We start from the raw sequence: 57,528 nt of genomic DNA, 5'->3' as shown, positions 1-57,528 counted from the left end.
GCGCACGCGCTTCCAGCGCAGCAGCGGCTTGGGGTCGAGGCGCGGCAGCTGGCCGTCGAGCTCCACGGCCAGGCGGGCCTTGGCGCGGATGAAATCGAGCAGGCCCAGGTACTGGTAGGCGCGGCGCAGGTCGGGCAGGTGGGGCCGCAGCTGGTCGGTAAGGGCGGTGAGGATGCGGATCAGCTCGCGCTGGTAGGCGTTGTCAAGGTCCTTGATGTCGTTGTTGAGCTCGAACACGGCGGCCGGCTCGATGTACACCGTTTGGCCCGTGGCCGACTCGTCGTGGATCAGGCCCTTCACCCGGCGCTTATGCTCGGCAATGACCGGCAGCACCAGCCGCCCACCCCGAATCGTCGGTTCGGCCCCGGCCGGCACCCACCCTTCCGTGATGGCGTGGCGCAGGATGCCCGCCAGCTGGCGGCGCAGCTGGCCCTGGCGCACAATCAGCTCCTGGCGCAGCTGGCGCAGCAGCGGCGAAGCGTCGTCGCGCACCAGGCCCTCGTCGTCCACCACCTTGTCGAGCGCAGCCATCAGGTTGCGGTCCACCTGCACGCCAATGCCCAGCAGGCGCAGCGTGGGGTACTGCCCCTCGGGGGCCTGGGTGAAGAAAGTAAGGGCCTGGCGAATGGTGCGCAAGCTCATCTTCACTTCAAAAAACGAGGCCACATCGAGGAAGGCCCCCGGCAGCGCGGCCCGCTTGAAGTGCACCTGCGGGTCGTAGTAGTGCGAGGCCGGAAAGTCGGCGCCCGAACGCAGCAGGTACGCGAATTCGTTGGTTTGTTGCAGCAGCTTCAGCAGCGGCTCGGCCTTGGTCTGGAACTCCAGCTTGGCCACGTACTGGCGGCCCAGGGCCGATAAGCAGTTGGCTTCGAGCCGCTGGCGCAGCGCGGCGAAGCCGATTTTGTGTTCGAAGTTTTGGGGAAGTAGCAAGTAAGCAGGCGTTGGTATATAGCTACGAAGATAAACCGCGGGGCGGGGCGAAAGATTTCGCCAGGGGCCCCAGCTGTAGCAATAAGTGACGATTGGCCAGCGCCAATTGGCGAGCGGTACTGGCCACAGTCAAGCTTTTCTTTTAATCGACGAGCACCAACCGGCGGACCAGGGCCCCGCACCGCACCACGTACGCCCCGCTGGGCAAAGCCGCCGGCAACGCCAGGCCTTGGGCCGGGTAGCCGGGCCGGGCATCGGCCACCAACAAGCGGCCCAACCGGTCGAATACCTGCACGGCTTGGCCGGCGGGCAGGCCCGTGGCCCACACCGGGGCCCCGCGGCGGCCCGGGTTGGGCCAGAGCGTGAGGTCGGCCGCTGGCGAGCGCAAGGCCAAATCGGACGCCCGCGCGAGGAAACCGCGGTTGGTTACGTATTCCGACAACGGCGGGCCAGTTTCAAGGACGATTCCTCCAAACGCGGCTGTGCGGCCGTCGAAAGTGCCGGCCACATAGGCCCCCCGCAGGCCATCGGCGGCCACCGCGGCGCCATTGTCGTCGCCCGGGCCGCCGCCGCCCAGGGCCCAGCGCCACTGGCCCGCCGCATCGAGCGACGCCACCACCGCGTCGCGTTTCCCCGCCGAACGCAGGGACACCTGGCCAAAAGTGGCCGCCTCGCCTTCAAAAGTGCCGCCCACATAGGCGGTTCCGTCAACGTCTAGCGCAATGCCGAGCCCAAACTCCGCGCCCGGCCCGCCGCCCCGCACCGCCCAGCGGCACGCCCCCGTAGCACCGTCGAACTTGGCCACCAATAGGTCCGCGTCCGTCGTTGATTTATCGAGCCGTAGGGCCCCCACGGCAGCGGTTCCACCGCCCAGCCAGCCCGTTAAGGAGGGGTCGCCCCGGCCGTCTACGGCAATGGCGGCGCCGCCACCGCCGTGGGCACTGCTGATGGGCGCGGCCCATTGCCAGGCCCCGGTGGTGGCGTTCAGCTTGGCCACGAACCCGTTGTTGCTGAAGACCGACGCGTTGGGCAGGCGCTGGGGCCCCAACTGCAAGGCCGTGCTGCTAAAATTACCCGTCAGGTAAACGCCGTCGCGGTCATCAACCGCAATGCCCCGGCCGGCATCGTAGCCGTTGCCGCCGCCGCTGACGGCCCAGCGCCACGTGCCCGCAGGCCCGAGGCAAGCCGCAAACACATTGTACGTGCCCTCGTTGGCTAAGCGGATGGCTCCGAAGCGCGCATCCTGGCCCCGAAAACTGCCAGCCACGTAAGCATTGCCTTGGCTGTCCACAGCTATGCTGGTACCAATCAAGTAGTTGTTGACGTCCAAGCCACCCGCCCGCACCAGCCGTTGCCACGTGCCGTCGGCCGAGAGCGTCGCCACGAACAGGTTGTACCCCAGCCCATCGAACGGGGCCAAATTGGCGGCATCGAACAGCTTCAACGGGCCGAACCGGGCCGAATTGCCAATGCAATACCCCGTGACGTGCACGTTGCCGCTGGCATCGACGGCCAAGGCGTTGCTGATGTCCCAGCCGCTGCCGCCGGCCTGGGCAGCCCATTGGTACGCGCCGGCGGCGTCGCGCTTGGCCACGAACAAGTCATAATCGCCGACGGCCGTGAGCGTGGTGGTGCCCAGCACGATGCTGCCCCGGAAAATGCCCGTCACGTACGCGTTGCCTTGCTTATCGGTCGCCACGCTGTTCGTCTGCGATTGGCTAGGCGCCGGGCCGCCGTGCACCGCGGCATAATCGAAGCCTGGCACTTGGGCCCTGGCCACTCCAGCAGTTGCAGCGCCCAGCAGAAATGCAACAAATAAAATTCGTAAAGTACAGTATATGTGCTGCATAGCAACCGGCAAAAAGTTCTGCCCAAATGTACTTATCGCACCGCCGCCCGTCAAGCGCCACTGTTGCGGCTTACGCCTTATCCTTCGCTCCGACCCCGGCACCAAACAGCGCGAAATCGTACTTCACGGGATCCAGCGGGTCGAGTTCGCGCAGGTTTGCCGTCAGTTCTTCAGCGGCCTCCCAGTCCACGAGCTTGCGGGTGAGCAGGCCCAGGGGGCGGGCCTGACGCTCGACGTGCAGGTCGATGGGCATGATGAGGTCGGCGGGCGAGAGGCGGGTCCAGAGGCCAAAATCGACGCCGCGGTCGTCGCGGCGCACCAGCCAGCGCAGGTACATGTTCACGCGCTTGCAGGCCGACTTGCGGGCCGGCGTGGCCACGTGCTTGCGGGTGCGGGCCGGGGCATCGGGCAGGCTGAAGAAGCGGTTGTGGAAGTTCATCAGCCGCTCGCGCTGGGTGGCGCCAATCAGAAACGCCGTTTCCAGCGTGTCGTGCTGGCCGTACCAGTCGCGCAGGAAGTGCACGAAGTACAGCAAGTCGGTGTCGCAAAACGTGCGGTGGCAGAAGCCGAGCAGCTTCTTCAGGTCCTCGTCCTGGTGCTGCGTCACGAACTGGTAGGGCGCATCGTCCATGCGCCGCAGCAGCTCGTTGCACTTGTTGATGATGGTGGGCCGCTGCCCCCAGGCCAGCAGCGCGGCAAACAAGGCCGCAATCTCCACGTCCTGCCGCTGGGTGAAGCGGTGCGGAATCTGAATCGGATCGTTTTTGATGAATTCCGGCCGGTTGTAGCGGTCGTACTGGGCATCGAGTTGGTGCCGCAAGTGGGCCAGGTTTTTCAAATTAGGGGCCCCGGCGGGGCGGGTAGTTAAGAGGAAAGAGCGTGGGGCCGTATTGCTTGAGCGGCTCGGCGCGGGCTGCCAGCTTTTCGCGGGCTGCCTGGGGCAGAACTTACTAGGGCCCTAGCCCTTAGGCTTCTGCCTGCGGCACGCGGTGCTCGGTGAGCAGGGCGGCCACAGCGGCGGGGGTAGTGGCGGCGGGCAGGCAGCGCAGGTCGAGGTAGTAGCAGGCAGCCTCGGCGGGGTAGAGCAGCAGCCAGCTGGGGCGCACCCACACGGCGCGGCGCAGGCTGGTCCACGGCACTTCGAAGTGCCCCAACTTACTGTGACCGCACAGCGCGGCTTCGGTCAGTTCATAGTCGATGGGCACCTGCATGGCCGCGCTGCCGAGGTAGGTGCGCCGCAGCAGGCGCATCACTAGCAGCGGCCGCGCCGCGCCGTAGGCCAAGCCCACGGCGAGCAGCACCGGCGACGACCACGCGAAGGAACCGTCGGGAGCACGGCCCAGCAGCTGGGCTACTACGCTGGCGGCTAGTAGCACAAGGGCCACGCCCAGCAGCCAGTGGTTGCGCCGGGTGGCGGGCGCGCGCCACCACAGCCGCAGGTTCACGGCCACGTACTCATCGGCTGAAATCAAGACGCCGGGGGCCTTCGCCGGAAACGCAGGGTGCAGCACGCAGGGGCCCTACGGAACGTAGCTGGTTTCGACGCGGAAGCGCTGGTCGCTGGTGCCCAGCTTCTGCACGGCCCGGGGCGAGAGGCGCACCAGGATGTTGTTGTTCTCGCCCGTATCGGGCAGCTTGCCGATGACGCGCACGTACACCGACTGGCCGTTCATGGTGTTTTTCACCTGCATGATGGTGCCCACGGGGGCCGTTTTGTGCAGGGCCAAGTACTTATCGGTGCCGTTGTTGTCGATGCCGGCGGCCATGCCGCTGTCGGTGATGCGGCCCGCCAGCTCACTGGCGCGGGTGGGGGCCCGCTCGGCGGCGCGTTCCGTTTCCCGGTCGGCCGGGGCAGCGGGTGTCACGGTGGCCACCTGGGCGGGTTTGTCGGGCACGGGGGCCACGGTGGGCGCGGGCGTTTTGAGGGGCGTGGCGGCCAGGGCGGGCGCAGCAGTGGCCACGGCTGGGGCTTCCAGCAGCAGCTGCTGGCCCACGCGCACCCGGCCATTGGCAGGCAGGTTGTTGAGCTTGATGATGTCGTCGGGCGTGAGCTGAAAGCGGCGGGCGATGGCAAACAGCGTTTCGCCCCGGGCCACGGTGTAGCGGCCCGACGCGGGCACGGCCGCCCCGCCGGCTTTGGCGGCCGGGGCGGCCGCAGCAGCGGCGGCCGGGGTGCCCGCGGCCAGCGGCCGCGGCACTAGCACCACCTGCCCGATACCCAAGCCGCTGGCCACCTGCGGGTTGGCGGCGGTGAGCTGGGCCACGCTCACGTGGTAGCGGCGCGAAAGGGCCGAGAGGGTTTCGCCGGCCCCCACGCGGTGGCGTACAAAGCGCTGGCCGCCGCGCATTTCCACGCCGATGGAATCGGCCGGAGCCAGGGCCCGCACGGGCGCCGGGGCCCCGGGCCCGTACAAAGTAGCCGCAAGCAGCAAAAGGAATCCAGTCATACAAAAAATCGGCGTTGCGAAAGTCCTGCCAAACCCCGCCGTGGGGGCCGGCACCGGGGCCAGCGTGGGCAAAATAACAAAAGAATACGCCTACCCCCGCCCACCGGCCGGGCGCGGGGGCCCCCGGCGCGGGCCAAAAGTGCGTTCTTTGGCCCGCCCGCCCCTTCATCGCCCGCCTTTTCCCCGCCCCGCATGGTTCTCGGCCTCATCCCCGCCCGCTACGCTTCCACCCGCCTGCCCGGCAAGCCGCTCGTCGACCTCGGGGGCCTCAGCATGATCGAGCGCGTGGTGCGCCAGGCCCGCCAGGCCCGCCTCGACCGCGTGGTGGTGGCCACCGACGATGCCCGGATTCTGGACCACGTGCGCAGTTTTGGGGGCGAGGCCGTGCTCACCCGGCCCGACCACCCCAGCGGCACCGACCGCCTGTACGAAGCATTCCAGCAGCTGGGCAGCCCGCCCGAGGTGCGTGCCATCGTCAACATTCAAGGCGACGAGCCGTTTGTGCACCCGGCCCAAATCAATGCGCTGGTCAATTTTTTTGCCGACGAAGCCACCGCGCCCGACATTGCTACGCTGGTGACGCCCGTGCGCAGCGAGGAGGACTTGTTCAGCCCGCACTTGCCCAAAGTGGTGCTCAACCAGCGCCGGGAAGCTCTGTACTTCAGCCGCCATCCCCTGCCCTACCAGCGCGGGCGCGCGCCGGCCGAGTGGCTGGCCCACTACCGCTACCTGCGCCACCTGGGCCTGTACGCCTACCGGCCCGCCGTGCTGGCCCACCTCACCCAGCTGCCCGTATCGGCACTCGAAGCGGCCGAAAGCCTGGAGCAACTGCGCTGGCTGGAAGCTGGCTACGCCATCCGCTGCGCCGAAACCGAGCTGGACGCCTTCGGCATCGATACACCCGAGGATGTGGCCCGCGCCCGGCAGCGGCTGGCGGCCGGCGGCTAGGGGCCCCGCGGGGCCCCGGGCTAGGCTTGGTCTTTGGCGCGGGCCACGGTATCGTCTTCCGAGCTGGTTTGGCGGCGTTCCTCCTGCATTTCCTTGGATAAGAAGAAGTTCAGGGCCGTGCGGATGACGGCGATGGCCCCGAGCCGGCCAATCTGGTCCCAGCTGGGGGCGATGGACGTGGAGAGGATGTCGGCCCCGAGCTGGAATTCGAGCGCCAGGGCCAGGTAGCGCGAGAGGGTGAGCCGAATAGCCGTAAAATCGGCCGTGCGCCGCGCCCACAGCGCCCGCACCAGCAGCCGCCCCGCCACAGCAATGCCGAGCGCAATAATCAGGGCCCCCACCAGCTCCACGCCCAGCTTCAGCCACTGCACGGCGCCGATGACGTGGGCCTCGGCCTGGCCAAACAGGGTAGCGTCTCCGGGAGGTATCAGCACGGGAAACTTAAAAAAGTGTGAAAAATTAAGAACGGCCACCCGGGGCCCCACGCGCCGCGCCGGCCGCCTACGGCCGCACCACCCGCGCCAGCAGCCACGCCGAGCCGCGCTGGAGCAGCACCAGCACCGCTACCAGGCCCACAGCCAGCCCAAACAGCAGCAAGTTGCCCTCGCCCGTGCCGGCCCGAAACGCGAAGTTGAGCGCCGTGGCCACCGCCGGCGGGTGCATGGCGTCGGTGGCCACCATCAGCGCAATGGTGAGCACCAGGCCCCCCGCCGCGGCCCCGTAGCCGGGCCCCAGCCACGCGTGCAGCGCTGTGCCTAGCACCGCCGCCCCCAGCTGGCTGACGGCCAGCGTACGTACGCTGTTGGTGCGGTGGCCGGGGTCGAGGTAAATGAGAAACGCGCTGGACGCCAGCGAGGCGAACAGCAGCTGCTGGTTGCTCAGCAGCTTGAGCAGCCAGAGCAGCAGCAGCACGGTGACCGTGGGCAGCAGCGCCAGCAGCAACTCGGCGCGCCCGGCCAGGCGCGGGCGGCCGCCCAGGGGCCCCAGCGGCGCGGGGGCCCCTGGCGCCGGTTGGGTCGGTTCCGGTTGGGCCTCAGCCACCGATTTTCTTGGCTTTGTAGCCGGCTTGTACCAGCAGGGCCAGGATTTTTTCGCGAAAGTCGCCTTGCACCAGAATTTCGCCGTCTTTGGCGCTACCACCGCCGCCGCACTTGGTTTTCAAAAGCTTGGCCAGCGCCTGCAAGTCCTCATCTGTCCCCACAAAACCGGTGACGAGTGTGACCTGCTTGCCGCCGCGCTGCTTTTTGTCGAGCTGCACGCGCAGCTGCTGCTGCTGGGGCGGCAACGTGGCGGCCGTAGCATCCTGGTCGGCCGACTGGTACGAGAAGTCGGGATTGGTGGAGTACACCACCCCGGCGCGGTTATCTTTTTTCATGGCAAAGAACTTATAATCAACATTTTCGAAGTGCCGCCGGGGCCCCTACACGGCCACGGCCAGCGCCAGTGGCAGCAGCTCTACGGTGAAATCGGTGGCGTGGCCCAGGTAATCGCCGTCGACGTGGAAGCCCAGCGGGGCGGCGGCCCGCACGTGCGCCTGGGCGGCTTGGAAATACTCGGCGGCGCGGGTTTCGGGCAGGTTGCCCATTGCCATGGCCAAGCTCACGCGGAAGGCGCGCACCACGGGCAGGGCGTCGATGAGGCACACGTCGAGCAGGCCGTCGCGCAGGTCGGCGCGCGGCGCGATGTACACGTCGTTGCCGTACTGCGAGGCGTTGGCGAAGGCCAGCACGTAGCAATCAGTGGCCCGGCGCTGGCCGTTTAGTTCCACCTCCACGGGCACGGGCCGGTAGCGGCGGTACTCGCGCAGCGTCACGCGCAGGTAGGTGCTCAGGCCGCGCGAGCCGGCCCGGGCAAAGTGCTGGGCTACGTGGGCATCGAAGCCCAGCCCCGCCGTGCAAAAAAACGCGTGGCCGTTGATGCGCCCCACGTCGATGCGGCTGCGCGTGGGCGCGGCCAGCCGGCGCAGGGCCCCGGCCAGGCTCAGGGGCACTTTTAGGTGGCGGGCCAGGCCGTTGCCCGAGCCCTGGGGCACGATGCCCAGCGCGGCGGCCGTGCCCAGCAGGCCGCGGCCCACCTCGTTCACGGTGCCGTCGCCGCCCACGGCCGCCACCACGGCAAAGCCCTCAGCGGCCGCAGCGCGGGCCAGCTCCACGGCGTGGCCGGGGCCCTCGGTGTGCCGCACCACGTACTCCGCAGCCGGGTTGGCGCCTCCAAAGTGCCGGGCGATGAGCGCGGGCACGTCGCGGCGGCGGTTGGGCCCCGCGGTGGGGTTCAGGATAAAACAGGTGTTGGACATGCAAGCAAACCAAGCGGGGCCGGGGGCCCCACGCGACAAAAAAACCGCCCGCTCCCCCAAAGGAAGCGGGCGGCCCCAATTACAACGGCGCCGAAGGCTAGCCGTTCATTTTCTCGCCCAGCTGCTGGATCAAGTCCGCGGTGCGGGTCGAGTAGCCGGTTTCGTTGTCGTACCAGCCAATCACTTTGGCCAGCGTGCCGTTGGCCGAAGTTAGCTCCGAGTCGAAGATGCACGAGTGGGGGTTACCCACGATATCGATGCTCACAATCGGGTCAGCGGTGTACTCGATGATGCCTTTCAGGGGGCCCTCGGCGGCGGCTTTCAGCGCGTCGTTGATCTCCTGCTTGGTTACCTCACGCTTCAGAATCACGGTCAGGTCGGTCATCGAACCGTCCGGCACGGGCACGCGCATGGCGAGGCCATCGAGCTTGCCCTTCAGTTCGGGCAGCACCAGGCCCACGGCCTTGGCAGCGCCGGTGCTGGTGGGGATGATGCTGTAGGCTGCGGCGCGGGCGCGGCGCAGGTCCTTGTGGGGGGCATCCTGGAGGTTCTGGTCCGAAGTGTAGGCGTGCACCGTGGTGATGTAACCCTTCTCGATGCCGAACGTGTCGTTCAGCACTTTGGCCATGGGAGCCAAGCAGTTGGTCGTGCAGCTCGCATTCGAAATAATGGTTTCGCTGCCGGTCAGGGTGTCTTCGTTCACACCGAGCACCACCGTGGGAATGTTGCCGGTAGCGGGAGCCGAAATCACCACTTTTTTAGCGCCGGCCGTGATGTGCTGGCCTGCGCCGGCCTCGTCCACGAAGCGGCCCGTGCTCTCGAGCACGATGTCAACGCCCATTTTGCCCCAGGGCAGCAGTTTGGGGTCACGCTCGGCGAGGGCCACAATGTGCTGGCCGTTCACGGTCAGGCTGTTGTCGTCGTAGCTCACCGTGCCGTCGAAGCGGCCGTGCACCGAGTCGTACTTGAGTAGGTGGGCGAGGGTCTTGTTATCGGTCAGGTCGTTGATCGCAACGATTTCAACGTTGTCACGGCCCAGCAGGGCTTTGAACGTGAGGCGGCCGATGCGGCCGAAGCCGTTGATGGCGACTTTGATTTTTGCCATTGGTAGCAAGAAAAAAAAAGGTGGCAAGCCGCCCCTTCGGCGGCTTGGTAAAACGCGGGGCGAAGATAGCAGGAAGCCTGCGCCCGGCTCCTTACTTTTACGAAACCAGGGCCCCGGCGGCCATTCCGCCCCCACTTTAGCCCCAACCGCGTAATTTTTCAGCCTGAAAAACAAGCCAGTTACGTCTCAGCCGGCATTTTTTTTGGGCCCGCCCCTTGCCTAGCAAAATGAAGCCCTTACCTTTGCATCACCAAAACGGAAAAACGGTCCGTTCGTCTAGGGGTTAGGACAGTAGATTTTCATTCTACCAACAGGGGTTCGATTCCCCTACGGACTACAAGAAAGCCACCTCTAAAGGGTGGCTTTCTCTTTGTCTATCAAGCAGTTAAAACATCACTGCTTTGTTTTTGGGTTACAAAAAATAGGGATTTGGGTTACAATGCATTTGCCGGTTTCGCGGGCAAATGCAAAACCATCACGCTCCATTTTGTACCCTCCCCCACATCTTGAGGACCTATACCGCAGTTACTTGAACAACTCGGCGTCAAAATTTTAGCGTTGGTTGTGGCTACGTCCCGCCCCTCCTTGCGACGACCTGGCACTGGGCAACCGTATTCAGGCACGTAACCTTCAACTGACTTCGCCCGAGCTTCGTGCGTACTGGATGCAGGAACTGGAAACGGATTTGGAACTCGTGCGCAACTACGAGGCATGGCGCGCATCTGGGCATGGAGACTTAGTGCAGTGGGGGCTGAACACCAAAAACGCGTGTCTTACAATGGGGGAGCTACTTACTACTACAAGAAGTAACGACTCCTGATACTCCCCTTCTCTACCCATGCAGACCGAAGCACAATGCCCACCGACCAGCAGGTTTCTGCTTGCGGATGAGCTGCTCACCGACCGTGCCATTCGCTTTATTCAAACCGAATGCGTGCGGCGCAACCGCGGCAAAGAGGCAACGGCGGCTTACCAGCAGTTTATAGGCTGGGTCCGGCAGGCGAACCAAGTGGCACTGTTCACCCTATACGCCTACGCGGACCTCGCCGTACCGAAGAAATACGACTGCCTGTTCAATTACAATGACCCCGCACAGTTCGTGCGTGCAGCGTGCGAACTCACGTATAGCATCTGGGAAGGCTGGCTCCCACTGGACCAGGTGGAGCATGGGCATAAGCATATCTGCGTACTCACTTTCGCTGACCCGGTGCCGGATATGATTCACTCGCTTTACCAAGAAGACGGTGATTTCACCAACCAGTCCTTCCACAAATTCAAGGTAGGCTTGTGCGACTTTGCGGACTTCGACGCTATTGCCCGTGCCCTGGCGCGGCGTGCCCATTTAAAGAAAATCTATAGCACCACCTGGTGGGAGCACGAGGAGCAAGACTCACCTTAGAAACAACGTCGGACGCATGCCATCTTAGCGTTTCCATATGATGAAACGCTACGTCTTCCTCGCCTTACTACCCCTCCTTTCGTGCCAAGGGCAGCAGCCCGCAGACTCGCCGACACGAGTGGGGGTGCCCGTCGAGCACGTCGTCGCCACCAAGGACCAGCAGGCGCGGCGGGCGCAGTCAGAGGCGTACTGTAAAGCCCACGGGGTGCCCTACTATAAGAACCCCACGGCGATGCTTACGGACTCGGAAGCCGAAGCGACCCTGCGCACCCAGGACGAGGTGGTGGACCGGGCGCTCGCCCTGTGCTTCATCGGCTTGAAAAGTGAGGGAATGTCCCTGACGCAACTAGCGGAGATTGATAGAGCTTATCACATCTCGCCCAAGCTTACCCCTAATGAGCGCGCCTACGTCACCGCGCCGCACCCCACCGAGCAGCAGCAAGCCGATGCCAACTGGCGCTACGAGGGGCTGCACGTACTGCTGTGGGCGGTGGGGTACGTGCCCGCCCTCGCCTATCCCGACCGCATGTGCGAGGTAGCGTCTGATGTGAAAATTATCCACGATTTGTCGGAGGCACAGTTCCGAGCGCGTGCCAAGCTGCGCAGCAAAAAGGAAATACTCGACCAGGCGGACCTCATCCTGCGCCTCGATTGGGCGTGCACGGAAGCCCGTCTGAAAAAGCAACCGGCACCGGGGGGACTCAGCAGTGATGCCGTGGTCGAGCGCCACCACGCGCTGAATTGGCTGATGCAGTATGGTGACCAGGAGTGGGACGATGTGTCCACGGACACGTAACAGCGAGCTACTCCCTACGCGCAGTTGCGTAAGCCACGAGAAGCTCAAGGCTGGCAGCAAAATATTTCCTGTCCCCTACCGCCTATCCAGCGGCAGCCTTCGAACAAGGGGGTGTCTTCTTCTCTCTCCCCCAATCGCCCATGAAGCTCCCTACCCTCCACGGCTACATTGACCGGCGTATGCTGGTCAATTTTACGGCGGACCCCGCCGTGGTGCGCCGGCTGCTGCCCGCTCCCTTTCAGCCGCAGCTTTACCAAGGAAAAGCGATTGTCGGCATTTGCCTCATCCGACTACGCCAGGTCAAACCCAAAGGCTTACCCAACTGGCTGGGCATCACCTCCGAGAATGGTGCCCACCGCATTGCAGTAGAATGGGAAGAAGCCGGACAACTCCAGCAGGGGGTATACATCCCGCGGCGCGACACGTCGCTGCGCTTGAACGCACTTGCCGGAGGGCGCTTGTTTCCAGGCAAGCACCATTTGGCTACGTTTCAGGTGCGAGAAGCGGCAGGTAACTACCACCTTAGCTTTACGAGTTCGGACAATACGACCATCCGAGTGGAGGCGCAAGAAGCAAAAACCTATCCCTCGAACTCCATCTTTCCCTCGCTTACGGCTGCCTCCGCCTTCTTTGAGCAGGGCGCGGTGGGCTACTCCCCTAGCGCGCACGGCTATGACGGACTGCGGCTGCACGCCTACCAGTGGCGGGTCCGCCCACTAGACGTGCAGCATGTGGAGTCGAGCTTCTTTGAAGATGTCACGCGATTCCCAGCAAGCTCCATCCATTTTGACAATGCGTTGTTGATGACCAACATCGAACACGAGTGGCACAGCCTGCGAGCAAAACCGCACGTAGCGAATGCGTGCTGCGGCTAGCTGGGGTCACGCGCCTATGTTCAGAAAAAAGCAAGTGGTTTATAAAAGCCGACCCCGGCTCATTGCGCTCCTACTCATTAACTGGGGGTTTGTCGCGCTGTGCCTCTGGACTAAACAATGGTCCGGGCTCGCCTTTTTTGGGCTGGGCACCGTGATAACTACTTATCTGTTGCCCGACTCTAAAAAGAAGCGGCTGCTTTACAGCACCCCAGCTTACCGGGCGCACCTCACCCGTGAGTTTGCGGCTATGCAAACGGACCCCGGTGATTTTACCTACTTTGCCGGTGGCTTTAGCGCACCGGCAGCTACGGGCTACCTAAAGATTGCGTGGGACGACTTGCGGGCAGTATTTGCCTATAAACGTGACCTGTATGCTACGGACGAACTATGCCTGGACATATTCTGCCCGGAGAATAACTCGTTAACCATTACGGAGGAAACCGCTGGCTGGCACACTTTTACTGAGCAGTTAGCGGCGCACCTACCCCTTCTTCCTGGCTGGTACGGGGAAGTTGCCGTGCCTGCGTTCAAAACCAAACTAACCCTACCGTACGAACGCGAGAACCGTTCCTTTGCCCAGGCAGTGGCAGTGTATTACCCAACCGATGCCCAGCCGGCTTGATAAGCAACACCATTCTTTTCTTCCATTATCTTCCCCGTTATGGCTTGGAATAAGTATTACGTCTTCGTAAAAGCACCGGAGTCCAATGACTTGGACGCCCTACTTACTAGCCTGGGCTTGGGTCATTACAAACCCGTAGAGGAAGTGCCCCTGCACGACTCCAACAAGCCAAAAACCTTGTTTGCTGGCTTTTACCAGGGCAATTTACTACTGGTACACCCAGACCTGGCGTTCCACTTCTTCGGGGAGGGACAAAGTGAAACCGAGCAGCTATTCACCCAGACCTTCCCCGGCAAGGAGATTGCGGCGCTCATCGAGAACAGCACGGTCGGGCTGTTTGGGTACGCAGTCCTGGAAGACGGGCACAAAATCCGCATGAAGGATGGCGCGGATGGCGAAATCTACCACGACGCGGGGGAGTTGCTGCCCGAAGAGCAGGAGATTCTAGCCGAGGAAATCTTTGGCGAGGAGGAACTTGATGAAATGCGGGAAGACGGCATGAGTGAGGAGGAAGTGCAGGCAATGGTCAGTTTTGAAGCCAGCTGGCGCGTGCCCAACTTGCTCAGCGCCCGGTACCTGGGCGAACCCGTCGGCGCGATTGATACCGCGCAGGTCATGCTCACCCGCTACGTCTAAACTGGCTTACCCGTGTTACCCATTTCTACTGCCGCCCCTGACGCGGACCTGCTCGCCCTGCTTGCCGACGCCATTGCCGACGTGGGCTACTGGACGTGGTGGGCGCAGGAGCTACCCGATACCTTCCAACTAGAATTTGCAGGTACGCAGCTTTACCTCGCGCCCCCGGCTAGCCCGGACCAGCGCCCATCCAGCCAAGTCGCCTTGCAATTCCGGCAGCCGACCTGCGTATGCTTCTTGTACCGGGGAGAGGAGACAACTGAATTTGCCTGGGTCGCGCAGTTGCAGCAGGACGAGTTGCCGCCGCCGACCTGCTCATACGATGGGGTTGGGTTCGGCGACGATGCGCGCCTCCGCACCTTACTGGCGCTGGCAACCCAGCGCCACCTCGTCCACGGTTACGTCCCTACCGACGACGCCTTCCTGCAAGAGCCTTACCGGCTGGTCTGCTGGTGCGGCGAGTACGGCGTCGCCCTCGCCGCCCCGCAGTTGCGGGTGATGACCCACGAGGGAGAGCAATCGCTGGACCAGATTACGGCGGCAAATCGGCAGTGGTGGGACTACTGGCGCACGTACTGGGCGAAGCGGTCCACTGTCGAAGCGCTCCCCTACGACGGCGCCTGTGAGGTCACTATCCCCCTACAGGACGATACCACGGCACCCGATGAGTCCCTTTGACCTGGTTGCCGCCATCAACGGGGCAGTACCGCAGTTGCTGAAGCCGAGGCGCAGCCTAACGTGGAACGACATTTCCGACCACTGCCTCTTCGTCCTCAGCGAAATAACGGACGAGCCAACGGATGCCCACCAGCGGCGACGGCAAACCAAGCGCCTCAACGATGCCAAGCAGCCCCTGCCGCTGGCGGACCTGGCGCCCGCCCTGCACCAGCTCCGCGGCAATGTGCACGACCTCAACCTGTACATCTACCGCGCTACGCGCGGGGTGACCATCGTGGACGTTCGCTACTACCCCCGGTCGTCCCTGGCGCCGGCGTACCGCGCCCAGGATGCTGAGTTGCCGCCCCTACTGCACGTGAAGGTCGCTACACTCCCGTGGGTGGCACTGGCGCAGCGGCAGCCCAAGTTCGACGTCAACTGGGAACGCCAAGTAACCCGGACGTGGTGGCGAATGCGCTGGTTGAAGTACCAGTTTAGCACCCGCAGTTCTTAGCCTTATGGAGTCAACCCACCTCTTTCCTTTGATTGTGCCCAGCAGCTACCTCCGCGAAAAGACCTGGGACCTGCCGCATCACCCGCTACCCAATAAAAATTTCATTCTGACCTGGGTTTGCTTTGGGACAGGCGCAGCAATGACGTACCTAACGCGGGCGGAGCACCAAGCGCTCGAAGCCACCCAACCCGGCTGGCAACGGGTGGCAGTGGAGAACCTACGCCATTCCTTGGTGGAGGGGGAACGCTTTTTCACGCACGCCAAGCTCAGCGATGACGCGCGCCGCGTCATTTTCCTTGCCTTCATGCACCAGGACGGGATTGGGTCGAGCAGGGTCCTGCTCGCAAACGAGCTGCGCCAAGCCTTTCCCGCTGGCTATGCCCTGGCACTACCCGACCGGAGTTGCGGGCTCGTCATCCCCCGCGATGCCACGGCGGCGGAGCTGGTCGGGGTTCGCGCCCTGGTGGAAACCATGCACGCGGGGGCGACCACGCCCCTGTCGAGTGCGCTGCTTTCCCCCACCGATTTCGCGTTGCCCGCCCCTTAGACGGAACCAGCGGACCCGGCGTCTGCGCCCGCCCTCGCGGAAGCAGTGCGGGCATTAACGACTGCTGATTAGTTCGACGCCTTGTCCCCGCGCCCATGACCCCTGCCGACCTTATTGCCGCGTACCGCTAGGCGTCCCCCACCGGGGCGGTGCCGGCGGGGGACCCGTCCTTTTCGTTTCAGCCCGGACCCCGGGAATACGGGTCCCCCACTGATGCCCACCTGGCGTTCCGCACCGCGGTGGTCGAGGCACTGCTGCCCGACGTTTCCCGGGCGGACCTTGCGCTGGTCTGGGCGCTGTTTGAGGCAGAGATGGCGTGTGAAGCCGCCACCCAGCAACATGAGAACCTGTACCAGATTTGTTTTTATTTGTATGAACTGGGGCAACTGGAAGACGTGTTTCGCTTGTATGAAGCGAAGTTTTTAGCGCGGAACATGGACGTGGGCATTACGCTGGACCGGGAGATGATGACCGTGGGGCACGAGGTGGCGGAGGTCCGTGCCTACGCGCGGGAGGTGTTCCGCCAACAGCCACCGCTCCAAACGCGCTACCCCACCCTGCTGCAAGAGCTGGACGGTTTGGTCGCGTACCCCGACTACGACAGCCTAGAAGATTACCGCACGTTCATCCGCGGCTATTTCTACGGTCACGAACCGGGTGACCTCCTCCCAGTAAACTAGGCCGCTGTAAAGTAGAGAAAATCGGGCACTTGTCGTACCTTAAAACCCCAGACAATGCCATGAAAAAGACCAAGTTTACCGAGGCCCAAATCGTGTTTGCCTTGCGCCAAGCGGACACGGGCGTGACCGTCGCGGAGGTGTGCCGGAAGATGGGCATCAGCGAGGCAACCTACTACAATTGGAAGAAAAAGTACGGTGGCTTGGGCGTGCCCGAACTGCGCCGGCTCAAGCAGTTAGAAGAGGAAAATCAGCACCTCAAACAACTCGTTGCGGACCTGAGTCTGGACAAACAGCTGCTGCAGGATGTGCTCAAACAACCTTCTGAAGCCCGTGCAGCGTCGCCACGCGGCTCAATACCTCCTCGACGCCTACCGCATCTCGGCTCGCCGGGCCTGCCGAGTGCTCCGCTTACAACGTGCTAGCTTCGCTTATCAGCCACACCGGCGGGATGATACGGTCCTGCGCCAACGCTTGCGCTTGCTTGGCCCAAGTGCGGGTGCGCTACGGCAGTCAGCGCCTGTATATCCTGCTGCGCCGAGAGGGCTGGCCGGACAATCACAAGCGCATACACCGCCTTTACTGCCTGCAGGGCTTAAACTTACGTAGCAAGCGCCCGCGCCGCAATCGCGCCGCAGCCCACCGGCTAGAACGTCTCCATTGGGTCGGCTACACCAGCGCTGGCGCATGGACTTTGTGGCCGATGACCTCTTCGACGGCCGCAAAATCCGCGCGTTGACGATAGTCGATAATTTTAGTCGCCAATGCGGGACCATTCACGTCGGCCAGTCGTTAAAAGGAGAAGACGTCGTGGCCGTGATGCAACGCTTACACCAGCAGTTAGGCGTGGTACCTGAGCGCATCCAGGTCGATAATGGCAGTGAGTTTATCAGCAAAGCGCTTGACCGCTGGGCCTATGACCAGCACGTGACATTGGACTTCTCGCGGCCTGGCAAACCGACAGATAATCCGTACATTGAATCGTTTAACGGCAGCTTCCGCGACGAGTGCCTGAACGTGCACTGGTTTCTGTCGCTGACCGATGCGCAGGAGAAAATCGAACACTGGCGCCAGGACTATAATGGCTTCCGGCCCCACAGCTCCCTACAGAATTTAACGCCCGATGAGGTAGTGGCGGCCGCCACTACGGTCGAGCTTCAGAACGCCTGATGCTCCACTTTCAACCGGCCCAGTAAATGGGAGGAGGTCACGTCTTCTCTAGACCACCTCAGTCGGCCAGTGAGTGACACGTGAACTGGTGCCACTGCAGCGGAAGGATGTTTTCTGACGTCGGGGTAACGGTCATACCTTAAAGATGGGTGGGTTAACGGCGATCACCTCTGTGCTACCCAGCGCCACCCCAAACAGGAAAGAAATAAGCTAATGAGCCCTGCTGCCATTGTAAGGCTTGCCACATCCCATATATGCCTTATGAACGGACTGACTAGCAACCGGAGGTAAATTATTAAGGCGCTTGAAGTGATAAGGCCAGCCCAGAAAAGAGCGGTTTGTCGACTGCCTGATCGAGGCGAATGTCCTTCTTGGGGGAGCGAAACGAAAGCCCAGCCGATTGCCGCGGCGGAGAGTGCATAATACCAGATTTCAAGCAATTGATACCCCTGTGCATTTAGGGAAAAAACTTCGTAGTAATTGGTTAGGATAGGGAATCGTTTGACTAGCAATCCATTTGCGTGCGTAGCGCTATCAAGTACGAGGTGGGAGGAAATACCAAGCAGTATGCTCAACACAACTATAACATACCTGCGCCGCAGGTGCAGCAGCCAATTCTGATTTTTATAAACCTGAAAACGGGCCAACAATGCATTGATAGGTAAGAAGTTGATGAGTGTATCTTTAATCACCAGGTGAAAAGTGACCGCTAACAGAATTGAAACGGGCAAGTCGTACCAGAATATTCCTGCGAATGTGTGGCTGTAGGTGTTGCCACCCCGCATTTGCATGAATTTCTCAAAATCAGGCGCCACGCTACCGATTATTAGGCCAGTTATGGACACATACTTTTTCTTTTTCTTGGGTAAGTAGCGGGCCGGCAGAACGAGAGCAGGATGAAAAAATGTGAAGGGCATAATATCTTGTTAATCTAATACTTCGGAGGGTGAAACCGCCTCGCCCAAACAACTGCTTACGTTTCTCAACAGTTTTCAAGCGTGTCATAAGCCATGTAATAATTCAATGGAGCAGGTATTTGCAAATAAAATATATGAATTTTATCTAATAGATTAATTAAATATTCATTAGCTTGCGCTGCATTTTATGCTTCAAGGTCTTCTCAATTCACAATCTTTGGTCAATATGTCTTTATATTTTACAAGATCGTTTTTATATTCATTAATATTAATATCTTCTTCTGCTTGCAGCTCATATAGGAAAATACCCTATTTTCAAGATCTTAATAAAAAAGTGATTTCTGAGGAGTCTTTAGATAATTATACTCCCCCCCTTATTCAAACGCAGGACATTTTAGGCATCAATGTCTCTAGCTTGAACCCCGAAGCTTCGGCAGTTTTTAACTACAACCTAAACCGGGTGAACGGCAACAACTATGATTTGTCGCCTGGAAATCCCGTTGTTGGCTATCTGGTAGATGTTCAGGGCGAAATACACCTGCCGCTGGTCGGCGCAATGAAGGTTTCTGGGTTGACTACTTCCGAGATAAGCCGACAGCTGCAAGCTAAGCTGCTGGCATACCTAAAGCAACCTACGGTTAACATAAGAATTATCAATTTCAAAGTCGCGGTTTTTGGCGATGTGCTCAAGCCTGACGTGTACAGCGTGCAGAATGAGCGGATAACTGTTCCAGAAGCCCTGAGCTTGGCCGGTGACTTGAATATCACGGCGGTTCGCACTGACGTGTTGCTTGTACGTGAGCAGAACGGAAAGCGACAATACGTTCCCATTGATTTGACATCCAAAGCGATTTTTAATTCGCCTTATTTCTATTTGAAGAACAATGATGTCATCTATGTACAAGCGGATAAAACGAAGTTTGCGACGGTTGACCGAGGCTACCGGACCGCTAGTTTAGTCCTTTCCGGACTGTCAGTCATTGCTATTGTGATCTCAACCATTCTCCGCTGATCACCCGGTGCTGTCCCACCCAATCCCTTTGACCCCGTCCATGCTGACAACTGATAGCTTTTCTATTCGCCGGTATATCGGCTACTGGCCGCTTTTCGCGGTGAGCTTGCTTATGGCGTTGGGGACAGCATTGTTTTACTTACGCTACGTCAAGCCGGTTTATCAGATTAAATCGACCTTGGCTATTCAGGACGAAACCACCGTGCCAAAGAAGTCTACGCTGCAAGAGATAGAGCTGGTGACCTCACCAAAAGTTATCGAAACTGAGATAGAAGTCCTGAAATCGCGCCGCCTCATTCGGCAGGGAGTGGACGAGCTTGGCCTGGCAATTTCTTACGAGCTCAAAACCGGGTTCTTCACCCGCGATTTATACCGGGACGCACCCGTAAAACTCGTGCTCCTGCAGCCTTTCGATGGCGTTGAAGACCGGGTGCTGTACCTGCATCTTGTCAATCCTACTTCATTCACACTGGAGGAAGCGAGCAATACTGCGCGCACGTTCCGCATGGGGGAAACTGTACGGAGTGATTTCGGAACGTGGCGCCTGGAGCCGACCGCTCAAGTACGGCAGTACCTCGGGGCGACTATTAAGATTGGACTACAGAACCCAGATAAAGTAACGGAGCGCTACCAAAAGGGCATTGAGGCCGTGATGCTCAGCAAGAAGGCGCCGACGCTCAGCCTGACGGTGAACGAAAGCAATCCAAGCCGCGGCGAAGACATGCTCAACTACCTAACCAAGGCATACAATGACGCGTCCGTCGCCGAGCAAAGCCGTATTTCGCAGTCTACAATTAGTTTTATTAATGAGCGTCTCAGCTCTATTACCAAAGAGCTTAATGCTTACGAGCGAGAAACGGAGAGCTACAGAAGCCAACGCGGCTTGACGGACCTCTCGTCGCAGTCACAGATATATTTGGAGAATAACCAGGCGAATGGCAACCGGCTGAACGAGGTGAACGTGCAACTGAACGTCATAGCGGGCCTCGAACGGTACCTAGTTGCAGGCCAAGCCGATGAAAAGGCGCCTTCCACTGCCGGCATTACCGACCTGGGCTTGAACAGCCTTATTGAGAAGCTCTCGCAGCTGCAGCTGCAGCGGGAAAAGCTGCTGGCTACTACCCCGGCCGGCAACCCGTTGTTTGAGCCTTTGGACCGCCAGCTGGCGTCAACCCGCAACGCCATCCGCAACAACGTGCAAGGCATCAAGACTTCGCTGCTGAGTACCCGTGAGCAGCTGCAAAGCTATAAATCCAGCATTTCGGGTAACATCCGGAGCATGCCTGGACAAGAGCGGCAGCTGGGAGGAATCAAACGCCAGCAGGCGATTAAAGAGAACCTATACACCTATCTGTTGCAAAAGCGGGAGGAGTTATCGTTGAAATACGCTTCCGCCACGGCTGACGTGCGGGTGGTAGATGCCGCCTTTGTGGGCGGAATAGTGTGGCCGAAGAAACCCCTGGTGCTAACCCTGGCCGTGTTGCTGGGCGTGGGACTTCCGCTGCTCATTGCATTGATCCGGGAGTACCCGCACGTGCGGGTTACGTCTCGGGATGAAATAGAGCGCCGGCTGGCCGTTTCTGTTTTAGCAGAAGTGAACCAGGCAGGCAAGCTTCGGAACGGATTGATTTCCGACCACCCTTCAGGTGTTATCGCCGAGCAATTTCGCGTCTTGCGCACGGTGCTGCGCACATTGCCGATGGGCAAGCGGCCCGATCGGGTTACGCTGGTAACGTCGAGTATTGCCAACGAGGGCAAAACCTTTGTGAGCACCAATCTGGCCGTTTCCCTGGCGGCTTCAGGCCGTAAAACCGTGTTTTGCGAATTCGACCTGCGGCGGCCCGGGGCATCCAGCCTGACAAAGTTGGTTGGAGCAGCGCATCCCGGGCTCAGTGAGCTGCTGACAGGTGAAGCAACACTCGCAGAGGCCACTCAACGGGTTGAGGGACACCCGAACCTGTACTTCATTGGTAGCGGAACGCCCACTGCCAACCCCGCCCAACTAATCGAAGGCCCGGCCACGGCGGAGCTAATCATTCAGTTGCGCGAGCGCTACGACGAAGTCATCATCGATTCGCCGCCAGTACACCTGGTGAGTGACGCCCGTATCCTGGCGCCATGTACCGATCTGGCGCTGTATGTGGTACGGCAAGGCGTGACCCCCGTCGAAGAACTGGATTTCATTCGGCGCCTAACGGTTAGCAAAGAATTTCAGGAATTCCATCTCGTCTTCAACGGCATCAACAAGGCCAAGCACGGCTACGGTTACCAGTACGACGAAAGCTATTACCAGCCGCGTGCGCACCCTGTGTCTTAAACGCCTGCGCAGTTGCTCGTGCGATTACAATTTGTCCTATGGTTGCTCTTTCCATCATTGTTCCAGTCTACAACAAGGAAGAATACATTGATGGGACAATTACGTCCATTCTGGCGCAGTCATTCACCGACTTTGAGCTGTTGCTGATCGATGATGGTTCGACGGATAAGAGCGCGCAACGATGTGCTTATTACGCGGCTATGGACAACCGGATACGGGTGGTCAGCCAAGCAAACCAGGGCGTATCCCAGGCCCGAAATACGGGCTTGCGGCTTAGCGAGGGCACGTACATTGGGTTCATCGATGGCGACGACTTAATTGAGCCGGATATGTACGAGTTGCTCATAACCAATGCATTGGCCACGCAGGCAGATGTATCGGTTTGCGGCATGAAGGTTTTCCACGCGGGCAGCGTGTCCGAGAAGGCTGCCAGCCATCAAGTGCAGGTCTTTAACCGGAATGAAGCGCTTTCCGCCATGCTGACCGGCGTACTGGAATGGAGCGCCAACAACAAAATATACGTGGCTGCTTTAGCCAAAAGCATTGCCTTCGAAGGCCGGATAAACGAAGACTTGTACTACGTATTCCGAGTCCTTTCGCAGGCAAATAAAGTGGGGTTTACCAACAACCCGAAATATCACTACATCAAAAGGGATAATTCGGTAAGCATGGCAAAATTCAACGCGGCGCAGATGGAAAGCATTGCGGTTTCCCAAAGGATACTGGCCGCCATTCAGCAAGACTCACCCGCTCATCTCGAGGAGGCTAGGGCGCTGGACTTTGGCGCGCACCTTTCGATTCTAAACATGATTCTGCTGGCATCAAAGGTCAAATACGACGCTTACTACCAGCAGGTTTCCCGCAACTTGGCTGCTTATGCCGATTCCGTGAATCAGCTAAAGTATGTTGCACCTAAGCAAAAATATGCATTTAAGCTATTCATGCTTAATCCTTTGCTATACAACTTTTTTCTGCGCTCCTACTGCTTTTGGTTTTCTACCGAAGCTGGGAAAAAAACCCGGTAAATCCATCAACAAGTTTGATGCAATGCCAAAGCTGCACCCATTGGGACGGTACCATAGCTTGATTCATGCAAATTCTTTTCGTCGGCGAAAACATTCATACTTCCAGGTCGGGCGTGGTAACGATCATGAAGCAGTTGCTGGAATCGGACTTTCTCAAACAGAGGGTCCGTTACCGGCCCATCTACACGACTGGGGACAACTTTCCGGCGGTTAAGAAGCTGCGGGGCTGGTTGTTGGCGTATGCACGTTTTCTTTTCCTGCTGCCCGGGTCCGACCTCGTGCATATTCATCACGCTATTAACCTCAACTTCTGGCTAACTGGGGGCATGGTTTACGTGGCCCGGCTCTTTGGCAAGAAAGTAATCCTGCATAACCACGCTGCCGATTTTCACTTGTTTTACAATGGACGGTCAGCCTGGCAGCAACGGCTTATGGGCAGCATATTCGCGGCGGCCGACGCCAACATCGTACTGTCCACCAGCTGGCAGCAATGGTACCGGTCGGTAGCACCACGCGCTAATTGGGTGCTGTTGCCCAACGCTATTCAGCTGCCTAAAAATTTAGTGGCCAAGTCCTTATCCGGAGAGGAAATTGTGTTGGTGTACCTAGCGCGCATTGAAGAGCGAAAAGGGTTTTATAATCTCATGAATGTCCTGCCGGCCTTGGTAGCGCAGTACCCACGGTGCCGGCTCTACATCGCCGGGCAGGGCGATATCGATGCCGTGCGCGCCTTAGTTGCCGACAAGGGTTTGTCAGATGCCGTGGTAATAATGGGCCATATCAACAACGAGCAGAAGGACTCAATCCTGCGCAAGGGGCACATTCTTGTTTTGCCCAGCTTCAACGAAGGCTTGCCCATGGCGCTGCTCGAAGCCATGGCCTACGGATTGGTGCCGGTAACTACCCCAGTGGGCGGGATCCCCGACGTGGTGACCTCCGGCGAAAATGGCCTGCTGGTGGCCCCTGGCGATGAAGCAGCGCTTTTGAAAAGCATAACCAGCTTACTGGCTGCCCCGCGTCATTACCAGCAAATGTCGGCGAATGCCAAGCAGCGCGTGGGGCAGGGTTTTGAACTGCGCAGGTATAAAGAGCGGCTCGCTGAGCTTTACAATTCGCTGAAATAATTCGCGCAGGAACCATGAAAATAGGGATTGTATTTTCCGGCGGCGGCCATTATTTGGAGGCGATGAATGCCTGCAGAACATTGGTGGGCCAGGGGCAGCATTCATTTTTTTACGTGACGTACCGGCAAAAGCATCCTCCTGGCGGGGGCGCACGGGTGCATTACGTGGCGCACCCTAAGCACGGCTGGGCGGCTCGACGGCTATGGCTGCTGTTGATAAATTTTGTGCAGTCGCTGGCCGTGTACGCGAAAGAAAAGCCTGACCTAATTATTTCGACGGGTGCCGATGTAACCTTATCTATTATGCTGATCACAAAGCTTTTCGGCAAAAAGGTTGTGTTCATCGAGTCAGGGGCTAACGTTACTCAGCCATCGCTGACCGGTAGGCTGATCTATCGCTTCGCGGACTTATTTATCATTCAGTGGCAGGAACTGAAGACGCACTATCCACGCGCGATTTACGGAGGGCCACTACTATGATATTCGTAACCGTCGGTACCGCCAATAAAGGTTTTGACCGGCTGTTGCGGGAATGCGACCAGATCGCGCAGCGCACGGGGCTGGAATTCTTCGCCCAAACCGGCAGCTCGGAGTTCAAGCCGCAGCATCTGGCTTACCAAGCGTGGCTGTCCAGGGACGAGATGCAGCAGTACTACCAACGGGCCAGTGCCTTTATCGTGCACGGGGGCTTTGGGACGCTGAGCGAAACGCTGAAGCTCGGCAAGCCAATTTTTGTAGTGCCCCGTCGGCTTGAGGACAGCGAAGCAGTTAATAATCAAGCTGATCTGGTAATCAAACTACATAGCCTAGGGCTAATCTACCACGTTGATCAGCTGACCCAACTCGAGCAAGTTCTATTGCAGCCGGAGGCACACCAATTCCAGCTGAATACCCTGACATCCACAATTCCCTCCATCCTTGAAAGCTATGTCAACCAACTCGTTCGTCACAAATAAGTTGAGCGTTGAGTTATCAATTGTCATCGTGGGCATGAACCATCTGAGCAAATTGAAAAACTTGTTCAACTCGTTGCTTGGTGAAGGAAAGACTACTCGTTCGCACGAAATCATTCTAGTAGATAACTGCTCGACGGATGGCTCGGTGGAATATGTTGCTGCTAATTACCCAGGGGTCATCATTTATCAAAACGACACGGTCCGGGGCTTTGCGGCCAATAACAATCAAGGCGTTAGCGTTTCTTCCGGGCAGTACCTCTTCATCTGCAACCCCGACATGGTCATCTTACCGGGAGCCATCGATGAAATGATTAAGTTTCATGAGTCCAATCCCGGTGTGGGCATTGTCTGCCCCAAATTATTGAACAGCGACCTGACTTACCAATACTCCGTGCGGCGGTTTCACAACCTTAAGGTACTGGCGCTACGAACTTTGTCGTGGGCCAACGATGAGTGGACGAACAAGTACATCCGAAAGTACTTAATGCTCGAATTCGATAAAAGCAAAACGCAGCTTATCGATTGGGCGCTGGGGGCAGCCATGGTGCTACGTCGCAGCGTTTACCAGCAATTAGGGGGATTCGACGAAAAGTTTTTTCTATACGTTGAAGATGTTGACCTGTGCCTTCGGTGTTGGACGGCCGGCTTCACCGTAGTATACTGTTCGCAAGCCGTGTGCATTCACGACCACCAGCGAGCCAGTACTAAGGGAATCAATGTGTTGCTGTGGCATCATGCAAAGAGCATGGCTTACTTCTTCTATAAGCACAAATTACTATGGCGGCCGGCTCGGGGATTCGAGGAGTTACGCCAGCCGGAAGACAATGTCTTTCATAGGGGGTAATTCCTTTGTGCAGCCCTTCCCTGCGAGTACATCAGCACTCTGAATATCAAGCTTTATTCGCTTGGGAACGTGCGCTAGCGGTGCACCCAGCAGGAACTACAACTTTAGGTCCCTCCAGTCGCGCTGCTAACTTGTTCCACCACGGCTGCAATTTTATTTCCAGCAGGCAAGCGAGTAACCCAATTATTACCAGCTTTAGCGCATATTCCAACACTAAGTTGTGCACGCGGGGCAGAGCAAGGCGAAAAACAGGAAAATGCACGCAGTAAAGGGCGTACGATACGCTGGCCAAGGAGGAAAACCAGCGCAGCGGCGCTGATAAGTTCAGGTTTTTGAGCAAAGCGCTGTGCTGAATAACGAATACGCTTAAGACGGCGAACAGGTAGTGGCGAAAGTCAATGAACGGGTAAACATTAACGTCAAGGGTAGACCCTTTGCTAATAATGAGCTCCCGCATAGGAATGAGCGTTATCGCCGTCATACACAACAAGCAGAGGTAAACGGGCTTCAGCGCCTGGAAACTGAATTTCTCGCCCTGGCAGTAAATCTCAGCACACGCAACCCCGGCCCACCAAAGAACCAGATAACTGACGATCAGCAACATATGGTTTGGAAAAAAAAGGTAGGTAGTATACGCTAGTAGGGAAATAACGCCTACCGGATAAATGCTCGGCCCAGTGTATTTATAACACCGTCGCAGGAAAGCCAGTCGATGCATTATAGGCAAAAACAGCATGTAGAACCACCACTCGTACGATAACGACCACAAGGCGTGGTTATGCAGGAAAGGGTATACGAAAGTGCCTGGTTTACTGCCAGTGTCCTGCAGCATGAATACATTACCTATTAAATCAACTAGATCGTTTTTACTCAGACTTTCAGCATTCCAAAAACAAATTACCAGAGATATAACCAGCGTACTTAAGAAAACAGGATATATTCTGAAAAAGCGCTTAAAAAAATACTCTCTAAAAGTTATTTCCGGCTTTTTATAAGTAGCTAAATAAATTACAAAACCTGACATCAGAAAGAAAATGATGACGGCTTCTTGTCCAAATCGGAACGGTGCCCGAAGCAAGGCGGGGGCCACGTCTTTAAGCATTGTGGAACCCAACATGTGGTGAATCACCACGTAGACGGCAGCTGCGCCCCGGATTCCTTCCAGTGCGACCAGCTTGTTTGAACCTTTGCGTAGACTTTGCGCCATAGTGGTAGTTGCTGCCCGGGATCAAGCCAAAGTAGGCGCCGCGCTGTGAGCTAGGCTTTAGCTAACGGCTGTTTAATTGAGTTCAGCACCCCGGATTTAACAAGTGCGCTTAACGCAAACAGTATGATGCTCATACTAATGACTAAAAAGGCTACCCAGGGTCGGGTATAGTGCAAGGAATATTGATACAGTAATACAAATGCTGATATGCTGGCATAGAAACGGGCAGTTGCTAACCACGTCGAAAAACCTTTTTTGATCAGTAGCACATCTTGCAAAAGGTGGAAAACCAAAAAAGAGCCTGCGATGGAGTAGTTGACAACGGACAGTGACCGGTAAAGCGTCAAGCCAATAAGGCAGCCCCCAAAATTGCACAGCAGGCTGCAGAGATTGAATATCATGTCCATTTTCTCCATTTTCATGGCCACGATAAGATTGGCTTGCAGGAGAACCGTTGGAAAAAGCAAAAAGGTCAGAAACATCAGGTTAACGCACGGAACAGCTTCAGTATAATTGCGTCCGAATATAAATGGCAGCCAAAACTGCGAAAAGGAAATAACAAAAGCGTAGATAAGCACTGAAATCGATATGTAAGCCTGTTGGATATTATTAAATAAGCGGCGTAGTTCATTTAATTGTGCCGCTTTATATAACGTAATAAAGCGTGGAAAAATACTGCCGGAAGCAACGATAGGCAATAACATCATCACTGAAAAAATCTTAAACGAAATCTCGTAATTGGCGACATCCGCTAAGCTTAGCATTTTGGAAATGATAATATTTGCTATACTCCAGTACACCACCGATACGCTCCCAATTACTACGAAATACCAATTACCAATTAATACATTGCGTAAATGTTCAAAGCTGACATTGCGCCGCAATACATCAACTAATGTGACATTAGCAGCCGACCCGATTCTGATAAATACGTTAACTGTAATCGCACGAACTACTACCAACAAGGTAGCAATGGCAGTTATTGGCAACGCATAGATAAATAATAGGCTGCCTACCGTAAGCTTGAGCAGCGCATCAATTAATAAAATATTGGCCGACTTTTTTTGCAAGAACTCGGCAATGTTTAGGCTTTTTATGGCATTGATGAGATTATCAAAAACGATGTTTGAACCCAATATTATACTAAGCACGCGTATGGTACCGTCAGGATATAGAGTAAAGGCGGCGGCTACGTTAACCGCGTAAAATATCAGCCCGAGAATAAGTTGAATTTTTAAGTACTCAACGGTTAGGTTGTTTTTATTTTCAGACGATGCGTAATCGCGAATAAACCATTGGCTAAGTCCCATCGAGGAAAATGCAGCCACCAGTTGATACACAGTATTGGCAATCAGAAACTGCGCGAACTCATTGGCTGGAAAATTACGGGCGAGTATGACGAAAAAAGCACTCGTTAAACCCGTTTGGAGAAGATTTGCTAAAATACCCCAAGCGCTGTTTATTAGCAGTGGCGACTGCAGTATTCGTTGCCGTAAGTCAAGTAGTTTGCTCATCGGGTAAAGCCAGTTTGGTTGGATGAGTAATGAGTAGGGCCAGTAACGTAGCAACCATGATGGTAATGCGGCTGTCAAAGAGCGAATAGACCGTATTAAATGCGGCTAACCAACTCGTGATTGCCGCCAGTATGAATACAATATTGAAATCCTGTCGGCCTCTGATGAAAGCCAAGAGTGCTTTAATGATTGGTGCTAGCACCAAAGACAGAAATAAAACAAATCCGATAAATCCTGTTTCCGCCAGGATTTTTAGATAACCATTTTCCGGCTGGTCAAAATAGACAATTTCATCGTCTATTTCCAAGTATAATTCCTGTTTATGAATGGCCGTATAAGCCTGAAAATTGCCGATGCCAATTCCCAGCAGTGGGTTATCAAGGGCAATATCGATGGCTTCGAGCCACACACTCCGCCGAAACTTATAATCTTCATCAATGCTGGCCGTTCGGTTTAAAACCGATAAATTGGGGCTAGCCAACGCGAAAATGCTGCCGGCAATAAGTGCAAAGACCAATGCGTAGGTTTGCTTGCGCCAGCCACTGCACAAAAACAGCACCACCAAGCCCACCACCAAGCCCACCAAAGCCGACCGGCTACCCGATAGTAGCACGCCGCCGCCGCAAACCAGAAATAGTCCCAGGTAGAGCAGCCGTTTGGCCACCTGGATCTCGCCACGACCGGCATAAAGAAATAAGAAGCCCGTCATGGCGAGGAATTGCCCGTTGGCCTGTGAGTCGTGGAAGAAGCCCGGGTACCTGACAGTATTGTTTTGTGGGTCGAAAGTATTCTGGTTGAGAATCGGGTAAAAGGTAAACGACAGGCCGACAACTAACTGAACAGCGATAAAGAGCAACAATACCAGGCTGCTGAATTGCAAAGCGCGTAGCATGCGCGCGTAAAAGGTTCGATCTTTGGCGCAAGCCAGCACGACGAACCGGCAATACACGAACGCTGGGATGACTTGAAGCAAGGCCAGCATTGACGCTTTGGGAAATTCTGAAGCCAGACTCCCCAACAGAAGCGAGACTACGAAGACTAGAAAGACTATAGCTGTGGTCTTGGAAAATGTAGACAGCCCTTGAATGAAATCCTTGGGAAACAACAGGAGGCACCCTAAACTCAGGACATCGAACGTTTTGAACCCGCCCCAATTTGTTTTCGTGGCTAACAGCCCCATAACGGGCAAGCCATACAAAATGAAGAGCAAGCACTGCTCCAAGCTTTTTCGATATAAATAACGTATTCCGAAACCTAAGCAGGTTCCGGCGGCTAGGTAGAGGGTCAGATCATTATTATTCATGGGCAGGATGCGGGACCGTGCTAAGCTTTAGGCGTGGAGGCTAATTGATGCGTTACACCATCTCCGGCGCCAAGTGCATAGCGGACTTTAAGCGGGTTTGCACAGCTTGCATCTCGGCTGGTGAGGCCCTGGTACACTCCGTAAATAAGAAAATATTCCGGTCAATATTATTGGCCGTTGTCATTGATGACAGCATCACGCCCGCCTGCAGTTGGTGGAAGGCGAGGTACAGTAGTAGCTCGGGCAGGGTATTGATGAAATGCAGCCCCGGAAAATCTGCCTTGATTTCGGCCAGCACGTCACCCCGTCCCAACAAACCGCTCGATTTATAGTAGTTGAGCACGGAGTAAACGATTGGAATGGCCGTAGCGGATCCCAACGCCTGGGCGTAAGTGGTATCCTGCCCGAATGGAAACTGCACGGCCTCAAGTAAGGGTGAGCTGCTGAGCTGCCGTTGTAAGCAGCCTCGCTCACCGAGCGTTGCACCCCAGGCCCGGATTTGTCCCTTTTCCTTCGCTCTCTCCAGTACCTCGCGGATATCGTCCCGCAGGCAATCGGCATAGTAGCTTTCGTGAAGCAGGAAGAGGTCGATATAATCGGTTTTCAACTCCCGCAGACTGGTCTGCAGTGAGCTTTGAGCTGCTTGCGGAGTGAACTGCGTTTTAGTCAGTGCGTTGACGCCGGCCTTGGCCAGTGTTTGCCGCGAGGCTGGCAATGCTTTTCGAATGTTACGCATTCCCCATAGTACCAACGACTTAAAAGGGATAGGTGGCGGCGAAATACCGAACTTGCTGGCAATAATCATTTTATCGCGTTTGCCCTGCGCAAACTGTCCCACAATGCCCTCAGCCTGCCCGTAGCCGTAGGAACGAGCGACGTCGAAGTACACGATGCCCTGGTCGAAGGCCTTCGCCAGCGAAATCTTGGCCACGCCGGTCGCCGCGCTGCCTCCGAAGGTGGAGCAGCCTAATCCCAAAAATCGCTGGGTGCGCAGTAGGTTCAAGTCAATCATTATGCGCTAGTTGGGCAGAGTGAGGAGGTGGTCGGCTAAGCGCAGAGCCAGCGCCAGCAGCGTAGCGGTGGGGTTGGAATGGCCACTAGTGGGGAACACGGAGCTCCCCGCGATGTACAGATTGGTCACCCCGTGTACCCGGCAATTCTCGTCCACAACCCCTTCGGCCGGGTTGCTAGCCATGCGGGTAGTGCCAATGTGATGTTTCGCATCTTTGATGTGAGCGGCCCACTCATCGCGGCTCAACCAGTCATCCAGTTGCAGCTCACCAAGGCCGGCCCGGCCAAAGTATTCTCTCACCAGGCCGGTGCACGCAAGCAGGGTTTGACGCACGAGCGGGTCTACCTGCCACTTGATAACGGCTTTGGGAATGCCCAAGCTGTCCAGTTCGCTGCTTAGGCACACCCGGTTGTCCGGGGAAGGCGGCGTTTCCATCATCACATTCACCCTGGCAATTCCCTGGGGTGTGTACACTTTCCGGTGAAAATAGTATTGCTTGGCCGTCTCAATTAATTGCGGTAACCGCTTCACGAGCCGCATGGCCAGCTTCGCTTCCTGCAGCGATAGTTCTCCCCTAGCCTGTTTGCGGTACAGCTCTTTCGCAATCGAGAAGGCATCATCTGCCGCCGATTGGTACTGGACGTAAGCGTTGACGTTCAGCAAGCGGTTCTTAGCCAGAAAATCTTCCGAGAGGAACAGCCGCGGCAGGATGCGCGTTTTTTTAACGTAGAAGTAGTTTAAGTACGCCTGCTGCTTGTGGCGGCCGGGAAGCAGCGTGCCAACTTCGGCGTTTGGGTGGTCCTGCAGGTAGCGGCCCACAATGTCTTTGGCGTTACCGATGCCATGAGCAAGCTGCTGATTAGAGGCAAGCAGCAGGCGCGCGTTTTCTATTCCGCCACAAGCCAGTATCACCTGCTTGGCGTGCACCCGACCTGTCTTATTCGCCTGATTTTTAATAGTTATGCTATGTACATTTTTTTGATCATCAGTTAGTTGAAGGTTCGTAACACTGGCATTTTTGACAAGCATTACGTTGCCAGACTTACTGATTTGCTCACGATATTGATTGCGGAGATTAGGGGTTGGGCTCCACTTTGAAAACCGAAGCTCTAGGTGGGCGTCGGCCACCAGCGGCTCCTCGTTGGACAGGGCACACGCATTTGCAAAATAGCTCACCGGTTCCACGTTTAGAAAGCGGTCTACCTCGGGGTAGTAGGTCGCTACTGCATCGTAAGAAATAGGCCACCCACTGTGCAAGACCCAACCACGCTGCTTGAAATCCAGCCGGTCAAGCGGCAGCGCCTGACCGCCCCAGCGGGTAGTGGATCCGCCAAACACCCGAAACCTCCCCGTCCGAGCCCCTTCGAAAGGATGATAGGGCGTGATGACATCGTAGAGTAACTGATTTTCAGGAGTGATTTGCTCCCCGCCCGCTTCAAGCACAATCACTCGTCGGTTTGTCGCATACAAGCGGGTAAGTATGGCTAATGCCGCTGCGCCACTGCCAATGATGCATATATCAGCTTTAAAAAACTCAGGGGCAATCTCTTCATTGAAATCAGCGAACATATAATTTTTATCATGGGACCCGTAAACAATAATCCATTAGGGGCCCATCATTTTTGAGATGACATTAATTTTTTGACCAATAATTTTGCTCTAGTAATAAATAATGGGTCTTGTTAGTGCTGCACCGTAAGCTTGCTAAGCAAAGAATATGCATGCTGCGAATAGTAAAAAAATTGAGGTCAAGGAAATAATAAATCGGCGAAGTGTAAGCAGGATGTTTAGGACTATTTGTAGCAATAACCCTTTATTTCATTTTTTATATGAATTCACGGTGGAAAGTTATCACCATGTTGCTGAATATCCAACAATAGTACTGCCGTTATCTACGGCGAACGTTGACGCGCTGAGTTGTATCTGCTGCAGCGCCATTGAGTGATTGACGACTGTCTACCGCATTGAAAGGTCCTTGCACCGGCGCAGATGGGTTTTCCCTATTGCCAACCGGCTGTCCCACTTAGGGAAGGGTATAACGTGCTGGCAATGTACTTTCTTGGATAGGGGACCTTACAAGCCTAATTTCTGCGCGGCATTGTGCTTGCGTACGTTGTCGAGGCGGGTGTAGCGCCGAATCATCTCGCTGGTCTTGTGCTTGGTCTGGTTCATCACCTCCGAGTCGTCCGCCCCGGCCAGTTTCGCCACCGTCACAAACGAGGCGCGCAGCGAGTGCGCCGAGTACTTGGGCCCCAGGTAGCGCTGTACGATGAGGTTCAGGTGCTTGTCCGTCAGCCGCCGGTCGGTGAGCCGCTCGCCCTTGCGGAAGGACACGAGCACCGGTCCCTGGGTGCGGCCCAACTGCTTGACCCAGGCCTCCAAGGTGCGGATGGGGCAGAGTTTGACGTCGGGCGAGTAGAGGATGACCTTTTCCTCGGCCGCGCCCAGCTGGTTGGTTTTGCTCTTGGCCAGGTTGACGACCAGCCCTTCCTCCGAAAAGGCCAGGTCCTTCACGTTCAGCGCCGCCAACTCCGAGCGGTGAAAGGCCCCGGTGAAGCCCAGCAGCAGAATGACCCGGTCGCGCAGCCCGGCCAGCGTCTGGCCGTCGATGCTTTTGACCGTGCGCTTGAAGTTGGCCAGCGTAAAGGCGGGGGCCTGTTTCTGCCGCACGCCCTTGAGCCGGGCGATGCCTTCCATCAGCAACTTGAACTTCTTGTCGTCGGTGGGCGAATCCGCGCCGCGCAGCGCGTGGGCCTTGGCCACGGCCGCGCAGTGGCGCTGAACGGTCGAGACCTTCTTGCCAGTTTCGGCCAGGTGGGTGACGAAGCCGGCGAGCGTGTCCACGGACGCCGGCAGCGGATCCAAGCCGTGCGCGGCACACCAAGCCCCGAAACGTTTCAAATTTCCGGCGTAGGCCTTGGCCGTATTGGCCGCCCCGCTGAGCCCGGCCTCGACGTAGCGCGAGGTGTGCACGGCCAGGTCGGCCAGAGCTCCGGAGGAGTTAACCAGAATCGAAAGCGTGCGCTCTTTTCCCATGCGACCTATGTATAATAAAGGAGTAAAACGCGACTTTTGGAAGGCAAAAACAAAAAGTGCGGATAAGGTCCGATAATCTTACTTATCGAACCTTATTAATATTTTTGGCAGAACTAAACAAGCAAGCTTCATAACCCCGGTCCAGCTCTTTGCTCGTCATGCCGGTGCTAGGCTCAAGTAGTTCAGCGGGCAGCGCCTACAAGACAGAAGCTTGCTGGCGGGAGTAAAGCATATGAAAAACAGGTTTAATCATACCGTAACCCACGGGTAATCTACCGGCCTTGCGGGCCCGGTAGTTTTGCCTACCCGTATGACCTTTCCGCTAAGTTCTTCCGACAAGCACCAGCTGGCAGCGTTGGCCGAGGGTGACGAGCGCGCTTTCGAGGCGTTGTTTAGCCGCCTTCACCCGGGGTTGCTGCGCTACGCCCAGGGCCTACTGCGCTACCCTACCGATGCGGCTGAGGACGTCGTCGCCGAAGTATTCTGCACCTTGTGGTCCAGCCGAACGCAACTGGCCGTGCAGAGCTCGCTGGCGGCCTACCTCTACACGGCGGTGAAGCACCGCAGCCTGGACAAGCTGCGCGAGCAGCGCCGGGCCCCGTTCGAAACCCTGGCCGAGCCGCCCATTGCCCAGCCCGCGGCGGCGCACCTGCAGCCCGACCAGTTGCTGGCCTACCAGGAACTGAGTGCGCACGTGGCGTGCCTCATCGGGCAATTGCCCGGGCGCACGCGCCAAGTGTTCCAGCTACACCGCGACGGGGGCCTCACCTACGAGGAAATAGCCGCGCTGCTGGGCATTTCCGTCAATTCGGTGAAAACGCACATGTTCCGGGCGCTGCGCTTTTTGAAAAGTACGCTCTACGCTTCCGGGGTGCAATAAGCGCATTACGCGCAGGTTACGGCTGTTATCCTTACGTTACGAGTGGCCTGTGGTGTCACGAGGTAAGCAAGCAGCGGCGTCTTACCTGCAGCGCCGGCACTTAGAGCCGGTCGCTGGCCCCTTGCAACAAGAAGAACTATACCTGCTCATCGCCCGCTACCTGGCCCGCCAAACCTCGCCGGACGAAAACGAGTGGCTGGCCACCTGGGTAGCCCAGTCGCCCGAGAACGAGCGCACCTTTGAGCAACTAAAAACCGTGTGGCAAGCCAGCCAAACGCCCGCTCCCCCCGCCGCAACGGCCGCGGCCCTGGGGCGGCTAAAAGCCCGGCTGGCCCTGCCGGCTCCAACCGCTGAGCCAGCCGCCACGCCTGCACCGCTCGCACACCGCTGGCGACGGCTGGCGCGACCCGCCCGGCTAGCCGCACTTTTGGTACTGTTACTAGGCGCGCTGGGCGGCGCGTACTTCTACGCCCGGCCCACTCCGGCGCAGGCCTACCGGGTATGCCGGACGCCGGCCGGCCAGCCGCAGCGCCTGCGCCTGGCCGATGGCTCGGTGGTGACGCTGGCCCCGCAGAGCCAGCTGCGCTACCCAGCGCAGTTTGGGGCGGTCAGCCGCGAAGTGTTCCTGGAGGGCGAAGCGTTTTTCGAAGTCAGCAAAGACCCCCAGCGGCCGTTTCGGGTGCACAGCGGAGCGTGGGTGACCCAGGTGCTCGGCACCAAATTCAACGTGAGCGCCGTGCCGGGAGCCAGCCAGTTGGCCGTCTCGCTGGTCGAGGGCAAAGTGCAAGTAACTGACAAGCAAGACAAATACTTACTAACACCGGGCCAACAGCTGCGCGCCGAGCGCAGCACGGGCCGCATTTACCGGCAGGCCTTCGACAGGCAGCAAGTGCTGGCTTGGCGCAGCAACCGACTGGTGTTCAAGAACGAGAAGCTGGCCGACGCGGCCATCCAACTAGAACGCCGCTATGGCGTGAAGCTGGTTTTTGCCGACCCCGCCACGGCCGAGGTCCGCCTGTGGGCCACCTTCGACAACGAGCCCCTGCCCCGCGTGCTCGACGCGCTGCAACTGGCCGGTGGCATTAGCTACCGGCGCGAGGGCCAGGTAATATACCTGCGACGAGTACCCGCCGAGGCAGACACCAACTAGTGCTTTTTAGTACCTAACCAGCTCATCCGCAACGCTATGAAACAACCAATATCTCCCCGTCAAAAGCGGGCCTGGCGCAGCGCGCTCGCCGGCCTGGGGTTGCTGACGCTGAGTCCCCCACTGGGGGCCCTGGGCGCTCGTGGGCAGCTGGTCCGGCAAGAGCCCGCCGGGGTGCCCTGCGCCCTTGCGGTGCGGCAGCAGCCGCTGGCCCAGGTGCTGGCCAGCATCGAGCAGCAAACCGGGTACCGGTTCCTGTACGTGGACCAGGCGGACCGGCTGGCCCGCCGCATCAGCGTAGAGGCCCCGCACAGCAACCTCCAGGCGGTGCTGCAGGTGGTGGCGGCGCAGGCCAGCGTGCAGTTTACGGTGCAGGACAAGCGCATTCTCATGAAGGCCCAGGCCACGGCCGACGGCCCCGTGAAGGGGCGCGTGACGGATGCCCACGGTGCGGGCCTGCCCGGCGTGTCCATCCGGGTGAAGGACGGCGCAACGGGCACTGTTACGGCCCCCGACGGCAGCTACCAGCTCAACGTGCCCGCCGGCAGCGTGCTGCTCTTCAGCTTCATTGGCTATGTATCGGAGCAACGGGCGGTGGGCGAAGAAAGTACCTACGACGTGGTGCTGCGCGAAGACGCCACCAGCCTCGACGAGGTGGTGGTAACCGCGCTGGGCATACCTAGGGATGAGCGGGAGCTGGGCTATGCCAACGCTAAAATTTCCAACGAGCAGCTCACCGAAGCCAAATCCAACAACTGGACCGATGCACTCTCGGGCAAGGTAGCGGGGCTGAACCTCATTCGCTCGGGCGGCGGGCCGGCGGGCTCCAACCGCATTATTCTGCGGGGCGAAAGCTCGCTGGCCGGCGACAACGACGCCCTCGTGGTGGTGGATGGCGTGGTGCTGGGCGGCAGCAACCGCGCCACCGGCAACGGCAGCACTGCCTACCTGCAAAGCGAGTCGCCGGTCGATTTTGGCACCAGCCTCAACGACATCAACCCCGAGGACATCGAATCGGTGACGGTGCTGAAGGGCCCCGGCGCCACGGCCCTCTACGGCGCGCGCGGCGGCAACGGCGCGGTCATCATCACCACGAAGTCGGGCAAGGCGCGGCCCAAGGGCATCGGCGTGACCTTCAATTCGAACTCGGCCTTTGAGTCAATTTCGCGCTGGCCCGATTATCAGTACGAGTACGGCCAGGGCGCGGCGGGCGAGAACTACTACTCCTACAACAACACGGCCGACGGCGCCAGCACGCGCAGCACCAGCTCGGCCTGGGGGCCCCGGTTCAACGGACAGTCCTTCTTTCAATACGACCCGGCCACCAACACGACCGGCGCCGAGCGCACGCCCTGGGTGGCGCAGCCCAACAACCGCAAGGATTTCTTTCAGACCGGCAAGACGTTTACCAACACCATCTCCATTGACGGGGCCACCGACCGCACGGCCGTGCGCCTGTCGCTGACCAACTTACAGAACACCTGGATTATCCCAAACACGGGCTACGACCGCAACACCGTGGCCTTGTCGGCGAGCCATAAAGTGACCGATAAGCTCCAGGTGTCGGCCAAGGTGAACTACACCAACCGGGCCAGCGACAACCTGCCCTCGACCGGCTATAACAACCAGACAATCATGTACTGGGCCGTGCTACAAGTGCCCAACGCCAACCTCGACTGGCTGAAAGACTACTGGGCCCCCGGCGCGGTGGGCGTCACGCAGCGCTACCCTTTTAGCAGCCTGGTGGACAACCCGTACCTGATTGCCAACGAGATGCTGAACAAATCAAACCGCAACTCGCTCACCGGCAACGTGCAGGTCAACTACAAGTTCAGCAAGGACTGGAACCTGATGTTGCGCTCGGCCCTCGACTTTTCGTACGAGGCACGCTCGCAGCAGCGGCCCAAGGACACGGAGCGCTACAAGGACGGCATGTTCCGGACCCAAAGCATTTTTTCGCAGGAGGTCAACCACGATTTCCTGCTCCAATACGCCCACACGTTCGGGCAGTTTGACCTCAGCGCGTCGGTGGGGGGCAGCAACCTGCGCAACCGCTACGACAAAAACGAGCTGCGCGCCGAGCGCCTGCTCTACCCGCAGGTGTTCACCTTCGCCAACAGCCGCGACTTGCCCGTCGCCCTGCCCTACCGCGCTGATTTTGCCGTCAATAGCTTTTATGGGCTGGCTACGGTGGCCTATCGCAAGTTTCTGTACCTCGACCTGACCGGCCGCCAGGACTGGACGAGTACCCTGGCCACGGCCAATTCGGTGGCGGCCTCGCGGGTGCCTTTTTACCCCTCGGCCAGCCTCAGCACCGTGGTGTCGGAGCTACTGCCGCTGCCCGAAGCGGTGTCCTTTGCCAAGCTGCGCGCCTCGTGGGCGCGGGTGGGCAGCGGCGGCACCACGCCCTACCTCACGGCCTACACCTACGCGGTGGCCACGGGCTACGCCTCGGGCCTCTCCAACCCCACCTCCATTGCCAACGCGGGCCTGAAACCGCGCAGCACCGAGAGCATCGAGCTGGGCGCCGACCTGCGCTTTTTGCGCAACCGCATCGGGCTCGACGTAACGGTGTACCGCAACAACACCTCGAACCAGATTTTGAGCGCGCCCATCGACCGGTCGGCGGGCTACAACGAGGTGGTCATCAACGCCGGGCTGGTGCGCAACCAGGGCCTGGAGATTCAGGCCAATGCCACGGTGCTGGCCAATTCCAAGGGCTTCGGCTGGCGCGTGTACGGCACCTTCACCGCCAACCGCAACACGGTAGTGGCCCTGGCCGACAGCCTGCTCACCTACCAGCTCCAGCGGGGCCCCGGCGGCCGGGGCACGGTGGAGGCCCGGCCCGGCGGCAGCATGGGCGCCATCTACGGCCGCGGCTACGAGCGCGCCCCCGACGGCCAGATTGTCTACGAAAACGGCTACCCTGTGCTGGGCGACGCCAGCAAGTACCTCGGCAGCGCCCTGCCCCAGTGGAAGGCCAGCGCGGGCACCGAATTCAGCTACAAGCGACTGCGCCTGAGCGTGTTGTTCGATGGGCAGTTTGGGGCCAAGGCGTATTCGCTCACCAACGCCTCGCTGGCCGAGGGCGGCAAAACCACCGCCACGCTGCCCGGCCGCTACAACGGCATCATCGGCCAGGGCGTGGTGCGCAACAGCGACGGCACCTACCGGCCCAACGACGTGGTGGCCGACAACATCGTGAGCTACTACAATATCCACTACGGCCGCGACAACGTGGAGGCCAACCTCTTCCGCACCGACTTCCTCAAGCTGCGCGAGATGCGCCTCGACTACGCCCTGCCCGCCACCTTGCTCAGCAAGCTTCACCTCACGCAGGCCTCGGTGGGCGTGTACGGCCGCGACCTGCTCATCATCAGCAACTGGCCGGCCTTCGACCCCGAGTTCGGCACGCTCAACAACGGGTCCATCGACCTGGGATTTGAATTGGGGCAGTTTCCGAGCACCCGCACGGTGGGCCTCAACCTAACGGTGGGCATCTAACGCTTTTCTCTTCTTCCCGTGAAAAAACTACTCGCCTACCTGCTCCTCGCCACCACCGGCCTAGGGGGCCTTTCGGCCTGCACCAAGGGCTTCGAGGAGCTCAACGTCAACCCCAACCAAAACCCCAACGTGGTGCCGGAGGCGCTGCTGGCCCCCGCCCTCACCGACCTGGTGAAGCGCAACATGGACCGTGCCTTCCGCATCACCAACGAACTGATGCAGGTGCACGTGTCGCGGGTCGACAACGACGAGTTTCACCGCTACGTCGTCCGCTCGGCGGAGGCCGACTACATGTGGAACGGTTGGTACACCCAGCTCACCGATTTTCGGGACATGTACGCCAGCGCCGCGGCGGTGAAGAGCAACACGTTCATGGCCATTGCCCGCATCTGCGAGGTCTGGACGTTTTCGCTGCTCACCGACACCTTCGGCGACGTGCCGTACTCGGAAGCCATCCAGGGCCGCACCGGGGTGCTGCTGCCCAAGTTTGACCGGCAGGAGGACATCTACCGCGACTTGTTCGCGAAGCTCGAAGAAGCCAACGAGTTGTTGAAAACCAACGTTAATCTTGGCGCCGACCAGACCCAGCTCGACCCGTTGTTTCAGGGCAATGCCCTGAAGTGGCGCAAGTTTGGCAACTCGCTCTACCTGCGCCTGCTGCTGCGCGTGTCCAACCGCACCGACGCCATTGCCCCGGGCGGCCTCAGCCCGCAGGCCAAGCTGCGCGATATGGTGAACACCAACCCCAGCAACTACCCGCTCATCGCCAGTAATGCCGAGTCGGCCATTCTGCGCTGGACGGGCACGGCGCCCTACCAGTCGCCCTTCCAGACCTACCGCACAGCCGACTTCTCGGCCTTTAGCTCGATGAGCGAGTTCTTCGTCAACAACCTGCTGGAGTGGAACGACCCGCGCCTGGCCCGGTGGGCTACCCTCTCCAACGGCACCTACGAGGGCATTCCGAGCGGCTACCTGCCCACTCAGATTCCAGCCCAAAAATCGACCTACCCCGCGACCCTCATGACCGAGCCGCTGCTGGGCAACATTCTCAACTACCCCGAAGTGCAGCTCAACCTGGCCGAAGCCGCCCTGCGCGGCTGGATCAGCGGCGACGCCAAGGCCTACTACGAAACCGGCGCCACCAGCGGCATCACGCTTTGGAGCCTGGCCGTGCCCGCCGGCTTTTTGGCCAATACCAACGTGAAGTGGGACCCCGCCACGCCCGTGGCCAAGCGCCTCGACCAGATTCACGTGCAGAAGTACTACGCGCTGTTTTTCACCGACTTCCAGCAGTGGTTTGAGTACCGCCGCACCGGCCACCCGGTGCTGCCGCTGGGCCCCGGCCTGCGCAACAACCGCCAGATGCCGGCCCGCATCAACTACCCGGTCTACGTGCAGAGCCTCAACCAGGTGAACTACCAGGCCGCCGTGGCCGACCAGGGCCCCGACGACATCAACACCAAGGTGTGGTGGCAGCAGTAAGCCGGCGCACTCTTAACTGTCAATCGCAAGTAGATGAAAAATAAGCTATTATCCGGGGTTTACTGGGTGGCGACGGCCCTGGCCGCCACCAGCTGCCTGGAGAAAGACCCCGACTACGCGGCCGGCGCGCCCAGCCCCATCATTTCGCTCGAAGACGTGCGCCGTCTCTACCAGGGCACCAACGTGGTGCTGGAAGCGGGCCAGCTCTCGGGCGCGCACCAACTCGTTGGTCTCGTGGTGTCGGATGCGCCCGGCGGCAACGCGCCCGGTGGCCCCGCTGGCCTGGTGGTGCAAAGCAAGCGGCGCGGCGTGGTGCGCGGCATCCTCATCCCGCTGAGCGGTCCCGCCGCGCCGGCCTTCGCCGTGGGCGACTCGGTGGTGGTGGACATCGCCGGGGCCACCCTGGCCCGGAGCGCGGGCGCACTGCGCCTGGAAGGCATCGCGCCTGACCGCGTGCGCAAAGTCAGCAGCAACAACGCCGTGGCCACCCGCGACATCAGCGTAGGGGCCCTGGTTGCTAATTTTGAGACGTACGAGAGCACGCTGGTGCGCATCACGGGCGGCAGCATTACGCCGCTGCCCGTGTCGGGAGACACCTACGGCGGCAATAAAACCCTGGCCGACGGCGCGGGCAACCGCTTGACGCTGCACACCGAAGCCACGGCCGCCTTCGCTGCCCGGCGCCTCCCGGCCAGCGCCACATTTGTGGGCATTGCGGTGGGCAGCCCCGATGCCGCCAGCCCGGCTGGGGCCCCGCAGTTGTGGCTGCGCACCGCCGCCGACGCGCTTGACCCCAGCGGCCCCATCTACCCCAAGTTTCCGGAGGGCTTCGAGGCGGTGCCGCAGGCCACCAAGGGCAGCTACAACATGAACACTGCCGCCGTGCCCGACAATACGGTAACCTTCGGCACCGGCCCTTGGAAACTGTACCAGAGCATCTTGGGCAATACTTCGGGCCGTGACCGCTACACCGGCACCCAGGGCATCCGCCTGCAACAGGGCCTCACCGAAGCGGCCACGGTGGAAATGAAATTTGACCTGCCCAACGGCGCGACCAAGGTTACGCTGCTCTACGGCGCCTACTACACCGACGCCGCCAGCGCCTGGAAGCTGGAGTACTCGCAGGACCAGGGCGCTACCTGGCAGCAAACCGGCCCCACCATCACCGACGCTGGCAACTTTCAGCGCACCAGTACTTTCCTGATGAACATCAGCGGCCCGGTGCGCTTCCGCGTCAACAAGCTGGGCCTGGGCCCGAACAACCCGCCCGCGGTATCCAACGGCCGCCTGGGGCTGGATGACATTGCCATTTACGAGAATTAATAACCGGTGGCGTGGACGCCGCGAGTCCGCGCCACGCCTTTTCCCTTTCGCCATGTTCCGCCGCAAATTTCTTCAAAGCCTGGGCCTCGTGGGCGCGGGCCTCAGCCTGCCCTTGGCCCCCGCTGCGCTTGCCGCCGACCCGGAGCAAACCCCGCCAACCGGCCAAAAACTTCGCCTGGGGCCCCTCACCATCCGGGGCAAAGTGCACCAGAATGGCGCTGGCCTGGCGGGCGTGGCCGTGACCGATGGCTACAACATCGTGCTCACCGATAAGGCGGGCAAATACACGTTGGAAAGCAATGCCACAGCCGAATTTGTGCACGTCTCCGTCCCGCGCGGCTACGCCTTTCCGCACGAGAAGGGCGTGGCGCGGTTCTACCAGCCCATCACGCCAGGCAATACGAAGATGACGGCCGATTTTGCCCTGCAAAAGCTAGCCGGCGACGACACCAAGCACACGTTTATTGTCTGGGCCGACCCGCAGATGATCAATAAAAAGGACTGCCGCGAGCTGTTAACCAGCTCCGCGCCCGACTTGCAAAAGCTGGCTGCGCAGTACGACGCCAACACCTTCGCCATTGGCTGCGGCGACTTGGTCTGGGACAAGTTTGAGCTGTTCGAGGACTATAAAAAGGCGGTCGAAATCGGCAACGTTCCGTTTTTCCAGGTTATTGGTAACCACGACCTTGACCTAACGGCGCGAGCCGACGAAGGCTCGGCACGCACGTTCAAGAGCCACTTTGGGCCCACGTATTACTCTTTCAACCGCGGTGAAATCCACTACGTGGTGCTCGATAACGTTTTCTTCATCGGGCCGCCCAAAAAGTACATCGGCTACCTGCCCGAGCAGCAGTTGCAGTGGCTGGAGCAGGATTTGAGCCACGTGAAGCCCGGCACCACGGTGGTGGTGGCGCTGCACATTCCGGTGAACAGCGGCGACCAGCGGCGCAACAACCTTAAGGAGGAATCGCTGGGCGGCGTGGTGTCGAACCGGGCCGAGCTGTACCGCATTTTGAAGCCGTACCCGACGCACATCATGTCGGGCCATACGCACGTGTGCGAGAAGATTTTCCACGAAAACACCATCGAACATACCCACGGCGCGGTGTGCGGTGCGTGGTGGACCGGCCCCATCTGCACCGACGGGGCCCCCAGCGGCTACGGCGTGTACGAGGTAAGCGGCGCCGACCTCAAGTGGTACTACAAATCGGTGGGCCACGACCGCCAGCACCAGCTCCGGACCTACCCCAAGGGCAGCGCCGCGGCCCACCCCGATGAAATCGTGGCCAACGTTTGGAACTGGGACCCGCAGTGGAAAGTGGTTTGGTTTGAGGACGGCGTGCGCCGGGGCGAGATGCTGCAGCGCGTGGGCCTTGACCCGCTGGCCGTGCAGCTGCACGGCGGCGACCAACTGCCGGCCAAGCACAAGTGGGTCGACCCGACCCTGACCGACCACTTGTTCTTTGCCACGCCGTCGGCCAACGCCAAAGAAATCCGCATCGAAGCCACCGACCGCTTCGGGCAAGTGTACCGCGACACGCTGGCCGTGTAGCCCGGGGCCCCAGCACCCCACGTCCGTTTTGCGCTTGCCCGCCTTACGCCTACCCTACCACGCTCCCACGAACTACTTTGCTGCGGCTGTCCGGCTCGGCGGCACTGCGCTGGCCGCCCAGTCGCCCCACCCGCTTGATGTGCAGGGCCCCGGGGCGGCCGGGGGCTGGACTTGGGCGTAACGACGCTGGAAATGGACGTCGCCATCGGCCAGCGTTGTTGCACCACGTCGGTGGCGCGTACTGCGAAGAGGTGGATGTCGCCCCCTTGGCGCCTGGGGCGGGAATGTCGGCCGGGGCAAAACCCTATTCGGTAGATGCCGCCAGTGCCGCCCGCTTGTGGCCATTGACCCAACAACTGACGGGCATTTACTTTGACTTAGCAGAGTGATAGTTACCTAGAGGCCGGTTCAGTGCGGCCAGGCCTACTCTGCCGCTTCGGATAGGGCGCCGGGGGTGGCCTCCAACACCGCTTCCAGCACGGCGCGGTGCTCGTTGCCCCACTTCTCCAGGGTGTCAATCACCGACAGCAGGGACTCGCCTAGAGGGGTGAGGTAGTATTCCACCTTAGGCGGCAACTGCGGGTAGATGGTTTTGCCAACCAGGCCGTGCTGCTCTAATTCATTGAGTTGAATATTGAGTACCCGCCGGGTGGCACTGGCAATGGCCCGCTGCAAGTCGCTCGGGCGCTGCACGCCGCGGGCAATGAAGTGCAGCAGCGTCGACTTCCACTTTCCGTGCAGCACTTGCATGGTCAGGACCGCCCCGCAATCGAGGGTGCGTTCTAGTTTTTTCTGATACATCGCCGATGAGTTGGACGCCGGCACTACTGCCAGTGCCGCCTAGGGAAGAAAACAGCCCTAGGGGTAAAGGTTATCCCTACGCGAACAATTTTTCCGGGATTGCCAGCCCTTTTTCCTCCCCAGACCTTTGTTGCGCCGACACAGCAGTACCTCGGTAGTTCATATTAAATGCAACACAATGAAAGGTTTGACGAATAAAGTAGCCTTCGTAACGGGAGGCAGCCGGGGTATTGGGGCCGGGATAGTGCGGGCCTTGGCCGCCGAAGGCGTGCGCGTGGCTTTTACCTACGTGCGGGGCGTGGAACCCGCCCAAGCGCTAGTCGCGGAATTGGAGCAGGCGGGCAGTCAGGTGCTGGCGCTGCAAGCCGACACGGCCCAGCCCGCCGAGGTGCGGCAGGCCCTCGCCGCCGCAGTCGCGCACTTCGGGCAGCTCGATATTCTGGTCAACAACGCCGGCGTGTACGTGCACAGTCCGGTCGATGAAGCGGCGCCTGACGAATCGGCCCTGGCCCACCTGTGGCAGGTAAACGTGTATGGCACGGCCCAGACCGTGCGGGCGGCCGTCGAGCATTTATCCGCGGGCGGGCGCATCATCAATATTGGGTCGGGGTCGAATATCCGCACCCCGTTTGCCGGCACTAGCGACTACGCGGCCTCGAAGGGTGCCCTGGCGGCCTACACCCGCGGGTGGGCCCGCGACTTGGCCCCGCGCCAGATTACGGTCAACATCATCCAGCCCGGCCTGATTGAAACCGACATGACCCCGACCGACTCCGCCACGGTGGCTAGCCTGCTCCAGACCATCATGCTAGGTCGGCTTGGCACGGCGCGAGAAGTAGGCGAAGTGGTAGCCTTTTTAGCCAGCGAGGCCGCCGGCTACATCACGGGCGCCACCCTCAATGTCGACGGGGGCTGGTCCGCTTGATTAAGTGAGTATGCTCGCTTTACCAGGCCACAGCAGGGCCTTTGGGTCAAGGCGAGCATACTCACTTAATCAAGAGGCCACTTGACCTAGGAGCAGTCTATTAAGGGAGAGAATCAGGCGCCGCAGAGTTTCAACGAAGCCAAAAACGCAAGAAGCCGGTAGCAAAGCGCAAGAAGCCGAAAAACGCGCTGCTACTGGCCGCGTTTCAGCAAGGAGTAGTTTCTCACCCTTTTAACCTCGCTTTTGTGTCAGACTTAACGGATAAAGTAGTCCTCATTACCGGCTCTTCGCGCGGCATTGGCGCGGCCATTGCCCGGGCCGCCGCCCAGGCCGGGGCCCAGGTTATCGTCAACTATGCCGGGGGCCAGGCCGATGCCGAAGCCGTCGTGACCGCCATCGAGCAAGCGGGCGGACAATCCTTAGCAGTGCAAGCCGACGTAAGCCAGGCGGCCGACGTGCGCCAGCTGTTTGCCACGGCCATCGCCCGCTTCGGCCGCGTGGATGTGCTGGTCAACAACGCCGGCATCATGAAGCTGAGCTTGCTAAAGGACACCACCGATGAGGATTTGCAGCGCACGCTGGCCATCAACGTGACGGGCGTATTCAACACCCTACGCGAGGCCGCCACGCAGCTGGCCGACGGGGGCAGCATCGTCAACTTCTCCAGCTCCGTAACGCGGCTGATGCTGCCCACCTACGCCGCCTACTGCGCCAGCAAGGGCGCCGTGGAGCAGCTAACCCGCGTGTTTGCCAAGGAGATGGGCGCGCGCGGCATCCGCGTCAACAGCATCTCGCCGGGCCCCGTCAATACGGAGCTGTTCACCAAAGGCAAGCCTCAGGAGGTAATTGACCGCTTGGGGGCGATGGCCGCCTTCAACCGCATCGGCGAGCCCGAAGATATTGCCCGCATGGTGTTGCTACTGGCCAGCGACGAGAGCAGCTGGGTAACGGGCCAGAACATCGGGGCCAACGGCGGCTTCGCCTAGGCGCCAGCGCGGCAACATTCCCGGCGCCTTCTGTGGGCCCCTACCCTCCCCTTCTTACCCAAAACTATTCAGGTATGTCAACCATTTCATTAGCGGGCAAAGTCGCCCTTATCACCGGCTCTTCGAGCGGGCTGGGCAAAGCCATTGCCGAGCGGTACGCGGCCCTAGGGGCCGATATCGTCGTGCACTACGCCAAGAGCAAAGCCGGGGCCGAGGAGGTCGTGCGCACCATCACGGAGCAGGGCCGGCGGGCCGTGGCCGTGCAGGCCGATATTTCGAAAGTGGCCGATATCGAGCGGCTATTCGCCGAAGCTGTGGCCGCGTTCGGCAAGCTCGACATCGTGGTGGCCAACGCCGGCATGGAGCTGGTCGAAACCCCTGTGACCGACTTCACCGAAGCGCAGTTTGACCAGGTGTTTGCGCTCAACACCAAGGGCAGCTATTTCACCTTGCAGCAAGCCGCCAAGCACGTGGCCGACCACGGCCGCATCATCTACGTCGCCTCCAGCACCACGGTGTTTCCGATGCCGGGCATGGCCGTGTACGGCGGCAGCAAGACTACGCCTCGCTACTTAGTCGATGTCCTATCCAAAGAAATCGGCCACCGGGGCGTCACGGTGAACTCGCTGATTCCCTTTGCCATCGACCACTCGGGCATCTTCGCTGACCCCAACGCCTACCCCGAGCTGCGCAAATCCCTTATTGACAGCTGCCCAATGGGCCGCCTCGGCAGCGTGGAAGACGTAGCCAACCTAGCCGAGTTTTTTGCCAGCGACTTGTCCTCGTTTGTCAGCGGGCAGCACTTGCTGGCTAATGGCGGCGCCACGCAATAAGGGAACTGAAGAAATAGGCTAATGTAGTGGGAGTCAGCCAGACCGTTCGACCGCTAATTGGGGGCCCCGCCTACCCCCTAGGTAGCCTAAAATAAACGCCAGGTCAAAAAACGCATTTCCGGCGCAGGCCGCTATCTTTCTCCCCTGAAAGCGGATGAAATAAGCTAGCGGCCTGCTGCCGCAAGGCCAATGGATGGCCCTAGTAGTAGCGACGACCTGCGAGTAGCTTTGCCTAGGAGCTATCCCAAATCCGCTTAGTGGGTGCCTAAATACTGAGCAGTTTATGACCCTCTCGGGTAATACCAACACCCTTCGGCACGATGCGCGGGCGGCCAGGACGAATGACGTTCCACCCACCCATACCGAGGTTAGCCCCCAGCAAACCAGCCTGCTGCGCGAGCAGCGCTGGCCCCAGCTGGCCGTGCAGCTGTTTGCCGAGCCCGCTTGCATTGAGCCCACTAGCCTGTTGCCGCCCAGCCAATTGCGCCTGCTGCTGCTTTCGGGCACTACTAGGATGCAGGTGCGAAGCCAGGGCCATGAGCTAACCTACATTTCGCGGCCCGGCACGGTGAAGCTCACTACCCCCCACCACCAGCCGTACGAGATGCAGTGGGCGGCCCTCACTGCCGCCCCCATTCGCACGGCCCACTTGTACCTGCCGCTCACCCTGCTGGCCCGCACGGCCGAAGCCGCCGGCCTCGACCCCGCCCGGGTGGAAGTGGCCGAGGGCTGCAACATCCCCGACGCGCTGCTTTACCAGCTCAGCCGCACCCTAGCCCAGGAAGTAGGCGCCACGGCCGGCCTCGACAGCTTGTTTGCCGAAAGCGCCACCCAGCTGCTGGCCGCGCAACTGTTGCGCCGGCACTGCGCGTTTTCGCACGCGCTGCCCGACCGCCGGGGCAAGCTAACGGCCACCCAGCTCCGGCGGGTGCGCGACTACGTGCAGGCGCAGCTCGGCCGCGTTATTCGCCTGGAGGACCTGGCCGAGCTGGTATTCCTGAGCCCCTACCATTTCTGCCGCGTTTTCAAGCGTACCACCGGGCGCACCCCCAATCAGTTCGTGACCAACGAGCGCCTAGGGCGCGCCACCGAGCTGCTACGCCACTCCGAACTGAGCGTCAAGCAAGTGGCTGCCGCCGTAGGCTATAGCAGCCACGCGCATTTCACGCAGCTCTACGCCCGCTACACGGGCCAGCTACCGGTCAGCCTTACCCGGCAGCGCCCGGCCTAGCGGGCTGGCGGCAAAAGTGCAAGCATGCGCCAAGACCTCTTTTTGCGCGCTACCCGTAGCCGCCCGTATAGGAGTTGGGTATACCCAAGCAAAAAGCGCCTTTCCCATGGTTCAGCAGCAGAAATTAGCTGACTATTACGCCCACCATCCCGCGCAGACGCCCGCCGCTACCTGGCCGAGCGGGGGGCACTTTCGGGCGTGGCGGCTGGAGGATTTCCTGGCCGATTTCGAGTTGATGGGCGTTTACAGCCGCAAAGATTTCTTTAAGGTTACGCTGAGCTCCGGGCCTTCCACTTACCACTACGCGCACCAGCACCTGGCGCTAGCCCCTGAAGAGCCCGCCCTGGTGTTCACTAACACCCAAATACCCTACTCCTGGGAGCTGCCCGCGGGCAACACCTGCCAGGGCTACTGCTGCGTTTTTACGGAAGAATTTGTGCCAACCCGCACGAGTGCGCGGCCGGCGGACTGGCCCGTTTTTGCGCCCGACCGCCCCAGCTTCTTCCGCCTCGCGCCGGACCAGCACGCCGGGTTTGCGCGCTTGTTCGAGCAAATGCTGGCCGAGCAGGATTCGGACTACCCCGCCAAGGATGAGCTGCTGTACCATTACCTGATGACGTGCATTCACGGGGCCCTAAAACTTGCGCCCATTGAGCAGCCACACGTCAGTAGGGGCCCCGAACGCCTGGTGGCCGCGTTTCACGCGCTGCTGGCCCGCCAGTACCCCATCGTTACGCCGGCGCGGCGCTTGGTCCTGCGCACACCGGCCGACTTTGCCGACCAGCTGGCCGTGCACGTCAACTACCTCAATCGGGTGCTGAAGGCTGCCACGGGCAAATCCACCTCGCAGCTGCTGGCCGAGCGCCTCGTGCAGGAGGCCCGCACGCTGCTGCAGCATACCGACTGGCCCATCAGCCGCATCAGCTACTGCGTGGGGTTCGACGAACCCACGCACTTCGCCCAGCTTTTTCGGAAAATAGCCGGCTGCACGCCCTCCTCGCTGCGCTCGGTTTGATTGGCGACGGCATTGGTTTGATTGACGTTAGCTAGCCCGTACGGGGCAGAAATAATTTTGTGGGGCAAACGAGAACGCATCTTTTTCGGAGTCAACCAACCCCCCATTTTTATGAAAACGTGGTTTATTACCGGTACGTCGGCTGGCTTCGGCCGCCTGCTGACCGAAAAGCTTTTGGCGCGTGGGGAGCAGGTAGCCGCCACGCTGCGCAAACCCGACGCCCTGGCTGACCTGAAGGCGCAGTACGGCGAGCAGCTCTGGGTGGCGGCCTTGGACGTAACCGACACTGCGGCCGTGCGCCGCGTAGTTGGCCGGGCATTTACGGACCTAGGCCGCATCGACGTGGTAGTCAACAACGCCGCCTACGCCCTCTTCGGCGCCGGTGAAGAAGCCACCGACGACCAGATTCAGCAGCAAATCAACACCAACCTAACCGGCTCCGTCCAAGTCATTCGCGCCGTCCTCCCCCACCTGCGGGCCCAGGGCGGCGGGCGCATTCTGCAGCTCTCGTCGGAGGGCGGCCAGATTGCCTACCCCAATTTCGGCTACTACCACGCCACCAAGTGGGGCATTGAGGGCTTCGTGGAGGCCGTGGCCCAGGAGGTTGCACCCTTCGGCATCGAGTTTACGCTGGTCGAGCCTGGCCCGGCCCGCACGAGCTTCGGCGGCGGGCTAGTCCACGCCACGCCCCTGCCCGCCTACGAGGCCACCCCCGCCGGTGACGTCCGCCGCGGCGTCAGCGACGGCAGCTTTGCTATCACTGGCGACCCAGTCAAAATGGTGGACGCCATGCTGCATTCGGCAGAGCAAAGCCCGGCCCCGCGGCGGCTTACGCTCGGCCGTGGGGCCTACACCCAGATTCGGGCGGCCCTGGTGGCGCGCTTAGCGGAGTTGGATGCGCAGCAGGCCGTGGCCTTTTCAACTGAAGTTGACGGTTAAGCCTAACCAGCTTCCTGTTGGCACCCTGAAAAAGCTTGAGCCTTGCTAGGCTTTTGCTTTTTACAAGGCATCTTGCTGGCATTGCAACGCTAGTTTGGGCCTGTTGTGGGCCACAGGCAACTAATTGATAGCCTTGATTATATTTTGCGGCAGAGAAGCGCAGCAGCTACGGTTTGGCGGGGACGACCGGCGGCGCAAATTCGTCATACACGGCGCGGGCAATGGTGGCAATGAGCAATTCACGGGTGGCGGTATCGGCGTGCGAATCAGCCACGAACACCGTAAGGGCCACGTGCTGGCCGTTGGGCAGCTTGATAACCCCAGCGTCGTTGAGTGCCGGCGATAGGCCCTCAGCATTGGTGCCGGACGTGCCCGTGCGGTGCGCGACCGGCGTGCCGGCCGGCAGCAGCCCCTTTATACGCTGCGGCCCCACCGACGTGTCCAGCAGCAGTTGCCAGAGCAGAGCGCTGTTGGCCTGGGACAACGCGGTGTGGTGATACACCTGGGCGAGCAGGTCGACCTACGTGGAGGGGTAGCTCCAGTTGCGGTACTGGTTGCGCCACACCGCCGCCATTTGGGCTTCTGACACCTCCGCCACAAAGGGCCACACGCCCAGCTGCCGGACGTAAGCCGTGAGCTTGGCCGGGCCGCCCACCAGCCGGAGGAGGATGTCGCAGGCGTTGTTGTCGCTCACCGTGACCATGTACGTCAGCAATTCCTGAATTGAGACGCGCACGTTACCGCTGGGGTACTTGTCACGCAGGGGGCTGTGGGTATCACCCGGCAGGTCGGCTTTGGTTAAGAGCTGCTGCTGCGCCAACCGCAGGTGGCCGCGGTCTACTTCGTGCAGCACCTGCATGGCGATGGCCAGCTTAAACACGCTCATCATTGGGTAAGGCTGCCGGTTGTGGTAGCTGAGCGTATCGTTGGTTTCCAGCACCCGCAGCGCCACGCCGACCTTGGCAGGGGCCCCAGCGGCTAGGCGGGCGATGGTCGCGCGCAGGGCCGGGTGCTGGGCCCGCAATGGGGTATTAGCCAGGACCAACGTACTGACCATTAAACAATACTTCAACATATATCTACAAGCAATTTGGGACGAAGCAACCGCAAATCAAGTGCGTTTTACGCGCCTGATTTACTACCTGATAGTCGGCAGGCCATATTTTTCTAATAAAAAGTGACTCGCACCTCAAGCATGTGGCTGTTAGGCGGGCGGCGCGGCGCAACAGTAGCGGGCAAAGGAGTTGTAGCACTTACCGGGTAGCTTAAACGCAAAAACAGGCAGATACTAAGCCAGTACCTGCCTGTTTTATTAGCCAACGTTATTACATTGCTGGTTAGCGCTATAACACCACCCCGCCCGCGGCCTCGATGCGCTGGCCGTTCAGCCAGCGGGCGGCATCGGTACAGAGAAAAGCGATGATGCCGCCGATGTCGTCGGGCTCGGCCGTGCGGCCGAGGGCCGTTATCTGGGCGACCCAGGCGCGCATTTCGGGCGAATCCGGCATGGCCCCGCCGCCAAACACCGCGCCGGGCGCCACCACGTTGGCCGCAATGCCGCGGGGGCCCAACTCTACGGCGAGGTAGCGGGTGAAGACTTCCACGGCCCCTTTCATGCTGCCGTAGGCGGAGAAGCCTGGATGAGAGCTGCGCGCCGACACCGAGGAGATGTTGACGATGCGGCCCCCGTCGCGCAGTACCGGCAAGGCCTTCTGCGTGAAGACGTACACCCCCTTGAGGTGAATGTTCAGCATCTCATCAAACTGAGCCTCCGTCGTTTCGGCGATGGGCGCGCTCAGGCTGGTGCCGGCGTTGTTGATGAGAAAGTCAAATCGGTTGGTGCCGAAGGTATCGGCCAGCGCCGTAGTGAGCTGCGTGAAGAAATCACCGAAGGTGCTGCTATCAGCCGCGTTCAGAGGTAAGGCCACGGCGCGGCGGCCCAGGGCCTCAATACCAGCCACCACGGCCGCGGCTTCGGCCTGCTGGCTGCGGTAGGTCAGGATAACGTCGATGCCTGCTGGGCAAGTTTGAGGGCCATGTCTTTGCCCAGGCCGCGGCTGCCGCCGGTGACGAGGACGATTTTGGAAGTACTCATGAGGGCGTGCGTTTGCCGTGTTAAATGAACACGACAAAGTTCCCCTTGCTTCCTACCGGTGGTGTTGTAGTCGTCAATCAGCTTCTTGTATAAATCAAATGGAGACGACTTCCAGCGACCGAAATGCGCCGGGGCTCACGGCGGCGTAGCGGCGGAAAAAGTGCGAGAAGTGCGCCACATCCACGAAGCCCAGGCCGTCGGCAATTTCCCAGAGCGTCCAGTTCGTTTGGTGCAGCAGGGCCTTGGCTTCCTGCGCCAGCCGCCCGCCGATGAGGTCGGTGGTGGTGCGGCCGGTGCTGTCCTTGAGCACCTTATTGAGGTGGTTGACGTGCACGGCCAGGTGGTCGGCAAAGTCCTTGGCCGTGCGCAGCGGCACGCGCTGCTGGGGCGTGTCGATGGGAAACTGCCGTTCCAGCAGCTCCACGAAGCGCGAGGCCAGCCGGTCAGCCGCCGAGTGGGCGGGGTGCAACGCCGTGGTGGACTGCCGCTTCTGGCCCAGGTGCAGCAACTCCAGCACGTAGGCCCGCAGCAAATCGTACTTGTGGGCGTAGTCGGAGGCCAATTCCTCGTGCATCTGGGCGAAAATAGCTGTTGCCCGCGTCGTTTCAGCAGGCGTCAGCTGAAACACCGGGTAGCCGCCGGCCTGGAACAAGGGCAGCTCGTCGGGGGTGCCACCCCTGAGCACGGGCAGCAAAAACTCAGCCGTGAACAAGCAGAAATGCCCCTTTTGCGCCTCAGCGGGCCGCCACTAAAAAGACACCTTAGGTGTCGAAATTACTAGCGTATCCGGCTCAATGTCAATGATCTGGTCGGCATATTCAGCGCGACTACGGCTACGCAGCAAGCTAATTTTGTAGAACGAGCGGCAGGGATAGGACATGCTGGCGCGCAACTGAGTGGTTTCCCACAGGTCGGCCATATCAAACACGTTGAAGTGGCCCACTTCGCGCTGAATGCCCCCAGGCAGCAGCTTACTCAAGTCGAGGCCGGTGCTGGGCGCTAGCTCCTGGGAGAGGGCATGAAGGGCGTTGGTCGTCATGATGAGGAGCAGCTTGTAAGATTCAAAGCAGCGCCCTGTAACTAGCGGCTGCCCACGCTTGTTCAGAAGCTACTGCGCGGCGGCGGCCCGGCCTTGCTTGGCTACTACTTTGATTTCAACCAGAAACTCCGGCACATTCAGCCGCGCTACCCCAATCATGGTGCTGGGCACCTGCAGGGGGTCGGGGTACACCTCCCGGCCCAGTAGCTGGCGCGCGGCAAACGCGGCATCGTTGTCCAGCACGTACAAGGTTTCGTCCACCACGTCGGCCATGCCCAGGCCGAAGTGGGCCAGCACCTGCGCGATGTTGGCGTAGGCCTGGCGCATCTGCGCAGTCATGTCTGGGCCAACTATGGCGCCGTGCGCATCGTGCCCCACCTGGCCAGCTAGCCACACGGTGTCATCTATTTTCAGGGCCTGGGCGTAGCCATACTGCGCTTCCCAGGGCATGCCGAGCCCTTTGGTTTCTTTGTGGTGCGGTTCCATTTGTCGTGGCAGATTGTAAAGGAGACCGCAAATTTCCGGGGCAGCTACCCCTTGCACCTGTGACCTACCGCACAATCGGCCGAGGACTTGCGCTAACTGGATAAGCGGCTTAGGGTTTCGCGTGAGACGCCTAGGTAGGAAGCAAGCAGCGTTTTCGACAGCCGCTGCCCGAGCGCCGGGTAGCGCGCCAGCAGCTGCTCGTAGCGCTGCTGCGCGGTGGTGGTCAGCAGCGATAAAAGCCGCTGCTGCGTGGCAATGGAATGGAGCGCCAGCTTGTGTAAAAAGAACTCGGCCAGTTGCGGCAGCTCCGCGCAAAGCGCCCGGTAGTTTTCCAGGGTCAGGCAATACACGGTGGTCTCCTCCAGGCACTCCAGGGACAAGGTGGCCGGCGTTTGGGTGTAGTAGGCCTGAAAATCAGTTTCCCACCAGTCTTCCATTGCAAACGAGAGGAAGTGCTGCTTGCCGGCCGCATCGGTATGCACCAGCTTTAGCAAGCCCGCCACCACCAGGTAGTTGTGCCTGACCAGCTCACCTTCGCGCACGAGGAAGCCACCCTTGGCCACCTGCCGGCAGCTGAACCGGGCGAGCACCGCCGCAAACTCCGCCTCGGTGAGCGGCACCAGCTTTTCAAGGTGAGCGCGCAATAAGTGCTGCATGTTTTGAGGGGAGTCTGGTTTCTAAAAATGTCCTGCCAAGCCAAGCAAGTATGGCCTCCTGTTGTTGAAAAGTAGGCCCTGGGTTAGGGATGGCGAATGTAAGCAAGGGCCGCCCCCAGCCCGACGCGTAGTTTTACGGCGGTACTTTGGGTTAAATCCTTCCTCTTCTTCCCTCCTCTTCTGCATGCGTTTCCTTTTGTTACTAGTCGGTGCGGTCACCTTGCTGGCCACCAGCAGCTGCCATTCTACCAGTCAGCTACCGGCCCAGACCTTGCAGCATCCCCAAGCCCGCGAACTGCTGCGCACCTGGCGCCACAGCCAGGAGGAAGACCAGGGGGCCGTGCAGGTGTATCGCCCGGCCACGTATGCTTTCCCACCCGCCCGGGGCCGCGAGGGCTACACGTTTGCCGCCGGTGGCCAGCTCACCAAGCTCGCCATTGCCCCCACCGATGGCACCTTGCCCCTCCCCGGCCACTGGCGCTGGGTGAATGCCCGGGCTTTGCACCTCACCTTCGGTGATTCGTCGCAGCAAGACGCTCGCTTGGAAGTGCTAGAACTGTCCCCCGACGTGCTGAAAATCAAGGTGCTGGAGCCTCGGTAAATAACAGTTCGCAACCATTTGCAGTGAGTAGTGCGCTGCTAGTGAATCAGATGCAAGATTGGAAAGACCTGCGCTACTTGCAAAAAGGCAACAGCCGGCAGCAGCGCGCTTACGCAGTGCTGACTGAGCTGGCCCTATGGCCCACGCTGCACGCGTTCGACCCGGTGTTGGCTGGCACCATTCCCCTAGCTATTGATTTGCCGACTAGCGATTTAGATGTTATTTGTGAAGTGCCGCTGCCCAGCCAGACGTCGTTTAGGCAGGTGTTGCAAGACCAATACGGGCACTTGACGGGGTTTCGACTCCGGCATACTGTCAGTCAAGGGCAGGCGGCTGTTGTTGGGAGTTTTTGCTACGCAGGGGTAGCCCTTGAGGTATTTGGCCAGGCCCTGCCTACCAGCCAGCAGTATGCCGTACGGCACTTGGTGGTAGAAGCGGCCGTTCTGCAAATGGGTGGCGAGGCTTGGCGGGCGGCCGTGCAGCGCCTCAAACAGCAGGGGGTGAAAACGGAACCGGCTTTCGCGCAGCTCCTGCACTTGCCCGGCGACCCGTACGAGGCTTTATTAACCCTGGAAGGCTGGCCGGCTGCTGAGCTAGCGGCACAGCTAGTGCAACATCCCCTTCCCCCACTGGGTAGCAAGTGATGGTCGTCGAACAACCACCCTGGTTGCTGCTTGCAGTCATTCCATAGCGAACATAAACATCTCATTCACAAACATTCTTGTGACACAACTGCCCTCGGTATCTGCCAGCGCCACGCTGCACGCCCTGCGCCGGCTCTATGAATGCACGAATGGCGCTGGTTGGACCGTGCGCACGAACTGGCCAGCGACGGCCGCTGCCTGGCAAGTTGCGACGCTGGCTGAGGCCAGCTCCTGGCACGGGGTAAGGGTGGTTGATGGACAGGTCGTAACCCTGCAACTGCCCGCTAATCAGCTAGCGGGGGTTTTACCGCCCGAGTTGGGACTACTGACGGCCCTCCAACATCTGAATTTTCGCCACAATCAGCTCACCGGCCCCTTGCCGCCCGAGCTAGGGTTGTTGTCCAACTTGGTGCATCTTAACTTGGGACACAACCAGCTCACCGGTCCACTGCCGCTTACCTGGCGTCAGCTCACGTCGCTTGAGTACTTGTATCTGGAGCATAATCAGCTGACCGGATGCTTGCCGCCCGCGTGGGGCGAGCTAGCCGCTCTGGCTTTTGTGAGTCTGCGCATCAACCAGCTTACCGGGGCCCTGCCCGCGGAGTGGAGTCAGCTCGCCGGCCTCACGGAGCTTCGGCTGGAGGGCAACGCGCTCAGCGGCCCCCTACCGCCGGACCTGGGGCAGCTCGCCGCGCTGCAACACTTAAACCTGCGGGCCAACCAGTTCACAGGGTGCTTACCGGCGCGCTGGGGGCAGCTGACAGCGCTGACCGAACTGGGCCTGGACGGCAATCAGCTTACCGGCCTTTTGCCCGCAGAATGGGGTCAACTTCAGGCCTTGCGGGTACTGAGTCTGGCGGGCCCAAGCGAGCCCGACCTGCCCGAGTGGCGCTGGCTCTCCGCGCCCGAACACTTGGCATTGCACCAGCACGTACTCCCTGAACAGCTGCCGGGGCCCCATAATCAGTTCAGCGGCCCTTTGCCTCCCGCATGGGGCCAGCTGCAGAAGCTCGAATACCTGGAGCTTCGTCACAATCAGCTCACGGGCCCCCTACCCCCGGCATGGGGCTATTTGCGGGCCCTCACCGTAGTAGGGCTGTACGGCAACCGACTCACGGGGTCCGTGCCGCCCGAATGGGGCCGGCTCGCGCGGCTCGTCTACGTGGACCTTCGCGGTAATAAAATTGCAGGGCCCCTGCCACCCGAATGGAACCTTGACACTACTACATGGGCAATTGACCTTCCTGCCTACTAGTTCTTTTGGCAAAACAATCGAGCGGAAAAGCCCCTTGGCCGCACCGCGTGGCCAGTGCGCCAGTGCGCAGCTGCTGTTCCAGCGTGGGCGGGAGTGAACGTGACTAGGAGGTGTTAACAGTGATTATTAATTTGGGCCATGGATTACCTGTTGACAGACGCGCAGTGGGCGCGCATCGCGCCGCTGTTGCCCGGCCGGGAGGGCACGAGCGGGGGCCGCGGCCAGGACAATCGGCGCTTCGTAGAAGCGGTGCTTTGGCTGGCCCGCAACGGCTGCCGGTGGCGGGCGCTGCCCGCCGCCTGGGGCAACTGGCACACGACGTACACGCGTTTCCAGCGCTGGACCGCCTCCGGGGTGTGGGCCCGGGTGCTGGCAGCCGTGCAGCAAAACGATGCCCTGC

56 protein-coding genes, 1 tRNA gene and 2 pseudogenes (1 of these 59 only partly in view) are annotated in these 57,528 nt (G+C 59.8%); 35 read left to right on the top strand and 24 right to left on the bottom strand.

Features of this window, described 5'->3' with window-relative positions; all coding sequences use genetic code 11:
- The 5 genes from EAH73_RS21940 to EAH73_RS21920 form a co-directional block, all read right to left on the bottom strand.
- Positions 1-930, bottom strand: the start of a protein-coding gene (locus EAH73_RS21940; RefSeq protein WP_140469575.1) for an endonuclease MutS2. 1,512 nt of this gene lie to the left of the window's left edge; the window shows 930 of its 2,442 coding nt (coding positions 1-930); its start codon is at positions 928-930; the stop codon falls past the left edge of the window.
- A gap of 142 nt (positions 931-1,072) precedes the next feature.
- Positions 1,073-2,629, bottom strand: coding sequence for an SBBP repeat-containing protein (locus tag EAH73_RS21935; protein ID WP_161599650.1), 1,557 nt, complete (start codon positions 2,627-2,629; stop codon positions 1,073-1,075).
- Positions 2,630-2,849: 220 nt separating this feature from the next.
- Positions 2,850-3,617, bottom strand: a complete 768-nt coding sequence (locus EAH73_RS21930) for a TIGR02757 family protein (RefSeq protein WP_140469573.1) — start codon at positions 3,615-3,617, stop codon at positions 2,850-2,852.
- Between the two features lie 127 nt (positions 3,618-3,744).
- On the bottom strand, positions 3,745-4,290 hold the full coding sequence (locus EAH73_RS21925; RefSeq protein WP_140469572.1) for a hypothetical protein: 546 nt from the start codon (positions 4,288-4,290) through the stop codon (positions 3,745-3,747).
- Positions 4,291-4,299: 9 nt separating this feature from the next.
- A complete protein-coding gene (locus tag EAH73_RS21920; protein ID WP_140469571.1) occupies positions 4,300-5,226 on the bottom strand; it encodes a LysM peptidoglycan-binding domain-containing protein in 927 nt (308 codons plus the stop codon).
- 192 nt (positions 5,227-5,418) lie between these two features.
- On the opposite strand from EAH73_RS21920, the gene kdsB reads away from it, so the two are divergent.
- A complete protein-coding gene (gene kdsB / locus EAH73_RS21915) occupies positions 5,419-6,174 on the top strand; it encodes a 3-deoxy-manno-octulosonate cytidylyltransferase (protein WP_140469570.1) in 756 nt (251 codons plus the stop codon).
- 20 nt (positions 6,175-6,194) lie between these two features.
- Here kdsB and EAH73_RS21910 read toward each other — a convergent pair whose 3' ends face one another.
- From EAH73_RS21910 to gap, 5 genes are all read right to left on the bottom strand, one after another.
- Entirely contained in the window at positions 6,195-6,608 is a 414-nt protein-coding gene (locus tag EAH73_RS21910) for a DUF1622 domain-containing protein (protein WP_240047368.1), read from the bottom strand.
- A gap of 67 nt (positions 6,609-6,675) precedes the next feature.
- A complete protein-coding gene (locus EAH73_RS21905; RefSeq protein WP_205013035.1) occupies positions 6,676-7,215 on the bottom strand; it encodes an HPP family protein in 540 nt (179 codons plus the stop codon).
- Positions 7,208-7,549, bottom strand: coding sequence for a translation initiation factor (locus EAH73_RS21900; RefSeq protein ID WP_140469569.1), 342 nt, complete (start codon positions 7,547-7,549; stop codon positions 7,208-7,210). The genes EAH73_RS21905 and EAH73_RS21900 overlap by 8 nt, the downstream gene beginning before the upstream one ends.
- A gap of 45 nt (positions 7,550-7,594) precedes the next feature.
- Entirely contained in the window at positions 7,595-8,470 is an 876-nt protein-coding gene (locus tag EAH73_RS21895; protein WP_140469568.1) for a diacylglycerol/lipid kinase family protein, read from the bottom strand.
- A 97-nt stretch (positions 8,471-8,567) separates the two neighbouring features.
- Positions 8,568-9,575, bottom strand: a complete 1,008-nt coding sequence (gap, locus tag EAH73_RS21890; protein WP_140469567.1) for a type I glyceraldehyde-3-phosphate dehydrogenase — start codon at positions 9,573-9,575, stop codon at positions 8,568-8,570.
- 265 nt (positions 9,576-9,840) lie between these two features.
- Here gap and EAH73_RS21885 point away from each other — a divergent pair.
- The 11 genes and pseudogenes from EAH73_RS21885 to EAH73_RS21835 all read left to right on the top strand — a co-directional run bounded on the left by EAH73_RS21885 (position 9,841) and on the right by EAH73_RS21835 (position 17,468).
- Positions 9,841-9,912 (top strand) — tRNA-Glu (locus EAH73_RS21885).
- 501 nt (positions 9,913-10,413) lie between these two features.
- Positions 10,414-10,974 (top strand): hypothetical protein, encoded by a 561-nt coding sequence (locus EAH73_RS21880; RefSeq protein WP_140469566.1) that lies wholly within the window; start codon positions 10,414-10,416, stop codon positions 10,972-10,974.
- A gap of 37 nt (positions 10,975-11,011) precedes the next feature.
- Positions 11,012-11,770, top strand: coding sequence for a DUF4272 domain-containing protein (locus tag EAH73_RS21875; RefSeq protein WP_140469565.1), 759 nt, complete (start codon positions 11,012-11,014; stop codon positions 11,768-11,770).
- 140 nt (positions 11,771-11,910) lie between these two features.
- A complete protein-coding gene (locus EAH73_RS21870) occupies positions 11,911-12,645 on the top strand; it encodes a DUF2071 domain-containing protein (RefSeq protein WP_140469564.1) in 735 nt (244 codons plus the stop codon).
- A gap of 169 nt (positions 12,646-12,814) precedes the next feature.
- Positions 12,815-13,267: a hypothetical protein gene (locus EAH73_RS21865; protein WP_140469563.1), complete on the top strand. Its 453-nt coding sequence runs from the start codon at positions 12,815-12,817 to the stop codon at positions 13,265-13,267.
- Between the two features lie 39 nt (positions 13,268-13,306).
- Complete coding sequence (locus EAH73_RS21860; protein ID WP_140469562.1) at positions 13,307-13,903, top strand: DUF6928 family protein; 597 nt, start codon at positions 13,307-13,309, stop codon at positions 13,901-13,903.
- A 12-nt stretch (positions 13,904-13,915) separates the two neighbouring features.
- Positions 13,916-14,581: a hypothetical protein gene (locus EAH73_RS21855; RefSeq protein WP_140469561.1), complete on the top strand. Its 666-nt coding sequence runs from the start codon at positions 13,916-13,918 to the stop codon at positions 14,579-14,581.
- Entirely contained in the window at positions 14,568-15,074 is a 507-nt protein-coding gene (locus tag EAH73_RS21850) for a hypothetical protein (protein WP_140469560.1), read from the top strand. The genes EAH73_RS21855 and EAH73_RS21850 overlap by 14 nt, the downstream gene beginning before the upstream one ends.
- 34 nt (positions 15,075-15,108) lie before the next feature.
- Positions 15,109-15,621 (top strand): hypothetical protein, encoded by a 513-nt coding sequence (locus tag EAH73_RS21845; protein ID WP_140469559.1) that lies wholly within the window; start codon positions 15,109-15,111, stop codon positions 15,619-15,621.
- Between the two features lie 239 nt (positions 15,622-15,860).
- On the top strand, positions 15,861-16,301 hold the full coding sequence (locus tag EAH73_RS21840; protein ID WP_140469558.1) for a hypothetical protein: 441 nt from the start codon (positions 15,861-15,863) through the stop codon (positions 16,299-16,301).
- Between the two features lie 59 nt (positions 16,302-16,360).
- Positions 16,361-17,468, top strand: a pseudogene (locus EAH73_RS21835) (IS3 family transposase).
- A 164-nt stretch (positions 17,469-17,632) separates the two neighbouring features.
- Here the strand turns inward: EAH73_RS21835 and EAH73_RS21830 are convergent.
- Entirely contained in the window at positions 17,633-18,385 is a 753-nt protein-coding gene (locus EAH73_RS21830; RefSeq protein WP_140469557.1) for a DUF4184 family protein, read from the bottom strand.
- 187 nt (positions 18,386-18,572) lie between these two features.
- Between EAH73_RS21830 and EAH73_RS21825 the strand changes: the two genes are divergently transcribed.
- The 7 genes from EAH73_RS21825 to EAH73_RS21795 all read left to right on the top strand — a co-directional run bounded on the left by EAH73_RS21825 (position 18,573) and on the right by EAH73_RS21795 (position 25,662).
- Positions 18,573-19,397 (top strand): polysaccharide biosynthesis/export family protein, encoded by an 825-nt coding sequence (locus EAH73_RS21825; RefSeq protein WP_205013034.1) that lies wholly within the window; start codon positions 18,573-18,575, stop codon positions 19,395-19,397.
- Positions 19,398-19,437: 40 nt separating this feature from the next.
- A complete protein-coding gene (locus EAH73_RS21820; protein WP_140469556.1) occupies positions 19,438-21,714 on the top strand; it encodes a GumC family protein in 2,277 nt (758 codons plus the stop codon).
- Between the two features lie 38 nt (positions 21,715-21,752).
- Positions 21,753-22,739, top strand: coding sequence for a glycosyltransferase family 2 protein (locus EAH73_RS21815; protein WP_140469555.1), 987 nt, complete (start codon positions 21,753-21,755; stop codon positions 22,737-22,739).
- A gap of 65 nt (positions 22,740-22,804) precedes the next feature.
- On the top strand, positions 22,805-23,863 hold the full coding sequence (locus EAH73_RS21810) for a glycosyltransferase family 4 protein (RefSeq protein ID WP_140469554.1): 1,059 nt from the start codon (positions 22,805-22,807) through the stop codon (positions 23,861-23,863).
- A 14-nt stretch (positions 23,864-23,877) separates the two neighbouring features.
- Positions 23,878-24,342: a PssD/Cps14F family polysaccharide biosynthesis glycosyltransferase gene (gene pssD, locus EAH73_RS21805; RefSeq protein WP_140469553.1), complete on the top strand. Its 465-nt coding sequence runs from the start codon at positions 23,878-23,880 to the stop codon at positions 24,340-24,342.
- On the top strand, positions 24,339-24,818 hold the full coding sequence (locus tag EAH73_RS21800; RefSeq protein ID WP_140469552.1) for a glycosyltransferase: 480 nt from the start codon (positions 24,339-24,341) through the stop codon (positions 24,816-24,818). Before pssD ends, EAH73_RS21800 begins: the two co-directional genes overlap by 4 nt.
- A complete protein-coding gene (locus EAH73_RS21795) occupies positions 24,790-25,662 on the top strand; it encodes a glycosyltransferase family 2 protein (RefSeq protein ID WP_140469551.1) in 873 nt (290 codons plus the stop codon). Before EAH73_RS21800 ends, EAH73_RS21795 begins: the two co-directional genes overlap by 29 nt.
- Before the next feature lie 46 nt (positions 25,663-25,708).
- Here EAH73_RS21795 and EAH73_RS21790 read toward each other — a convergent pair whose 3' ends face one another.
- The 6 genes from EAH73_RS21790 to EAH73_RS21765 form a co-directional block, all read right to left on the bottom strand.
- Positions 25,709-26,869 (bottom strand): acyltransferase family protein, encoded by a 1,161-nt coding sequence (locus tag EAH73_RS21790; RefSeq protein WP_140469550.1) that lies wholly within the window; start codon positions 26,867-26,869, stop codon positions 25,709-25,711.
- A gap of 50 nt (positions 26,870-26,919) precedes the next feature.
- Positions 26,920-28,383 carry a lipopolysaccharide biosynthesis protein gene (locus tag EAH73_RS21785; protein WP_140469549.1) on the bottom strand — a complete coding sequence of 488 codons (1,464 nt, stop codon included), beginning with the start codon at positions 28,381-28,383 and terminating at the stop codon, positions 26,920-26,922.
- Positions 28,367-29,686: an O-antigen ligase family protein gene (locus tag EAH73_RS21780; RefSeq protein WP_140469548.1), complete on the bottom strand. Its 1,320-nt coding sequence runs from the start codon at positions 29,684-29,686 to the stop codon at positions 28,367-28,369. Before EAH73_RS21780 ends, EAH73_RS21785 begins: the two co-directional genes overlap by 17 nt.
- Before the next feature lie 52 nt (positions 29,687-29,738).
- Entirely contained in the window at positions 29,739-30,698 is a 960-nt protein-coding gene (locus EAH73_RS21775) for an aldo/keto reductase (protein WP_140469547.1), read from the bottom strand.
- Between the two features lie 6 nt (positions 30,699-30,704).
- Positions 30,705-32,267 carry a GMC oxidoreductase gene (locus EAH73_RS21770; RefSeq protein WP_140469546.1) on the bottom strand — a complete coding sequence of 521 codons (1,563 nt, stop codon included), beginning with the start codon at positions 32,265-32,267 and terminating at the stop codon, positions 30,705-30,707.
- A 504-nt stretch (positions 32,268-32,771) separates the two neighbouring features.
- Entirely contained in the window at positions 32,772-33,734 is a 963-nt protein-coding gene (locus EAH73_RS21765; RefSeq protein ID WP_140469545.1) for a tyrosine-type recombinase/integrase, read from the bottom strand.
- Between the two features lie 310 nt (positions 33,735-34,044).
- Here EAH73_RS21765 and EAH73_RS21760 point away from each other — a divergent pair, with 310 nt between their 5' ends.
- From EAH73_RS21760 to EAH73_RS21735, 6 genes are all read left to right on the top strand, one after another.
- Positions 34,045-34,614 (top strand): RNA polymerase sigma factor, encoded by a 570-nt coding sequence (locus EAH73_RS21760; protein ID WP_140469544.1) that lies wholly within the window; start codon positions 34,045-34,047, stop codon positions 34,612-34,614.
- Positions 34,615-34,735: 121 nt separating this feature from the next.
- Positions 34,736-35,764 carry a FecR family protein gene (locus EAH73_RS21755; RefSeq protein ID WP_140469543.1) on the top strand — a complete coding sequence of 343 codons (1,029 nt, stop codon included), beginning with the start codon at positions 34,736-34,738 and terminating at the stop codon, positions 35,762-35,764.
- 36 nt (positions 35,765-35,800) lie between these two features.
- Positions 35,801-39,265 carry a SusC/RagA family TonB-linked outer membrane protein gene (locus EAH73_RS21750; RefSeq protein WP_140469542.1) on the top strand — a complete coding sequence of 1,155 codons (3,465 nt, stop codon included), beginning with the start codon at positions 35,801-35,803 and terminating at the stop codon, positions 39,263-39,265.
- 18 nt (positions 39,266-39,283) lie between these two features.
- Complete coding sequence (locus EAH73_RS21745; RefSeq protein WP_140469541.1) at positions 39,284-40,747, top strand: SusD/RagB family nutrient-binding outer membrane lipoprotein; 1,464 nt, start codon at positions 39,284-39,286, stop codon at positions 40,745-40,747.
- Between the two features lie 33 nt (positions 40,748-40,780).
- Positions 40,781-42,070: a DUF5689 domain-containing protein gene (locus tag EAH73_RS21740; protein WP_140469540.1), complete on the top strand. Its 1,290-nt coding sequence runs from the start codon at positions 40,781-40,783 to the stop codon at positions 42,068-42,070.
- A 52-nt stretch (positions 42,071-42,122) separates the two neighbouring features.
- Positions 42,123-43,622: a calcineurin-like phosphoesterase C-terminal domain-containing protein gene (locus tag EAH73_RS21735; protein ID WP_140469539.1), complete on the top strand. Its 1,500-nt coding sequence runs from the start codon at positions 42,123-42,125 to the stop codon at positions 43,620-43,622.
- Positions 43,623-44,045: 423 nt separating this feature from the next.
- Here EAH73_RS21735 and EAH73_RS21730 read toward each other — a convergent pair whose 3' ends face one another.
- Positions 44,046-44,423: a winged helix-turn-helix transcriptional regulator gene (locus EAH73_RS21730; RefSeq protein ID WP_140469538.1), complete on the bottom strand. Its 378-nt coding sequence runs from the start codon at positions 44,421-44,423 to the stop codon at positions 44,046-44,048.
- 178 nt (positions 44,424-44,601) lie between these two features.
- Between EAH73_RS21730 and EAH73_RS21725 the strand changes: the two genes are divergently transcribed.
- The 6 genes from EAH73_RS21725 (at position 44,602) to EAH73_RS21700 (ending at position 50,352) form a co-directional block, all read left to right on the top strand.
- Positions 44,602-45,348: an SDR family NAD(P)-dependent oxidoreductase gene (locus tag EAH73_RS21725; protein ID WP_140469537.1), complete on the top strand. Its 747-nt coding sequence runs from the start codon at positions 44,602-44,604 to the stop codon at positions 45,346-45,348.
- Between the two features lie 245 nt (positions 45,349-45,593).
- Positions 45,594-46,334, top strand: a complete 741-nt coding sequence (locus EAH73_RS21720) for an SDR family oxidoreductase (protein WP_140469536.1) — start codon at positions 45,594-45,596, stop codon at positions 46,332-46,334.
- Between the two features lie 74 nt (positions 46,335-46,408).
- A complete protein-coding gene (locus tag EAH73_RS21715; RefSeq protein WP_140469535.1) occupies positions 46,409-47,167 on the top strand; it encodes an SDR family oxidoreductase in 759 nt (252 codons plus the stop codon).
- Positions 47,168-47,450: 283 nt separating this feature from the next.
- Positions 47,451-48,398: a helix-turn-helix transcriptional regulator gene (locus tag EAH73_RS21710; protein WP_140469534.1), complete on the top strand. Its 948-nt coding sequence runs from the start codon at positions 47,451-47,453 to the stop codon at positions 48,396-48,398.
- Positions 48,399-48,504: 106 nt separating this feature from the next.
- On the top strand, positions 48,505-49,413 hold the full coding sequence (locus tag EAH73_RS21705; RefSeq protein ID WP_140469533.1) for a helix-turn-helix transcriptional regulator: 909 nt from the start codon (positions 48,505-48,507) through the stop codon (positions 49,411-49,413).
- A gap of 111 nt (positions 49,414-49,524) precedes the next feature.
- Positions 49,525-50,352: an SDR family oxidoreductase gene (locus EAH73_RS21700; protein ID WP_140469532.1), complete on the top strand. Its 828-nt coding sequence runs from the start codon at positions 49,525-49,527 to the stop codon at positions 50,350-50,352.
- A 166-nt stretch (positions 50,353-50,518) separates the two neighbouring features.
- Here the strand turns inward: EAH73_RS21700 and bla are convergent.
- From bla to EAH73_RS21670, 6 genes and pseudogenes are all read right to left on the bottom strand, one after another.
- Positions 50,519-51,409, bottom strand: a pseudogene (gene bla / locus EAH73_RS23810) (class A beta-lactamase).
- A gap of 286 nt (positions 51,410-51,695) precedes the next feature.
- The gene (locus tag EAH73_RS21685) at positions 51,696-52,316 is read right to left on the bottom strand and encodes an SDR family NAD(P)-dependent oxidoreductase (RefSeq protein WP_317129406.1); all 621 of its coding nucleotides are present in this window, start codon (positions 52,314-52,316) and stop codon (positions 51,696-51,698) included.
- Positions 52,317-52,541: 225 nt separating this feature from the next.
- Positions 52,542-53,159: a helix-turn-helix domain-containing protein gene (locus EAH73_RS21680; RefSeq protein WP_240047367.1), complete on the bottom strand. Its 618-nt coding sequence runs from the start codon at positions 53,157-53,159 to the stop codon at positions 52,542-52,544.
- A gap of 36 nt (positions 53,160-53,195) precedes the next feature.
- Positions 53,196-53,486, bottom strand: coding sequence for a hypothetical protein (locus tag EAH73_RS23805; protein ID WP_240047366.1), 291 nt, complete (start codon positions 53,484-53,486; stop codon positions 53,196-53,198).
- 69 nt (positions 53,487-53,555) lie between these two features.
- Positions 53,556-53,972, bottom strand: coding sequence for a RidA family protein (locus EAH73_RS21675; protein WP_140469529.1), 417 nt, complete (start codon positions 53,970-53,972; stop codon positions 53,556-53,558).
- A 92-nt stretch (positions 53,973-54,064) separates the two neighbouring features.
- Complete coding sequence (locus EAH73_RS21670; protein WP_140469528.1) at positions 54,065-54,628, bottom strand: Crp/Fnr family transcriptional regulator; 564 nt, start codon at positions 54,626-54,628, stop codon at positions 54,065-54,067.
- Positions 54,629-54,812: 184 nt separating this feature from the next.
- Between EAH73_RS21670 and EAH73_RS21665 the strand changes: the two genes are divergently transcribed.
- The 4 genes from EAH73_RS21665 to EAH73_RS21650 form a co-directional block, all read left to right on the top strand.
- Complete coding sequence (locus tag EAH73_RS21665; protein WP_140469527.1) at positions 54,813-55,229, top strand: hypothetical protein; 417 nt, start codon at positions 54,813-54,815, stop codon at positions 55,227-55,229.
- A 50-nt stretch (positions 55,230-55,279) separates the two neighbouring features.
- Positions 55,280-55,873 carry a DUF4269 domain-containing protein gene (locus tag EAH73_RS21660; RefSeq protein WP_140469526.1) on the top strand — a complete coding sequence of 198 codons (594 nt, stop codon included), beginning with the start codon at positions 55,280-55,282 and terminating at the stop codon, positions 55,871-55,873.
- 79 nt (positions 55,874-55,952) lie between these two features.
- On the top strand, positions 55,953-57,128 hold the full coding sequence (locus EAH73_RS21655; protein WP_140469525.1) for a hypothetical protein: 1,176 nt from the start codon (positions 55,953-55,955) through the stop codon (positions 57,126-57,128).
- A gap of 138 nt (positions 57,129-57,266) precedes the next feature.
- Positions 57,267-57,528, top strand: a 262-nt coding sequence (locus tag EAH73_RS21650) for a transposase (RefSeq protein ID WP_140469524.1), incomplete at its 3' end; no start/stop codon positions are given.

Origin of the sequence: Hymenobacter nivis (genome assembly GCF_006439025.1) — a bacterium.
GTDB lineage: Bacteria > Bacteroidota > Bacteroidia > Cytophagales > Hymenobacteraceae > Hymenobacter > Hymenobacter nivis_A.
Note: the sequence above shows the minus strand (reverse complement) of the source record. Positions and strands in the feature narration are given on the sequence as shown.

Bases quoted from the DNA above. Each gene is read 5' to 3' on its own strand.
- EAH73_RS21920 (WP_140469571.1), bottom strand. From the start codon at position 5,226: ATGACTGGATTCCTTTTGCTGCTTGCGGCTACTTTGTACGGGCCCGGG.
- kdsB (WP_140469570.1), top strand. From the start codon at position 5,419: ATGGTTCTCGGCCTCATCCCCGCCCGCTACGCTTCCACCCGCCTGCCC.
- EAH73_RS21900 (WP_140469569.1), bottom strand. From the start codon at position 7,549: ATGAAAAAAGATAACCGCGCCGGGGTGGTGTACTCCACCAATCCCGAC.
- EAH73_RS21895 (WP_140469568.1), bottom strand. From the start codon at position 8,470: ATGTCCAACACCTGTTTTATCCTGAACCCCACCGCGGGGCCCAACCGC.
- gap (WP_140469567.1), bottom strand. From the start codon at position 9,575: ATGGCAAAAATCAAAGTCGCCATCAACGGCTTCGGCCGCATCGGCCGC.
- EAH73_RS21880 (WP_140469566.1), top strand. From the start codon at position 10,414: ATGCAGACCGAAGCACAATGCCCACCGACCAGCAGGTTTCTGCTTGCG.
- EAH73_RS21875 (WP_140469565.1), top strand. From the start codon at position 11,012: ATGATGAAACGCTACGTCTTCCTCGCCTTACTACCCCTCCTTTCGTGC.
- EAH73_RS21870 (WP_140469564.1), top strand. From the start codon at position 11,911: ATGAAGCTCCCTACCCTCCACGGCTACATTGACCGGCGTATGCTGGTC.
- EAH73_RS21860 (WP_140469562.1), top strand. From the start codon at position 13,307: ATGGCTTGGAATAAGTATTACGTCTTCGTAAAAGCACCGGAGTCCAAT.
- EAH73_RS21850 (WP_140469560.1), top strand. From the start codon at position 14,568: ATGAGTCCCTTTGACCTGGTTGCCGCCATCAACGGGGCAGTACCGCAG.
- EAH73_RS21830 (WP_140469557.1), bottom strand. From the start codon at position 18,385: ATGCCCTTCACATTTTTTCATCCTGCTCTCGTTCTGCCGGCCCGCTAC.
- EAH73_RS21825 (WP_205013034.1), top strand. From the start codon at position 18,573: ATGCTTCAAGGTCTTCTCAATTCACAATCTTTGGTCAATATGTCTTTA.
- EAH73_RS21820 (WP_140469556.1), top strand. From the start codon at position 19,438: ATGCTGACAACTGATAGCTTTTCTATTCGCCGGTATATCGGCTACTGG.
- EAH73_RS21815 (WP_140469555.1), top strand. From the start codon at position 21,753: ATGGTTGCTCTTTCCATCATTGTTCCAGTCTACAACAAGGAAGAATAC.
- EAH73_RS21810 (WP_140469554.1), top strand. From the start codon at position 22,805: ATGCAAATTCTTTTCGTCGGCGAAAACATTCATACTTCCAGGTCGGGC.
- pssD (WP_140469553.1), top strand. From the start codon at position 23,878: ATGAAAATAGGGATTGTATTTTCCGGCGGCGGCCATTATTTGGAGGCG.
- EAH73_RS21800 (WP_140469552.1), top strand. From the start codon at position 24,339: ATGATATTCGTAACCGTCGGTACCGCCAATAAAGGTTTTGACCGGCTG.
- EAH73_RS21795 (WP_140469551.1), top strand. From the start codon at position 24,790: ATGTCAACCAACTCGTTCGTCACAAATAAGTTGAGCGTTGAGTTATCA.
- EAH73_RS21790 (WP_140469550.1), bottom strand. From the start codon at position 26,869: ATGGCGCAAAGTCTACGCAAAGGTTCAAACAAGCTGGTCGCACTGGAA.
- EAH73_RS21785 (WP_140469549.1), bottom strand. From the start codon at position 28,383: ATGAGCAAACTACTTGACTTACGGCAACGAATACTGCAGTCGCCACTG.
- EAH73_RS21780 (WP_140469548.1), bottom strand. From the start codon at position 29,686: ATGAATAATAATGATCTGACCCTCTACCTAGCCGCCGGAACCTGCTTA.
- EAH73_RS21775 (WP_140469547.1), bottom strand. From the start codon at position 30,698: ATGATTGACTTGAACCTACTGCGCACCCAGCGATTTTTGGGATTAGGC.
- EAH73_RS21770 (WP_140469546.1), bottom strand. From the start codon at position 32,267: ATGTTCGCTGATTTCAATGAAGAGATTGCCCCTGAGTTTTTTAAAGCT.
- EAH73_RS21765 (WP_140469545.1), bottom strand. From the start codon at position 33,734: ATGGGAAAAGAGCGCACGCTTTCGATTCTGGTTAACTCCTCCGGAGCT.
- EAH73_RS21760 (WP_140469544.1), top strand. From the start codon at position 34,045: ATGACCTTTCCGCTAAGTTCTTCCGACAAGCACCAGCTGGCAGCGTTG.
- EAH73_RS21750 (WP_140469542.1), top strand. From the start codon at position 35,801: ATGAAACAACCAATATCTCCCCGTCAAAAGCGGGCCTGGCGCAGCGCG.
- EAH73_RS21740 (WP_140469540.1), top strand. From the start codon at position 40,781: ATGAAAAATAAGCTATTATCCGGGGTTTACTGGGTGGCGACGGCCCTG.
- EAH73_RS21735 (WP_140469539.1), top strand. From the start codon at position 42,123: ATGTTCCGCCGCAAATTTCTTCAAAGCCTGGGCCTCGTGGGCGCGGGC.
- EAH73_RS21730 (WP_140469538.1), bottom strand. From the start codon at position 44,423: ATGTATCAGAAAAAACTAGAACGCACCCTCGATTGCGGGGCGGTCCTG.
- EAH73_RS21725 (WP_140469537.1), top strand. From the start codon at position 44,602: ATGAAAGGTTTGACGAATAAAGTAGCCTTCGTAACGGGAGGCAGCCGG.
- EAH73_RS21715 (WP_140469535.1), top strand. From the start codon at position 46,409: ATGTCAACCATTTCATTAGCGGGCAAAGTCGCCCTTATCACCGGCTCT.
- EAH73_RS21710 (WP_140469534.1), top strand. From the start codon at position 47,451: ATGACCCTCTCGGGTAATACCAACACCCTTCGGCACGATGCGCGGGCG.
- EAH73_RS21705 (WP_140469533.1), top strand. From the start codon at position 48,505: ATGGTTCAGCAGCAGAAATTAGCTGACTATTACGCCCACCATCCCGCG.
- EAH73_RS21700 (WP_140469532.1), top strand. From the start codon at position 49,525: ATGAAAACGTGGTTTATTACCGGTACGTCGGCTGGCTTCGGCCGCCTG.
- EAH73_RS23805 (WP_240047366.1), bottom strand. From the start codon at position 53,486: ATGACGACCAACGCCCTTCATGCCCTCTCCCAGGAGCTAGCGCCCAGC.
- EAH73_RS21675 (WP_140469529.1), bottom strand. From the start codon at position 53,972: ATGGAACCGCACCACAAAGAAACCAAAGGGCTCGGCATGCCCTGGGAA.
- EAH73_RS21670 (WP_140469528.1), bottom strand. From the start codon at position 54,628: ATGCAGCACTTATTGCGCGCTCACCTTGAAAAGCTGGTGCCGCTCACC.
- EAH73_RS21665 (WP_140469527.1), top strand. From the start codon at position 54,813: ATGCGTTTCCTTTTGTTACTAGTCGGTGCGGTCACCTTGCTGGCCACC.
- EAH73_RS21660 (WP_140469526.1), top strand. From the start codon at position 55,280: ATGCAAGATTGGAAAGACCTGCGCTACTTGCAAAAAGGCAACAGCCGG.